This is a genomic window from Gilliamella sp. Fer1-1, assembly GCF_001690825.1.
Classification (GTDB): domain Bacteria; phylum Pseudomonadota; class Gammaproteobacteria; order Enterobacterales; family Orbaceae; genus Gilliamella; species Gilliamella apicola_C.
The window spans coordinates 1-50,361 of the sequence record NZ_LZGX01000042.1 but is presented as its reverse complement, the minus strand read 5'-3'; the positions used below and the strand labels follow the sequence as shown (position 1 = coordinate 50,361).

General features: G+C 35.6%; 49 protein-coding genes, 1 tRNA gene, 3 pseudogenes and 1 riboswitch. Of the genes and pseudogenes, 20 read left to right on the top strand and 33 right to left on the bottom strand.

Annotated features, from left to right (window positions below; genetic code table 11):
* The 4 genes and pseudogenes from A9G28_RS13555 to A9G28_RS13550 form a co-directional block, all read left to right on the top strand.
* Positions 1 to 582: pseudogene (locus A9G28_RS13555) on the top strand (hypothetical protein); the annotation flags it as partial.
* A 346-nt stretch (positions 583 to 928) separates the two neighbouring features.
* Complete coding sequence (locus A9G28_RS06225) at positions 929 to 1,168, top strand: hypothetical protein (protein ID WP_065580103.1); 240 nt, start codon at positions 929 to 931, stop codon at positions 1,166 to 1,168.
* 72 nt (positions 1,169 to 1,240) lie between these two features.
* Positions 1,241 to 1,510: a hypothetical protein gene (locus A9G28_RS06220; protein WP_065580102.1), complete on the top strand. Its 270-nt coding sequence runs from the start codon at positions 1,241 to 1,243 to the stop codon at positions 1,508 to 1,510.
* A gap of 64 nt (positions 1,511 to 1,574) precedes the next feature.
* Positions 1,575 to 1,739, top strand: a complete 165-nt coding sequence (locus A9G28_RS13550; protein ID WP_176700707.1) for a hypothetical protein — start codon at positions 1,575 to 1,577, stop codon at positions 1,737 to 1,739.
* Between the two features lie 664 nt (positions 1,740 to 2,403).
* Here the strand turns inward: A9G28_RS13550 and A9G28_RS06215 are convergent.
* The 18 genes and pseudogenes from A9G28_RS06215 to bamE form a co-directional block, all read right to left on the bottom strand.
* Complete coding sequence (locus tag A9G28_RS06215) at positions 2,404 to 3,003, bottom strand: hypothetical protein (RefSeq protein ID WP_065568068.1); 600 nt, start codon at positions 3,001 to 3,003, stop codon at positions 2,404 to 2,406.
* A 270-nt stretch (positions 3,004 to 3,273) separates the two neighbouring features.
* On the bottom strand, positions 3,274 to 3,462 hold the full coding sequence (locus A9G28_RS06210; protein WP_065568069.1) for an IS3 family transposase: 189 nt from the start codon (positions 3,460 to 3,462) through the stop codon (positions 3,274 to 3,276).
* 2 nt (positions 3,463 to 3,464) lie between these two features.
* Positions 3,465 to 3,761, bottom strand: coding sequence for an IS3 family transposase (locus tag A9G28_RS06205; protein WP_065580101.1), 297 nt, complete (start codon positions 3,759 to 3,761; stop codon positions 3,465 to 3,467).
* A gap of 1,061 nt (positions 3,762 to 4,822) precedes the next feature.
* Positions 4,823 to 5,065, bottom strand: coding sequence for a hypothetical protein (locus A9G28_RS06200; protein WP_065580100.1), 243 nt, complete (start codon positions 5,063 to 5,065; stop codon positions 4,823 to 4,825).
* 43 nt (positions 5,066 to 5,108) lie between these two features.
* Positions 5,109 to 5,354 (bottom strand): hypothetical protein, encoded by a 246-nt coding sequence (locus A9G28_RS06195; protein ID WP_065580099.1) that lies wholly within the window; start codon positions 5,352 to 5,354, stop codon positions 5,109 to 5,111.
* A 3-nt stretch (positions 5,355 to 5,357) separates the two neighbouring features.
* On the bottom strand, positions 5,358 to 5,630 hold the full coding sequence (locus A9G28_RS06190) for a hypothetical protein (RefSeq protein ID WP_218057337.1): 273 nt from the start codon (positions 5,628 to 5,630) through the stop codon (positions 5,358 to 5,360).
* 144 nt (positions 5,631 to 5,774) lie between these two features.
* Positions 5,775 to 6,191: pseudogene (locus tag A9G28_RS06185) on the bottom strand (VENN motif pre-toxin domain-containing protein); the annotation flags it as partial.
* Between the two features lie 328 nt (positions 6,192 to 6,519).
* Positions 6,520 to 6,840, bottom strand: coding sequence for a hypothetical protein (locus A9G28_RS06180; RefSeq protein ID WP_065580097.1), 321 nt, complete (start codon positions 6,838 to 6,840; stop codon positions 6,520 to 6,522).
* A gap of 12 nt (positions 6,841 to 6,852) precedes the next feature.
* A complete protein-coding gene (locus tag A9G28_RS06175; protein ID WP_255307555.1) occupies positions 6,853 to 7,719 on the bottom strand; it encodes a VENN motif pre-toxin domain-containing protein in 867 nt (288 codons plus the stop codon).
* 287 nt (positions 7,720 to 8,006) lie between these two features.
* Positions 8,007 to 8,540 (bottom strand): hypothetical protein, encoded by a 534-nt coding sequence (locus A9G28_RS06170; RefSeq protein ID WP_065580095.1) that lies wholly within the window; start codon positions 8,538 to 8,540, stop codon positions 8,007 to 8,009.
* 243 nt (positions 8,541 to 8,783) lie between these two features.
* On the bottom strand, positions 8,784 to 9,104 hold the full coding sequence (locus A9G28_RS06165) for a hypothetical protein (RefSeq protein WP_141674697.1): 321 nt from the start codon (positions 9,102 to 9,104) through the stop codon (positions 8,784 to 8,786).
* A gap of 547 nt (positions 9,105 to 9,651) precedes the next feature.
* A tRNA-Arg gene (locus tag A9G28_RS06160) sits at positions 9,652 to 9,728 on the bottom strand.
* Between the two features lie 235 nt (positions 9,729 to 9,963).
* Positions 9,964 to 10,221, bottom strand: coding sequence for a hypothetical protein (locus A9G28_RS06155; protein WP_141674696.1), 258 nt, complete (start codon positions 10,219 to 10,221; stop codon positions 9,964 to 9,966).
* A gap of 9 nt (positions 10,222 to 10,230) precedes the next feature.
* Positions 10,231 to 10,638, bottom strand: coding sequence for a hypothetical protein (locus A9G28_RS06150; protein ID WP_065580092.1), 408 nt, complete (start codon positions 10,636 to 10,638; stop codon positions 10,231 to 10,233).
* Between the two features lie 166 nt (positions 10,639 to 10,804).
* Positions 10,805 to 12,820 (bottom strand): DNA helicase Rep, encoded by a 2,016-nt coding sequence (gene rep / locus A9G28_RS06145; protein ID WP_065580091.1) that lies wholly within the window; start codon positions 12,818 to 12,820, stop codon positions 10,805 to 10,807.
* Between the two features lie 131 nt (positions 12,821 to 12,951).
* Positions 12,952 to 13,914: a tRNA dihydrouridine(20/20a) synthase DusA gene (dusA, locus tag A9G28_RS06140; RefSeq protein WP_065567275.1), complete on the bottom strand. Its 963-nt coding sequence runs from the start codon at positions 13,912 to 13,914 to the stop codon at positions 12,952 to 12,954.
* An 856-nt stretch (positions 13,915 to 14,770) separates the two neighbouring features.
* Entirely contained in the window at positions 14,771 to 15,133 is a 363-nt protein-coding gene (locus A9G28_RS06135) for a hypothetical protein (RefSeq protein WP_065580090.1), read from the bottom strand.
* Between the two features lie 486 nt (positions 15,134 to 15,619).
* Complete coding sequence (bamE, locus tag A9G28_RS06130; RefSeq protein ID WP_065580089.1) at positions 15,620 to 16,042, bottom strand: outer membrane protein assembly factor BamE; 423 nt, start codon at positions 16,040 to 16,042, stop codon at positions 15,620 to 15,622.
* A gap of 207 nt (positions 16,043 to 16,249) precedes the next feature.
* On the opposite strand from bamE, the gene A9G28_RS06125 reads away from it, so the two are divergent.
* A complete protein-coding gene (locus A9G28_RS06125; RefSeq protein ID WP_065567272.1) occupies positions 16,250 to 16,861 on the top strand; it encodes an FKBP-type peptidyl-prolyl cis-trans isomerase in 612 nt (203 codons plus the stop codon).
* 63 nt (positions 16,862 to 16,924) lie between these two features.
* Here the strand turns inward: A9G28_RS06125 and A9G28_RS06120 are convergent, their stop codons facing one another.
* On the bottom strand, positions 16,925 to 18,151 hold the full coding sequence (locus A9G28_RS06120; RefSeq protein ID WP_065580088.1) for an MFS transporter: 1,227 nt from the start codon (positions 18,149 to 18,151) through the stop codon (positions 16,925 to 16,927).
* 130 nt (positions 18,152 to 18,281) lie between these two features.
* Here A9G28_RS06120 and dapB point away from each other — a divergent pair, with 130 nt between their 5' ends.
* The 5 genes from dapB (at position 18,282) to tamB (ending at position 25,835) form a co-directional block, all read left to right on the top strand.
* Positions 18,282 to 19,103, top strand: a complete 822-nt coding sequence (dapB, locus tag A9G28_RS06115) for a 4-hydroxy-tetrahydrodipicolinate reductase (protein ID WP_065580087.1) — start codon at positions 18,282 to 18,284, stop codon at positions 19,101 to 19,103.
* Between the two features lie 7 nt (positions 19,104 to 19,110).
* Positions 19,111 to 19,608 (top strand): tRNA adenosine(34) deaminase TadA, encoded by a 498-nt coding sequence (gene tadA / locus A9G28_RS06110; RefSeq protein WP_065580086.1) that lies wholly within the window; start codon positions 19,111 to 19,113, stop codon positions 19,606 to 19,608.
* A 132-nt stretch (positions 19,609 to 19,740) separates the two neighbouring features.
* Entirely contained in the window at positions 19,741 to 20,280 is a 540-nt protein-coding gene (gene hpt / locus A9G28_RS06105) for a hypoxanthine phosphoribosyltransferase (RefSeq protein WP_065580085.1), read from the top strand.
* Between the two features lie 17 nt (positions 20,281 to 20,297).
* Positions 20,298 to 22,013 (top strand): autotransporter assembly complex protein TamA, encoded by a 1,716-nt coding sequence (tamA, locus tag A9G28_RS06100; RefSeq protein ID WP_065580084.1) that lies wholly within the window; start codon positions 20,298 to 20,300, stop codon positions 22,011 to 22,013.
* Positions 22,014 to 25,835, top strand: a complete 3,822-nt coding sequence (gene tamB, locus A9G28_RS06095; protein WP_065580083.1) for an autotransporter assembly complex protein TamB — start codon at positions 22,014 to 22,016, stop codon at positions 25,833 to 25,835.
* 51 nt (positions 25,836 to 25,886) lie between these two features.
* Here the strand turns inward: tamB and mnmD are convergent, their stop codons facing one another.
* Positions 25,887 to 26,600 carry a tRNA (5-methylaminomethyl-2-thiouridine)(34)-methyltransferase MnmD gene (gene mnmD / locus A9G28_RS06090; RefSeq protein ID WP_065580082.1) on the bottom strand — a complete coding sequence of 238 codons (714 nt, stop codon included), beginning with the start codon at positions 26,598 to 26,600 and terminating at the stop codon, positions 25,887 to 25,889.
* A gap of 87 nt (positions 26,601 to 26,687) precedes the next feature.
* Between mnmD and A9G28_RS06085 the strand changes: the two genes are divergently transcribed.
* The 6 genes from A9G28_RS06085 (at position 26,688) to A9G28_RS06060 (ending at position 31,481) form a co-directional block, all read left to right on the top strand.
* Complete coding sequence (locus A9G28_RS06085; protein WP_065567264.1) at positions 26,688 to 27,419, top strand: 1-acylglycerol-3-phosphate O-acyltransferase; 732 nt, start codon at positions 26,688 to 26,690, stop codon at positions 27,417 to 27,419.
* Positions 27,420 to 27,422: 3 nt separating this feature from the next.
* Positions 27,423 to 28,193 carry a methyltransferase domain-containing protein gene (locus tag A9G28_RS06080; protein WP_065580081.1) on the top strand — a complete coding sequence of 257 codons (771 nt, stop codon included), beginning with the start codon at positions 27,423 to 27,425 and terminating at the stop codon, positions 28,191 to 28,193.
* Between the two features lie 110 nt (positions 28,194 to 28,303).
* Positions 28,304 to 29,230, top strand: coding sequence for an ADP-glyceromanno-heptose 6-epimerase (rfaD, locus tag A9G28_RS06075; RefSeq protein ID WP_065580080.1), 927 nt, complete (start codon positions 28,304 to 28,306; stop codon positions 29,228 to 29,230).
* Between the two features lie 15 nt (positions 29,231 to 29,245).
* Complete coding sequence (gene rfaF, locus A9G28_RS06070) at positions 29,246 to 30,295, top strand: ADP-heptose--LPS heptosyltransferase RfaF (protein WP_065580079.1); 1,050 nt, start codon at positions 29,246 to 29,248, stop codon at positions 30,293 to 30,295.
* Complete coding sequence (gene rfaC, locus A9G28_RS06065; RefSeq protein ID WP_065580078.1) at positions 30,295 to 31,257, top strand: lipopolysaccharide heptosyltransferase RfaC; 963 nt, start codon at positions 30,295 to 30,297, stop codon at positions 31,255 to 31,257. The genes rfaF and rfaC overlap by 1 nt, the downstream gene beginning before the upstream one ends.
* 23 nt (positions 31,258 to 31,280) lie before the next feature.
* Positions 31,281 to 31,481 carry a YaeP family protein gene (locus tag A9G28_RS06060; RefSeq protein WP_065580077.1) on the top strand — a complete coding sequence of 67 codons (201 nt, stop codon included), beginning with the start codon at positions 31,281 to 31,283 and terminating at the stop codon, positions 31,479 to 31,481.
* On the opposite strand, the gene A9G28_RS06055 is transcribed toward A9G28_RS06060, so the two are convergent.
* The 3 genes from A9G28_RS06055 to trmA form a co-directional block, all read right to left on the bottom strand.
* Positions 31,474 to 32,886 carry a heavy metal sensor histidine kinase gene (locus A9G28_RS06055; protein WP_081301518.1) on the bottom strand — a complete coding sequence of 471 codons (1,413 nt, stop codon included), beginning with the start codon at positions 32,884 to 32,886 and terminating at the stop codon, positions 31,474 to 31,476. The two genes, A9G28_RS06060 and A9G28_RS06055, sit on opposite strands and share 8 nt — an antisense overlap.
* Entirely contained in the window at positions 32,864 to 33,550 is a 687-nt protein-coding gene (locus A9G28_RS06050; protein WP_065567284.1) for a heavy metal response regulator transcription factor, read from the bottom strand. Before A9G28_RS06050 ends, A9G28_RS06055 begins: the two co-directional genes overlap by 23 nt.
* 362 nt (positions 33,551 to 33,912) lie before the next feature.
* Positions 33,913 to 35,010, bottom strand: coding sequence for a tRNA (uridine(54)-C5)-methyltransferase TrmA (gene trmA / locus A9G28_RS06045; protein ID WP_065580075.1), 1,098 nt, complete (start codon positions 35,008 to 35,010; stop codon positions 33,913 to 33,915).
* A 349-nt stretch (positions 35,011 to 35,359) separates the two neighbouring features.
* On the opposite strand from trmA, the gene srmB reads away from it, so the two are divergent.
* Together srmB and A9G28_RS06035 are read left to right on the top strand one after the other, a co-directional pair.
* Entirely contained in the window at positions 35,360 to 36,670 is a 1,311-nt protein-coding gene (gene srmB, locus A9G28_RS06040; protein ID WP_065567256.1) for an ATP-dependent RNA helicase SrmB, read from the top strand.
* Between the two features lie 118 nt (positions 36,671 to 36,788).
* On the top strand, positions 36,789 to 37,391 hold the full coding sequence (locus tag A9G28_RS06035; protein WP_065567255.1) for a peroxiredoxin C: 603 nt from the start codon (positions 36,789 to 36,791) through the stop codon (positions 37,389 to 37,391).
* An 88-nt stretch (positions 37,392 to 37,479) separates the two neighbouring features.
* Here the strand turns inward: A9G28_RS06035 and A9G28_RS06030 are convergent, their stop codons facing one another.
* From A9G28_RS06030 to eco, 9 genes and pseudogenes are all read right to left on the bottom strand, one after another.
* Positions 37,480 to 37,794, bottom strand: coding sequence for a DMT family transporter (locus A9G28_RS06030; RefSeq protein ID WP_065567254.1), 315 nt, complete (start codon positions 37,792 to 37,794; stop codon positions 37,480 to 37,482).
* A 26-nt stretch (positions 37,795 to 37,820) separates the two neighbouring features.
* On the bottom strand, positions 37,821 to 38,144 hold the full coding sequence (locus A9G28_RS06025) for a DMT family transporter (protein ID WP_218057105.1): 324 nt from the start codon (positions 38,142 to 38,144) through the stop codon (positions 37,821 to 37,823).
* Between the two features lie 493 nt (positions 38,145 to 38,637).
* Entirely contained in the window at positions 38,638 to 38,952 is a 315-nt protein-coding gene (locus A9G28_RS06020) for a hypothetical protein (protein WP_065567253.1), read from the bottom strand.
* Positions 38,953 to 39,209: 257 nt separating this feature from the next.
* Positions 39,210 to 39,854 (bottom strand): 3,4-dihydroxy-2-butanone-4-phosphate synthase, encoded by a 645-nt coding sequence (gene ribB, locus A9G28_RS06015; RefSeq protein WP_065567252.1) that lies wholly within the window; start codon positions 39,852 to 39,854, stop codon positions 39,210 to 39,212.
* Positions 39,855 to 40,017: 163 nt separating this feature from the next.
* A riboswitch (FMN riboswitch) is annotated at positions 40,018 to 40,197 on the bottom strand.
* A 110-nt stretch (positions 40,198 to 40,307) separates the two neighbouring features.
* On the bottom strand, positions 40,308 to 41,066 hold the full coding sequence (locus tag A9G28_RS06010) for an ABC transporter permease subunit (protein ID WP_081295587.1): 759 nt from the start codon (positions 41,064 to 41,066) through the stop codon (positions 40,308 to 40,310).
* A gap of 243 nt (positions 41,067 to 41,309) precedes the next feature.
* A pseudogene (gene potH / locus A9G28_RS06005) lies at positions 41,310 to 42,182 on the bottom strand (putrescine ABC transporter permease PotH); the annotation flags it as partial.
* Positions 42,183 to 42,500: 318 nt separating this feature from the next.
* A complete protein-coding gene (potG, locus tag A9G28_RS06000) occupies positions 42,501 to 43,637 on the bottom strand; it encodes a putrescine ABC transporter ATP-binding subunit PotG (protein ID WP_218057107.1) in 1,137 nt (378 codons plus the stop codon).
* 100 nt (positions 43,638 to 43,737) lie between these two features.
* Positions 43,738 to 44,847, bottom strand: coding sequence for an extracellular solute-binding protein (locus tag A9G28_RS05995; protein ID WP_065580074.1), 1,110 nt, complete (start codon positions 44,845 to 44,847; stop codon positions 43,738 to 43,740).
* 339 nt (positions 44,848 to 45,186) lie between these two features.
* Positions 45,187 to 45,681 carry a serine protease inhibitor ecotin gene (gene eco / locus A9G28_RS05990; protein WP_065567250.1) on the bottom strand — a complete coding sequence of 165 codons (495 nt, stop codon included), beginning with the start codon at positions 45,679 to 45,681 and terminating at the stop codon, positions 45,187 to 45,189.
* A gap of 120 nt (positions 45,682 to 45,801) precedes the next feature.
* Here eco and ydiK point away from each other — a divergent pair, with 120 nt between their 5' ends.
* On the top strand, positions 45,802 to 46,854 hold the full coding sequence (gene ydiK / locus A9G28_RS05985; protein ID WP_065567249.1) for an AI-2E family transporter YdiK: 1,053 nt from the start codon (positions 45,802 to 45,804) through the stop codon (positions 46,852 to 46,854).
* Between the two features lie 199 nt (positions 46,855 to 47,053).
* Positions 47,054 to 48,409: a CDP-diacylglycerol--serine O-phosphatidyltransferase gene (gene pssA / locus A9G28_RS05980; RefSeq protein WP_065580073.1), complete on the top strand. Its 1,356-nt coding sequence runs from the start codon at positions 47,054 to 47,056 to the stop codon at positions 48,407 to 48,409.
* Positions 48,410 to 48,776: 367 nt separating this feature from the next.
* Here pssA and guaB read toward each other — a convergent pair whose 3' ends face one another.
* On the bottom strand, positions 48,777 to 50,243 hold the full coding sequence (gene guaB / locus A9G28_RS05975; protein WP_065580072.1) for an IMP dehydrogenase: 1,467 nt from the start codon (positions 50,241 to 50,243) through the stop codon (positions 48,777 to 48,779).
* Between the last annotated feature and the right edge of the window lie 118 nt (positions 50,244 to 50,361).

Here is a 50,361-nt window from a genome sequence, read left to right as displayed (position 1 = left end):
GTTGTTTTGGGTAAAATAAAAAGCACCTCATCCAGTGATATTATCGGAGTTCTTAGGCAAGCGGTGATGCTAACATCAAGCCTATCGTCCCTTGATTTTTATGCTAACGATCAAGAGAATGACCAATATTCATCAGATAACACTTGGTCAAAATTATTAAAAGATATAACTATAAATAATCATCCAAGCTTCGATCGTTATTTTGATAGAGAATTTAAGGTTGTATCAGAAGCTAGAGCTGCTAAGATATTTTTCCTGAGTGATCGCTCGGCAATTAATACCGAAAGATTAAGACCAAATAACATAGGGACAGATTTAGATAAAAACAAAGCAAGATTGTTAGATTTATTTGCTATCAAGGATCATGATAATTTCTTTACACGAAGTACACATGAGCTTATTGTCTATAGACCGACTGAAGATGATATCACATTTAGCAAGCGACAAATGAAGCGATTAAATGATGCTTTATTAACGCTAGAAGAAGTTGGAGATAGGCACTCAATCATAGTTACCCCTGTAAACACTCCGCAGCAAGCATTAAAAAGAATTGAGCGGGCTGAACTCAATCTTATAGCTTAAATCCCTCACCCGCTCCATGCGTTTTTTCACGCCTAAAATTCCTTACCTACAACTTCAAAACACTTTATCGCTCAAAAAACAAGCAATCAAACAACAATTAATTGCACAGAAACAACAATTTAACAACTCCCTTCAAAACAATAACAACTTTAGATGTTGATATCAATAACAACTTATGTTGTAATTGTCACATCAAAACAAATCACCTTAACAAAACAATTAAGCAATAGAGCGGTTTTGATAGATAGTCGAACGGCACGGCGTTAAACCTGCCTCGGGTGCTTGGCGGGTTCATGAAGAACGGCAATAAGGCACAACAAATAATTTGATAACAAAGGAGTAAAACATGGCTAAAAAAGAAATTGAATTAACGCTAATTGTCGAAATTGACGATAACGGAGATTTATTCGCAAAAACACGGGTAAATTTTGATTCAAAAAGTTTGAAAACGATAACAGAGAAAGCTTTCATTATATATCTCAAGGAAATAGTGTCACAACACGCACAGCCGATCGTCGCATCAGCTCTTGCGCTTGCTGAATTGAGAGATAAATTATCTTTATACGAAAATGATTTAGACGATTAAATCAGTGCTCAAATCAAAGCACTCATTCATAGAGTGTGCTTGAGTTTGAAATATAAGAATGCGAGGTAACCTATGCAATTACATAGATCTGTAGAGAACGCTTACGAAAATGCCTATTGTAAAATGATGAACAATACCGAAATGCAAGACGCTAAAGATGAATGGATTGAAACCAGAGCTGAAGAATTAATCAAGAATTTTGACAATGATAATGATTGGCAAATTATAGAATTACTAAAAATAAAACTAGAAAGCAAAAGCATTGACGCAGACCTTTACAACCAATTTATAACTGATATTTGCTACTCACAAGCCACACTTGAGTATAACCAAACATTCTGACAGCTGGAAAAACAGCACATTCTACATCCGTTTGCCTTTTTTGAGGGCTTTTAGGGAGCTGATTATGACAAATAAAGATTTTGTAAATTCAAAACAAACCGATAAGTTCAACAAAGATTACAAACTAAACAAAAGCGAGCAAATATACGCCTTTTTTTGTACCTTGATTTTATCATTTGGCGGGCTATTTATGCTGTTTCACTGGATGTTACATATTGCAACTGATTAAAAGATAGAAAATGGCAGAGAAAACATATTTTAAAAAGGCATTCAAATCACCTTATAAATGGTAATGTTTGAATATTTTTCGCAGTTATGATACGTAGTAACCTTTATTTAATCTGACATTTAGTGTAGCCTATCCACTACTACAATTTACTAGGGTTTATAATCTTCATACTCCCAAGCAAAATGCCTTAAAAGTTTTTGCCGCTTATTTCCTGAAGAGCTAATTTTCCGACCTATTCATAGCGTTTTTTGAATAGCTGTTGCGACTATACCCCAAGGTTTTACGATCTTGATGAAATTTAGCTAACTATTTATATATTTTCACCTATTTTTAATTCACCTATATGTGTTGCTATAGGTAAATTTTTATTTTCTTCTCTTTTTTTGCGCCTTTCTTCCCTATTTCACTTCTTTGCTGTGTAGTTAAAGCTTTAGCCCTTGTCAAACTACCATTACGTTTATTATTCATATTAATAACTCATTAAATGCAAATTAAAGTTATTATTATATTGCATTATATATGTAAAAATTAACCATTATGACTTAAAGCAAACTTTAACTTGAAATTTAATATTAGCTTGATCAGTCAATTTTATATAATAAAAAAACCCTCTAAGAGGGTTTGATGAGTGTGTTTGTCAACAAATATGAGCACTAATGAAACATTAGTTGCCTAAACAATTTTCGACTTTTTGCTTTTCGATATTCAAGGTATTTAATATAATAGACGGGTTGGCTCCATTCCAGTTACCGACAGGGTTAAACCCATTATTAGGTACTGAGCCTGTCGTGGACTGAGCCTGAGTAATATTATTGAAAAAATATTGAGTATTATTTTTGTCTTTATCTTGTTTTATCGATAAAGTGTAACGAACATAGTTTATTATTGGGATAAAAGATTGTGGATTGTTATACTGCGTTAAGCCGTCAACAACAATAATATCATCATCAAAATATTGTCTTGCTCCGCTACTAGATGATACCGTTACAGAGGGTATACTGTAATAACGGCCGCTAGCACCAACAAAGTCATTAGAATTATCAGACAAAACAACATTTCTATCCCTTATGTTTTGTAACACACAAACCTTAATGTCTTTCATACTTTTATCTATGTGACTAGTTAAAGTATATGTATCGATCAGTTTATATTCATTACTATAATCTTTATATGTCACACCACTAAATGAACTTAAGTTACTATCTACTTGAGCACATCCAGCCACCAAAAAAGCCACCATACTGGCAATCATTAACTTTTTCATACCATTCTCCTTAAATAATTATTTTGGTAATGGTATGAAATTTTGCCCATTAAATCAACGATGATTTAGCAAATCCTCCTTTTTAAAACGTCTGGTGGTGAACGGATGTATAATGGTCAAGTATTTAAACACCCATTTAGGTTGTTCTGCAATAGTCAGTGGTAAACCGGCGTTAAAACTATGTGGTCGTCTTTGGTTATAATAACCGAATAAGTAACAGAACATGTCTGACTTGGTTTCAACTAAACGACGATAACCGGCCTTGGGGATCTATTCACTTTTCAAACTACGGAACAAGCGTTCAGTAGGCGCATTGTCCCAACAATTACCACGATGGCTAACCCTTTGTATTATTCCATAACGACTAAGGTGATGCCTGAATGCAACTAATAAATACTGGCAACCTTGGTCAGAATGGAACACTAAAGCTTTTGGTTTACCTCGTAAAGACCAAGCCATGTCTAATGTACTAATCTAATCACTAAGTGACTATCTGCTTTATCTGATACGCTATAACTCACTACCCGCCGAGCGTGCAAATCGGCTACTATCGCCAAATAAACCCATCTTCCTCCCGCCCAAATATAAGTGATATCGCCTGTCCATACCTGATGTGGGCTAATCGGGTTAAAGTTCCGTGATAGCTTATTGAGTAGTTCAAATTGCTCCTCGGTTGCACGATTAAAATGCCTTGCTTTGGGTTGCTTACTGTATAATTTTGCCTCTTTCATTAATTTTCTCACCTTATAACGACCCATCTTGATACCTTACTGGTTCAGTTTTGTGATTATCGTTCGACTGCCTGCTGAGCCTCTACTTTGTTTGAAGAGGATTTCACCTGTTGCCGGCGTTATTGCCTGATTTTGTTTTCCGGAAGCAAACGAGGGTTATAAAATGCTGCTTGAGATACTGCAAATAATGCGCAAAATCTATTTATTGGGTATTGCTCGCTTAACTGATAGCTTAACGCATATTTTTGTCTTCGTTCGACATTAAAAGAACGGTAGCCTTTTTAGTATTTCTTCCTCCAATTTAAGTCGTTTTATCTTTTTCTCTATGGTTTGAATTATTTGTTGCTCTCAGGTTAGCGCTTTTGATTTGGGCGTATAGCCATCAAGCACTAACTTTAACTAAGCAACCCAACGGCCCATTGCTGTTTACTTATCCCCATTGTGCTGTAGGCTTCCTGTACCAATTACCCGTGTCGCTGCACCTCGTTTAAATTTTACTGTAAATTTTTGTCGATTTATTGTCATTATTCACCTCATTTTGATAATTCTTGCGCTTTCTGACTTGTTACGACTGGTTGGCATCGATGGCATGCCACTGGAACTAATGCCAGCACTGCTGCTACTGACTTTGTAGTCCGCTTTGTTTTCGATATCACTAAAGCTTATTGTACCCGTATCAAGGCGGTTTTTACTGGTATCTTTCGCTTCCGAGGAGATGACTGCCCCTTTTAGGTCGGTGTTGTTGTAAAAGAGTTCGTGTTATTCTTTGCCATCATTCTTAAAATAAAAAATTAAATAAAATCAATACCTTTTCTGACCGATTTTTGTGAGTAAAACGGTGGGTTATTTTGTATTTTGAATAGGAAAAAACAAGTGCACTATGTGTAAAAATCAATTTAAAACTATTATTCTTCAGTTATTATTAGAGGACTTGGTGACAATGTTAACTGCCACCAAATAAAAGCTTTATAAGCTATGTCAGGTTAAGTTTGAGCTACTACAATTAAGTAAAGACTTTTTCGATTTCTTGTTTTAATAAATCCACAACTTACCTCTTAAAAGAATTGGAACCACTACGTATAAACTGATTATTTATATCTATCTGGAATAAAATCTTTATGCTCTATACTTTTTATAAGTACTAATAAATCATCTCTTCTCCACGATAATTCTTCTTTATCCATTTGCATATAATTATATATTTGTTCGTTAGAACAATTTTCCAAAATAAAATTGATACAATCTAAATAAATCGTTATTTCATCTTCTGAAAGTCTTAAATCAAATAACGTTACTGCATTAGCTACATATTCTTGTTTTAATAAATCCATAACTTACCTCTTAAAATAATTGGAGCTGCTACGTATAAACTGATTATTTATATCTATCTGGAATAAAATCTTTATGCTCTATACTTTTTATAAGCGCTAATAAATCATCTCTTACCCACGATAATTCTTCTTTATCCATGAATTCTGTATGTTGGTTTATTTGCTCATTGGTACAGTATTCCAACATAAAATTAACACAATCTAAATATATAGTAATTTCACTTTCGGAAAGTCTTAGATCAAATAACGTTACTGCATTAGCTACATATTCTTGTTTTAATAAATCCATAATTCACCCCTTAAAATAATTGGAAAACTTACCCCTGAACTCTTGCAGTTTTTCACTACTTGGTCGTCCCCAACGACCATCTTTAATTCGTTTTGTCGTATTGTTTCTAGGATTTTTATAAGAAGTAACAACTTCACCATCCGGTTCAATAATATGAACTCTACCATTAGGGCCTAAGACAACCCATCGACCATCATCCTGAACAAGAATATCAGATGGCCTTGAGTTTTCAATATCGTTAATCACTTGACCTACTTTTATTTCTAATTTCCGCATGCTCTCCTCGAGTTATTTCTGCGTTTATAGCATAATCTCGCCAATCTTTATCTGGGATCTGATTTCCACCAGTATCATGGCGAATATCAATATCATCTAAACCATCATCATGCCCAGTGTGATTTGGGCCTAATTTATCTGGATCTATAGGCGCGTACCCTGGGAAGGAGGAGTCAGCTCTGGAATTGGATACCCTTCTAATTTGGGTTGATCATTAGGATCTATGGCTATTGTGTTTTTATAATCATTATAATAACGCTCATAAGTTTTTCGTACTGCGTCTTCAAGGAATTCATTTCCCATTGGATCGACTAATGCTAGATCAATTAGTCGCCGCTGTTCCAAAGTTAGGCTTTCTAAAAACGCTTGTGATTCTGCTGCTGTAAGACCTTTAGCCATTAATAGATCTACGGCATTAACACTAACTTGAGAGCCAATTTCACTTGGGCGTACTAGATACCACGTAGCTTTAGCTAAATTATTATTCTCAACCGCATTTTTCCCCGCAGCAATCCCCGTATTCACATCTTGGATATCTCCACCAGATGCTGCGATGGCAAGGCCTGTAGCTAGTTAGGATAGTGCGCTGAGGTTGAATTTTTCTTTTTCGGCGAGGCTGTTGTTTTTTGTGATTTTAAGCTTTCAAAAACACCGCTCCTCACTTTTTTGGAATTTTGGGAATGTGTTTAATTGGTAATGACATTGCCTTTAAAGCGGAAGTTAGAGGATAGTTAAAACTTCGTTTTGTAAAAATAATTCAGGAGTCTATACCGTTTTGTTTGGTTTGTTTTGGTTGGATTTGATTTTGTGCCATGAAGAATTATAAAAATTTGGTGACAGGATTAACTGCCACCTCTAACTGGAAAAAACACAAAATATAGGGTGGGGTCTAAAAATCAGACCATTCCGAGTATTCAATATCTTCAGGCGTTAACTCTTCAAAGCCATCTTCTGTTAACATTGCATTAAAATTTTTCAAAGTATTTTTTAAAGCCTCTTCAACCGTATCACCACTTCCTAAACCATTCTCTGGATATCTATCAAATTTACGCTTTATAGCCAAATCAGTCATACCTGTGTATCGCCTTGAGGAACTTTCATAAATTTTAATTTTCATTTTTGCGTACGGTAAAATGGGCATCCAAATAACAAATTCAGCAACACTTTTTTCAATTTTTACTACATTATCAATAATTAAATCATGCCACATATTTAATTTCCTTTATTGTTTACCAAATGAGATAATTTTATCACCTAGTTTATCAATATATCGCCCATTTTTGTAATACCTAATAACACCCGGAGTCGGTGAATTAATTTTTACTTTTTTAGCACCTTTTAGATTCTGGGAAAACACTCTAGCTTTATGTAAATATTCATCAGGGGTTAAAGCACCAACTTCTTTACCATGCTTATCAAAATGATATTTTAATGATTTTTCTGGAGAATCAAATGTGCCTTTATCCCAAGAATTATTAATATCTTTACGATTTTGTTGGTTACCACTAGACGACTTTGACTTATTATCTACTTTGGATTTATCATCGTCATCATCAGGCGGTAATCCTGGGGCTCCTCCAGCGACAACACTTCCAGAGCCAGCAATATTATTACTGTCTGAAGAGCCATCAACGCCGTTGTTTTGTGAAGTACTTGAATTACTTTCTTGCCCATGAATTAGCGGTATTCTGTCTGCAAAATCAGCGATAAGAAAATCATTTTTATTTTTATTTAGAAAATCTATTTGTTCTTCAGTCAAACTAGCTATAGCAAATGAATCACCACTTCTAATCGCATTAATAGCATTAGTTTTATCATTCTCACTAAGGCTATTAACCACAGATATACCTAATAATGCAGCTAAACCTGTTCCAGCAACATAGTTTGCGCAAACCGAAATTCTTACGCAAATCATCCCTCCAGCTCTAACTACAACTGCTGCGAAGTTATTCTCAACCGCATTCTTACTCGCAGCTATCGAAGCACCGACATCACCCACATCCCCTCCCATACTGGCCGCTGCAAGGCCTGTTGCTAGTTGCGATAATGCGCTGATGTTTTGTTTTTCTGCTTCGGTGAGGTCTTTGATGTCTTTGCCATCATAAAGCTGTTTGATGATAACTTCTGCGGCAAGTTCGCCACTTACTGCGCCTGCACCACCCGCTAAGCCTGAGTTGCCTTGTGGTTCGGCTATCTTGTTTTTTAACTTAGGCGTTTAGTTTTGTAAAAATAATTCAGGAATCTATACCATTTTGATTTGATATTGGTTATTTTTGGGCTTGTTTTAGATTGTTTCTTGCCTTTTTATGAGATGTTGGTTTCAGCTCAGCGATATCTTGACAAAGCTGAAAACCAATAAATCAAAAAAAATATTCGCTATTTAGGAATTTTTCCTGTCCACCAAATCGGCTTTTCATCTGCTCCTAAGTTATCAAAAACAGATAAAGGTATATATCCATAATCAACAACATAAGGCACTTGAGCCATGCATACCATTACTGGCTCATACTTATAATCGGGTTCTGATTTAAACCATTCATGATTCATCTTGGCGGATTCAACACACTGATGAAATGCATAAAAGTAATCATCAAAAATATCATATAAAGTTGATTTTGTTCTGTCCAAATCACTTTTGGCTTTACCTGATAAAATAGGACCCCAATCAATGGCATCTCTATCTAACTGTTTAAACTCTTCCTCGACCAATTTCATTAAAGATTCAGCCGTATCTAACTCTTCTAATTTTAAATATCGACGATATAAACGGTCTGTTAAAATAGACCAATCTTCTTTAGGATATTTCGGCAGCAGATAATATGAAATACAATCAAAAAATAATTTCATATCACTGTCTGTACCTAGAGCAAATATGGAACTTCCCCCACAAAAACCAGTATCTTCTGACATTATTCATTTACTCCTTATTTTTTTTTAAACGTAATTTGTTCTCGCTTAATGATCGCGTTAGATTTTCGAACGATTCCTTGTCTAATTTTGAACTCTAACGCTGGCGTTAAATCTGCCCTCTAACATCTATCACAACATCTTGTCGCATACCATTTGGTAAATGTCTTTGTCGTTCAATGGCTTGTTTAGAAATAGTATTAATCAGATTATCAGAATATTTTTCTATATTATAATTTTTCACTTCTATTGAGCAAGTTGTGCCATTACAAAAATCGGTTTTAGCGTGTGGTTCGCATTCTCGGTATCTTGGCTTAATGCGTTGATATCCTGTTGTTGTTTGTCCTGATTGCGGATGATGAGTTGACCTTGCTCTATCGCTAAATGGGTAATGCTTGAGTCTTTTTCACTGTTATGGTACGCCATTTGAGCGCTCGCGCCACCTGTGCCTCCACTGACCAAGATATGGCTGACGTTAAATTCGGCTTTGTTTTTGATATCACTAAAGCTGATTGTGCCTATATCAAGGTGGTTTTTGTTCGGGTCTTCGGCTTCTGATGCTATCACGCCACTACCGGCGCAACAAACAATCAAAAAACTTAAATAAAATCAATGCGTTTTCTGACTGATTTTTAGTCGGTTATGCCGAATAATTGGCAATAATCTATTCCTGCTTGTAGTAAGATGATTTGTAATTATATACATCGTATTTCTTTTAACAATCAATCGCGCTGGTTCAATTAACTGTATTTTTTCTCTCATATAATTAGCAACAAAATAATAGTCGAGTTAATTTATACCAATCTTCATCAGATAAACCACTTGATGTCTTTCACCTGATCGATAAATCCTTTCATTTACCGTTTGCTGGATTTACTGTTGTTCTGGTGGAATAGTATTAGGAAATCGCTGTACTACTTTCGGGTTTTACTCGACTGGTTTCACTGCCAAATAGCCAACTGTTGATCATTGAAATGGGTAAGCATAAAGACTATTACATAATAAGCGACATTAATAAAAATAACAGTATAAGCGTTTTAGCCTAACTTAAGCAGTGAGATTTCCTTTAGATTTTAAAGTATAGCGTAATTTATTGATTTTTTTAATAATTAAATGGCGTCCCCTACAGGATTCGAACCTGTGACCTACGGCTTAGAAGGCCGTTGCTCTATCCAGCTGAGCTAAGGAGACTTAGATAGGATTTGTTGATTAGACGATGTGTATTATATAAAGCTATTTCTATCCGTCAATGATTTTTAATTGTTTATTATATTAGATTAACAAAATATCACCAATTGAGTTTTTATTATTTTGATCATGGTAACGAATATCATTACTTAGGATTAATTTTTTATATTCCAAAACATATCGTATCTTTAAAAATTATTTATCCTATTATTCATTAATAACCTTTTGTTTTAATTATCTAATTTATATAAATATTGTTCTCATTTCGCGGGGTTATTTGGCATAATGTTTCACATTGGTTCTTTTTCATTACTTCGATAATATGTGATAACTGTGATTTAAATTGATGTTGTTTGGTCATCAAATTTTCGGCATTTTCGATAATTTTGGTCTTTTCTGATTCAGGTATATATTTTGCATAATTTTCAGCAAATTTTGCTAGCATCGTGACGATTTTCAGTTTAGATTGGTCGGTTAAACAATCTGGTAAGTTCATCCACATTAATCAGCCTGCATAATATTTTAGCATTTCAGATTGCATGGCGTTAACGCTAAGTAGTGTTAGCGCCCTTTTTTCCGAATCTGGCAATTCTTCATAAAATTGATTAACATATGGCGATATTGCAGCAAAATATTCTATATTAAAATTACTTAATAAAATAACTTCGGGTTGGAATCGTTTTAGATTATTAGTGAAATCTTGCTCCGTTATCGTGTTTAATTCATTGAGTGAAAAAGTTAAATAGGTTTCAACTAACCAATTAATATAATTGGTGATATTCAGTTGTTCTTCTAGCTTATCTTTTGACAAATCCGCAATAAGTTTAGGATCAGTAAATTGACTGAGTATTTCTTTCCCTGTTACTGTATCAAGCCTTGGTAAGTTTTTTTCGGCTTGAAATTTTTTAAGCAAGATAAAAAATCGCAGGTTATAAGTTTTAGACTTTAACTCTGTCGCATTGGCAAAGCAGCAGGTAAAAATTAAAATAGCTGTAATGATAAACTTTATCGTTTATTGTTCCTTAGATAACAAGGATTTTTAATTATTTAGTTATTTAATTTTAATTATTGACCGTTGATTATTTCGCTTTGGCTATTTGCGCCTTTAACATCGCTAACCGACTTTGGCCTTGTTGCATTTTTTTTTCGGGTGATAATGCATTACGCTGATCTTGCCAGGCTAAGTCGTCTTGTGGTAGCTCTAATAAAAATCGGCTCGGTTCAACTTGCAGTGTTTCGCCAAATTGTTTTCGTTGCCGACTAAATGAGAAGGTGAGTTCACGTTGTGCTCGAGTAATACCGACATAGGCTAAACGGCGTTCTTCTTCGATATTATCTTCATCAATACTGGTTTGGTGGGGTAATAAGCCTTCAGACATGCCGATCAAATAAACATATGGAAATTCCAATCCTTTAGAGGCATGCAATGTCATGAGTTGAACCTGATCGAGCTCTTCTTCAGTCTCGTTACGTTCTAACATATCACGCAGGGTAAATCTGGCAACTGCTTGCTCAAGCGTCATTGCTTCATCAATATCATCACCTTGTAACATATCATTTAACCAACTAATCAACTGTTCAACATTGCGCATGCGCATTTGCCCTGCTGCTGGTGATGCGGATGTCTCGTAAATCCAACTTTCATAATGAATGCCATGCAGTAGTTCATAAATAGCATTCATGGGTTCTGTATGTGTTTTTTGAATAAGTGTATCGAACCAGTGAATGAAAACTTGTAATGATTCCATGCGTTTGCCAGATAAAAACTCGGTCAAGCCCATATCATGGCTTGCTTGGTATAAACTCACTCCTCGCTGATTAGCCCATTCGCCCAGTTTTTGAATGGTTGCAGGACCTATTTCTCGTTTGGGTGTGTTAATGATGCGAATAAAGGCATTATCATCATCAGGATTAGTTAATAAACGCAAATAGGCCATCAAGTCCTTAATTTCAATTCGCGAAAAAAACGATGTACCACCAGAGATTCGATATGGTACTCGGTATTGCATTAACATTTTTTCAATCAGTCTTGCCTGATGATTGCCACGATATAATATGGCATATTGACCATATTGGCTGTTATTAGCAAAACGATGACCAATAAGGTCATTAATCACTTTTTCGGCTTCGTGCTCTTCACTATCGGCAGAAATAACTTTTAATACGTCACCATAACCCAGTTCGGAAAACAGTTTTTTTTCAAAAATATGTGGGTTATTTTCGATTAAAATATTTGCTACTTTTAAAATTCGACCTGATGATCGGTAATTTTGTTCTAGTTTAATCACTTCTAAATGGGGGAAGTCTTGTTTGAGTAATACTAAATTTTTGGGTCTTGCGCCACGCCAAGAATAGATAGATTGATCGTCATCACCCACAACGGTAAATTTAGCTCGGTTACCAACTAGCAATTTGATAAATTCATATTGGCTTGTATTGGTATCTTGATATTCATCAACCAATAAATAACGCACTTTATTTTGCCACTTTTCCCGCACTTGTTCGTTATTTTTTAATAGCAGTGTGGGCATTAAAATCAGATCATCAAAGTCTAAAATACTGCATGCTTTTAGCTGTTTTTCATAAAGCTGGTAACAATGGGCAAATAGTTTTTCTTTGTTGGTTTGCGCTCGGGCCATAGCAAGAGTTGAGTCAACAATATCATTTTTCCAATTTGAGATTGTTGCACGTAACTGATTTATCAGATCCTTATCACCCTCTAACCATTGATGAGTCAGCTCTTTAAGTAGCGCTATTTGATCATGATCATCAAATAATGAAAAGTTAGATTTTATACCTAAATGCTTGTACTCTCGGCGAATAATATCTAATCCTAGAGTATGAAATGTGGAAATTTTCAGCCCTCTGGCCTCTTGTTTACTAAGCGATTGGGCAATACGTTCTTTCATTTCACGTGCTGCTTTATTAGTAAAAGTTACAGCGACAATATGACGGGGTAAATATTCTTTCACCCGAATTAAATAGGCAATTTTATTGATGATAACCCGCGTCTTTCCTGATCCTGCCCCCGCTAAAACAAGGCAAGGACCTGAAACATATTCGACCGCTTTTTGTTGACTTGAATTTAAACGCACTAGATAAAAACCATTAGAAAAATTGTGGGCTAGTATATAACGATACACTAACTGCGTGCAATTGTTGTCATTATAAGCGAATATAATGACAATTTTAGGAAAACAATTCTATAAAAACTATTCGATAAAAACTATTCTATAAACATTAAAGCTTGTTCTACCACATCGACTCCAGCTCCTTTTTTGTGCGCATTTTCGCTAAGATAACGTCGCCATTGTCTTGCACCTTTACACCCATTAAAGAGGCCTAAAGTGTGACGCATAATGTGGTTAAGCTGAGCACCTTGTGCTAACTGCTGTTCAATGTAAGGATAAAGAGCACGAATAGCCGATATCGGGTCGATGACAGAGGGCTTTTCACCAAAAATTTTCGAATCGATTTCAGTCAATAACCAAGGGTTTTGATATGCTTCTCGCCCTACCATTACGCCATCAACATATTGTAAGTGGTGTTTTATTTCATCCATTGTTTTTATACCACCGTTGATAGCTATGGTTAAATGAGGATAATCTTGTTTGAGCTTATAAACACGGTCGTAGTCAAGCGGTGGCACTTCACGATTCTCTTTAGGACTTAATCCCGATAACCAAGCTTTACGCGCATGTACAATGAATGTATTAGTATAAGGCATCACCTTTTCAATAAACTGGCACAAAAAAGCATAGCTATCAAAATCATCAATGCCAATTCGGGTTTTTACTGTGACTGGAATATCAACCTGATCTTGCATTTGTGCAACACAGTCTGCGACTAAATCAGCTTTTCCCATTAAACAAGCACCAAACATGCCATTTTGTACACGATCGGATGGACAACCCACATTTAAATTGATTTCGTCATAACCACGCTCTTGTGCTAATTTTGCACATTGCGCTAACGCTTTTGGATCACTCCCGCCTAATTGTAAACAGACTGGATGCTCTTCATGATTAAACGCTAAATAATCGCCTTTACCGAATAAAATTGCCCCTGTTGTTACCATTTCGGTATACAGTAATGTTTGCTTAGTTAAAATTCGATGAAAATAACGACAATGTTTATCGGTCCAATCCAGCATAGGGGCAATGGAAAATTTGTTAAGGGTTGAATTCATTGATATATCCGTGTTTATAACGCTTTTGTTGAATTTAAATCAATATTATTTTTGCTCTTTGCTATATTTTTCCATTATCGGGAATCACTCAAGTTCCCAGCATATCGGAAAAAACTAAATAAGATAAAAACGATGGCTTATTATATCATAGGGAACAAGTTCGTGCAGACGAAACACCTCACTATCGTGCATCGTTGAAATAAAAAAGCCAAGATAATTAATCATCAGCCAAAAGTATTTAGCAAGCAACAAATAGTAAAAGTATGGGTTACAAACCAATTATCGGAAATAGCGCAATTCTGGACATTATTAAAAACAATATGTTATGTAAATTTTCATCAATAATGACATTGTAAGTATGCAATTATCTGTTCTAAATGCCCATCACATCATTGAATATTGTAGAATGTCTAGTGATATCAAGAACTAAACCTGCTGCTATCAACCCAAAAGAGGTGATAGAAAATGACTAAACACAGCATAAGAAAAATAAAAAAAAGAAATTGTCAATTCTCTGGAAGCGAAGAAAGCATATAAAGATGCTGATAAAGCTTGGAAACTACGAAAAATTTTAATTGGGCTTGTGAACATGCAAACTATTTTTAGGTATCTTGGCGCATATAAGGTATAGGAACTTGATATATAGCAAATATTTATCTAACCAGCTAACAAATGCCAAGGTTACTTTTTTATCAAAATTAGTAAAATTTTTTAGTGAGTGGTAACTAATCAACCTCTATTACGTATATTTAACTCAATTATGAAAATTGATATTGAGCCCGTGTTTTATATAAACGTAACATATGAGAATATCGAGCTCTTTAAAATCAGGAACAACACAAACAAAAAGAATCATCTACCAAGATAATGTCTCATTGTCGGCTTGATTATTTTCTTCATACATCATTTGTATATTGATATAGCTACACATATCTAGACCACTATTACAATAATCGCGGATCACTCGATCCATTATTTTTCTATTTTTTGCTTGAGTCGCTTTTTTAAATGCATTTAAATTTTCTCGTTCCATCATTCTTAAATTTGATGCTTGGCACATATCTAATTTACCACAATAGTCTTTTTTAACATTATCCCTAATATATTCCATAACTTCTTCCTTTTGCGCTTCTGAACCATCAAAGTCCATTGGATGAATAAATTTAGCGTGTGCAGCAGTAGAGAATAACATTGCGGTTAATATTAATTTTTTCAACATAAGGATTCCCTGTCTTGTTTATTAATTTTTATTAATAATACACTTTTTATGTTGTTTATTAAAGTTTAAAGATTTAAAGTGGAGTATTAGAATAAACACCGTGTTTTTATTAATCGGTAAATTTAACACACCAACAATACCTCTATTTTAAATAGCAGAACAAAACCTCGGTATGAAAACTAGATCAACGGCAAACAAACTGAGAATGGGACATGTCAAAGATCTAGTAGATTAAATCGACATGCAGAGACAAAAAGCAGAAAAGAGCTAGAAAAAGCGGATAATTAATAGGTTAGGGGTCTTTGCTCTTGAAAATCTTTATGGCTATTGGAAATATTTTCTAATTATATCTATCGTTTCAATTATTATCGCTATTCTTTCTTTTTTAAGTAATGGCTAGTATTAATAATTAAAATTGTCATTTTTTTATGTATAAATAGTATAAATCAAAAAACCTCGTTATTTATTAACGAGGCTTTTATTTTTTTAAGATTCAGGGGTCAAATTCTCATCATCAGATTTGACATCAATTGGATCGGATATACCTTGTTTGTTCATCTCTTCTAATGATTTAGAACCGGCTAATTCGGTGGTTTTGATATCTTTTACTATGCCCATTTCATCAAAATAGATAGCAAAATTTCTTTGGCTAACGCCACCATGTTGTGGTTGCTGGCGGAAAATATAATACCAAATGTTATCACCAAAAACAGAAGTTAACATTGGTGAGCCCATAATAAAGACAACCTGTTCTTTGCTTTGACCAACTTGTAATAGCTCAATAGCATCTGGTGTTACATAATTGCCTTGGTTGATATCTGGTCTATATACCCAACGTTCAACAACTGAACATCCCGTTAATAAAACACTTGCTACAATTGCAAAGGCGGTAAATTTACGAAACAGCATCTAACATTATCCATAAAAAAATTATAATTTATATTATCGCTGATATTTTATCTAAGTGCTAGCCAAATTGATAAATTCTTTCACAATTAGCTAATAAGCTAAGCTATTATCAAACCATCATGCGAATTATTGCTTGACTTTTGTCGTGGTATCAACCAACTTAATAGCGTCACAATAAACATTATTTTAAATAATAAAAGGTAAAAAATGAAATTAGAGACAACAGAGCAAAAAGCAAGTTATGCTATTGGATTACAAATTGGTCAACAATTAAAAGACTCAGGATTAAACAATTTAGAGCTTAATGCATTAAAACTTGCAATGGAAGATGTTTTAGCGGGTAACCCTCCTGCCCTGCCTTTACAAGAACTACATGATGCATTACGCCATATACATGAACAAGCAACAAAAGAAAAAGCCAAACAAGCCGAAAAAATTGCTCAAGCAGGTAAAGAGTTTCTTGCTAAAAACATTGAAAAAGATGGCATTAAATCAACTGAATCTGGTCTACAGTATGAAATCATTAAACAAGGCGACGGCGCTTTACCTAAAGCGACCGATCGCGTTCAAGTTCATTATACTGGGCAATTAATTGATGGCACGGTATTTGATAGCTCTGTAGAGCGTGGTCAACCTGCCGAGTTCCCAGTTAATGGTGTAATTAAAGGATGGGTAGAAGCGCTACAACTTATGCCTGAAGGGTCGAAATGGCGTTTATATATTCCTCAAGAATTAGCCTATGGTGCTCAAGGTGCTGGCGCATCAATTCCACCATACAGCGCATTAATTTTTGATGTTGAACTATTAAAAGTTTTATAAAAGTTATCTAAAAATTTTATAGATAGGTATGGACGCAATTTGGCGTCCATTTGTTTTAAACTATTATTTTGCGTGTTTTGCGACAAGCGGTAATTGTTTAGGAAGGAAATAAGCAGTCACAGCCGCCATCAACAATAAGATGCTAGCCGTACCAAAGGCAACTAAGTGGGTATGTAAATTATCATAAGCCCATCCACCAAGCCATGAGCCAATCATTGCGCCCACTTGATGAAAAAAATAGGTTAATCCAGAAAGTAATCCGACAAGCTTTACTCCATAAATATCAGCGGTAATTATGCCCGATAATGACAATGCACCCGCCCAAACCAGCCCTCCTACTGCTGCTATAGTAAAAAGCTGCCATTTGCTTGATGCTAAAACAAGAGCAATAAAACCTAATCCTCGGATTAAATAGACCATCATTAAAATATTTTTTCGTTGCACTATATCAGAAAGATACCCTAACACTAGAGTGCTAAAAATAGCGACTAAACCAATTAAACCAATAACGTTAGAACTGGTGATTGAATCAAAGCCGTGATCAACGAGCATTGGAACTCCATGTGTTCCTAATAAATTCATACTAAAACCACAGGTAAAAAGCCCAAAGCTTAGCTGCCAAAATGGACGTGTTTTTAATACGTCCATAAGTTTGATGCTATCATCTGTTTTTTGATTGATAACAGGATCTATATTCGGTGTTGCAATTTCAGATTGATTATCTTTCATAATAAAAAAGGCAATAGGCAATGCCATAATCATGAAGATCACCGCAAACGCAACTAGTGTGGTTTGCCAACCATAAATTGGAATGAAGAAAGCAAAAACAGGTAACATCACCGCCATGCCAGCCATACTGCCTGTTGATAGAATAAATAATGCTAACCCTCTTCGTTTGATAAACCAACGCGCCACAATAGGCGTAAAGCTGACAGAACCGACAAAAGAAGTACCAAAAGATAACGCAATACCAAAAGACAAGAAAAAGTTCCAATAATCATGAGAGTTCGCAGACCAAACCGTTGAGGCAATAATAATGATTGATCCTAATATGAGCACAAAGCGAGTGCCATATTTACTCTCTAAATATCCCGCTATTGGCGTGGCGATACCCGAAAAAAGCATACCAATAGCAATAATGCCAGAAAGTACGCTGCGACTAAAACCAAGATCGTTTGCAATAGGAAGAAAAAATACGCCCATGCTCATCCTTAATCCGCTAGAAAGCAACGTTAAAAGCGAGGCTGCAATAACAATATTCCAACCAAAATACCAAGGAGATCGCATCATAATTTTCACCTCTTTTTAAATAAAAAGCGCTCGAAATTTGTAGTATTTCAATTTGACATTATGTATAAGTTGCTTATTTTCCGCTATAATATTTATTTATCTATAGCCATAAAAAGTTAAGGAAAGTTATATGTCAACAAATATGATTCGTATCGCAATTGCGGGTGCCGGCGGAAAAATGGGACGACAGCTCATCCAAGCCGTTGCACAAATCGAAGGCGTGACTTTAGGTGCAGCATTTGAGCGCGAAGGCTCATCGTTGCTTGGTAGTGATGCAGGTGAACTGGCTGGAATCGGTATTTGTGGCATTAAAGTTACTGATAATTTACAACAAGCAAAAGAGCAGTTTGATGTATTGATTGATTTCACCCGCCCAGAAGGCACGCTGACTCACTTAGCATTTTGTGTCGAAAATAAAAAAATGATGATTATTGGCACCACCGGTTTTGATGAGGCAGGTAAACAAGCAATTGCCGATGCAGCAAAAAAAATTGCTATTGTTTTTGCTGCAAACTTTAGTGTTGGCGTTAACCTAGTGCTAAAACTATTAGAAAAAGCAACCAAGATCATGGGTAATTATACTGATATTGAAATCATTGAAGCCCATCACCGCCATAAAGTCGATGCACCATCAGGCACCGCATTAGCCATGGGCGAAGCGATTGCCGATGCACTTAATTGCAATTTAAACGATCGTGCTGTTTATTGTCGTGAAGGTCATACTGGCGAAAGACCACAAGGCGCTATTGGATTTGCTACTATTCGAGCAGGTGATATTGTTGGCGAACATACTGCTATCTTTGCAGACATTGGCGAACGGGTTGAAATTAGCCATAAAGCGTCGAGTAGAATGACCTTTGCCAATGGTGCCGTGCGTGCAGCACTATGGCTTGCCACACAACCCGTTGGTTTATATGACATGCGTGATGTGTTAAATCTCAATAACCTATAGTCGTAAAATGTTAGATGAATATTGGATGCAACATGCATTAATGCTTGCTAAACATGCCGAATCTATAGGCGAAATACCTGTAGGTGCGGTAATTGTTAATGAATATAATCAAATTATGGGCGAAGGCTATAATCAACCCATAAGTAAACATAATCCTACGGCTCATGCTGAAATTATGGCTATCGAGCAAGCAGGAAAACTTTTAACTAACTACCGCCTAATCAATACAACTCTTTATGTCACGCTTGAGCCTTGTATTATGTGTGCTGGTGCCATTATTCATAGTCGTATTAAACGTGTTGTTTATGGTGCAAGTGATTACAAAACTGGCGCCGCAGGTTCTTTTATTGATATTCTTGCTTATCCAAGTATCAATCACTATGCTGAAGTTACTGGCGGAGTGCTAGCTAATGAATGTAGTACTATTTTAAGTGATTTTTTTAAAAAACGGCGTTTACAAAAAAAGAAAGTTAAAGAGAGTGGTCAGACGGTTTTAGGTAACTAAGCATTTCAGTATAAAATATTAAAATTCATTCTTATCTTAGTTTGATAAAAAGTAAGTTTGCTTATTCTTTTTATCAAGGAAAATTGCTAGAATCTAATTAAATTTTTTTGAAAATTAACTTGAGCATTATTAATGAAAAAACACGAATTAAGCATGATGATATCATCAGGTGATATCCAAAAACGAGTAATTGAGTTAGGTCAACAAATCAGTAAAGATTATCAACATAGTCAAAATGAGCTAATCTTAGTTGGACTTTTACGTGGTTCATTTATCTTTATGGCAGATTTAAGCCGAGCCATTACCGTTGGACACGAAGTCGATTTTATGACAGCATCAAGTTATGGTAATGCGGTGGTAAGTAATCGGGACGTCAAAATATTAAAGGATTTAGATGAAGATATCCGTGATAAAGATGTGTTGGTTATCGAAGATATTATTGATACCGGTAATACGCTTAGTAAGGTGATGGCGATTTTAAAATTACGTCATCCTCGTAGCATTGAAATTTGTACGTTATTAGATAAACCGTCACGTCGTGAAGTAGCTGTACCCGTAAAATATATTGGATTTTCCATTCCTGATGAGTTTGTGGTTGGCTATGGTATCGATTATGCACAACATTACCGCCATTTGCCTTATATTGGACATATAAAATTACTTGAATCTTAACAAATATCGAGGTGTATGTGTCACGATTTTCTTGGTCATTAGGCTTGCTTTTAGTGATATGCGCTACATCAAGTTATGCTGATATGAAGTTATCAATTAAGGGATTATCAGATGAACTTGCTGACAATGTCGATGCTCGTATATCATTAATCGCCCCCAATAAAATTGATGATACACCCAATTTTAAGCGTTATTTTGAAAATGAAGTGCAAAAATCGCTTCGTGCATTAGGTTATTATTCGCCGACTTTCGAGTATAACGCACAAAATCCTAAAGTTCTTGTTGTCAATATATCGCCAGGCGAGCCTGTGCTCGTTAAGCAACTCAATGTGAATATTACTGGTGAAGGTCAACACGATCCCGATTTTGAATATTTACAAAAAAACAACTTACCCAAAATCGGTGATATATTAAATCATGGTGTTTATGAATCATTTAAGAAAAACCTGCAAGATTTATCACTAAAAAAAGGTTACTTTGATGCCAATATGCCCAAGCATCAGTTAGCAGTTTTGCTGTCTGAACATCAAGCTTTTTGGAATATTGATTATACAACAGGTAAACGTTATCGATTTGGTAAAGTCACTTTTCATAATGCTAAAATCCGTAAAGATTATTTAGCTAATATTGTGCCATTTAAAGAGGGTGAAGAATATACAGCAGAGCAGTTGTCATTATTAAATAGGCGCCTTACCTCAACAAACTGGTTTAACTCAGTTGTAGTTGTGCCTGACTTTCCTCATTTAACAGAAGGTAAAATACTCCCAATTGATGTCGATACATCGCCTAGAAAGAAAAATAATATGGATCTTGGATTAGGATTTTCAACAGATAACGGTGTGCACGGAAAAATTGGCTGGAACAAACCATGGATCAATAGCCGTGGGCAGAGTTTTCAAAGTAATTTATCGCTATCCTCGCCAGAACAATTGGTTACGATGAGTTATAAAATTCCTTTAAAAAAATCACCGCTTGAACAGTATTACACCATTCAAGGTGGTTATAAAAAGATTGATAATAATGATACCTACTCACAATCTTATACATTTGGCGTTTTACGCAACTGGGATAATTTTTATGGTTGGCAAACCGCTTTAGGTTTTAATGTATTACGTGATGACTTTACCCAAGGCGATGCCAGCTTTAGAACATTTTTATATTATCCATCACTTAGTTTATCTAGAATTCGTTCTGACGGTAATTTATTAACAATGTGGGGAGATTCTCAACGTTATTCACTTGAGGCTGCTGGTGAATCATTAGGCTCTGATATTAATCTGGTGCGCTTTCAAGCACAACACACATGGATTCGCTCGTTACAAAAATCCCATCGATTTATAGCTCGCGGGAATTTCGGCATTATACAAGCTAGCAATTTTGACCGTGTTCCACCGTCATTTAGATTTTTTGCTGGTGGTGAACGTAGTATTCGAGGTTATAGTTATCAATCTATTTCACCCGAAGATAAAAAAGGCAAGTTAAAAGGGGCCTCAAAACTTATCACTGGTTCACTTGAATATCAATATAATTTATCTGGCTCATGGTGGGGAGCCGCATTTGTTGATACAGGAGAAGCTATTGACAAAGTTGATAGAACTAAATTCTATACAGGTACAGGAATCGGCATTCGCTGGGCTTCACCAGTTGGGCCAATAAAAGTCGATTTAGCAACACCACTTAACCCAAAAAGCGGCTCTATTCACCTATATATTGGTTTAGGAAGCGAATTATAAATGAATAAAAACACGGCTAGAATTAAAAAAGTAAAAAAATTAAAAAGGATACGTAAATGGAAAAAACGAAGCGTTGCTATTTTATCAGTTATCGTTTTTCTCACTGTTTTTACTATTCTACTTATCTACACAAGTTTAGGTGTCAAACTAACCACTTATGTTTTAAATAAATTTTTACCCGAGCTAAAAATTGCCCAAGTTGAGGGTACGTTTCATGATCTACATATACAAGGATTTTCCCTTGAATTACCTGGTGTTAATGTTCAAGTCAATGAGGCTTCATTGTCACTTTCTGGGCTTTGCTTATTAAAAACAGAAGTGTGTGTAGATCAATTTAATGCCAATGGGGTAAAAGTTTCCATTAATACCGAACAAATTGACAGTTCGCCAAGTGAATCAAGTGAGCCAGCAAGTGAACCTAATGAAGAAAACCTCTTCAAGCTCAAAACACCATTACCGATAGATCTTAAACATACCCACCTAACGGATGTCAATGTTATTGTTGATGATATGCAATTTGGCATGTCAGACTTTACAGGAAAAGCCACATGGGTGAATCATCAGATTTATGTTTACCCTGCTGTTGCAACAGATCTAAGTGCTATTTTTGCGGATAAAACACTGACAAATCAAACCGTAACAACAACAGACAAAGACATTGCACTTAATGAAAAAATTACCGAGATTTTTAATCAACCGCTAATTGATTCATTGCCCCAAGTTAATATTCCATTAGATATTAATGTCACAAGTTTAACTGGTAATCATTGGTTATTACATATTGGTGGACAAGATTATCGATTTAATAACGTTGCTATTCAAACCGATATTGTCAATAGTCACATTATTGTAAAACAAGTGGAATTTGATGCTAGCACCCCTTATGCCAATGGACATACTTTTGCCTCGGGCGAAATTACATTACACGATAACTGGCCTGTACTAGCATTAATTAAAGCGAATACTGAACAAAACCAATTAAATGCTCAGTTTTCAGGAAAATTGCTTGGCGAACTATTAGCTAATATAAAGATGAGTGGTTTAAATCAAATGGCTATGAGTGGGCACCTTAATTTTATTGAAAAATACTTGCCTATAATGGCTCAACTTGAAGGTAAGCACATCCAATGGCCAATTGAGGGATCAGCACAATACCAGCTAGATGATTTTTCAACATCAATAAAGGGTAATGTAAAACAATATCAACTGTCAGCCAAAGGCAATATAAAGGGACAAGAACTAGCCAATACCAAGTTTGAGATTGTGGGCACAGGAACCAACCAAGACGCAATGATAGAGCGTGCCAACATAAAATTACCGCATGGGGAAATTAATGTAGCGGGAAACATAAGTTGGCTACAAGCATTACAATGGAATACAAGCCTAAAGCTAAATAATGTCGATCTCACTAACGAGCTACCAAGTTATCCTATTCGATTAAATGGTCTATTAAAAACAACTGGTAAGCTTGAAGAGGGTAAATGGATAGTAAATTTATCCGATTTGCAGTTAAAAGGTAATATTAATCATGCTGATTTTTTCGCATCTGGTAGCATGTCTAGTAATTTAGAAAATAAAATCTCTGCTAATAATCTTGTGATTAAATGGGGTAAAAATCAGATAGATTTAAATGGAGCGAACGATAAAGGCAACTTGTTAGCAAAATTGAATCTTGAATCATTACCGCTATTAGTTGATGGTATGCAAGGATCTATTGCTGGAAATATAAAACTCAATGGCACATCTGATAATGCAATCGTAGACACGAATTTAACCATTAATTCACTATCTTTCGATACAATAAAAATAGCTAAAGCCAATGTTACTGGCAAAGTGGAATATAAAAACCAAGCCAGTGGCAACATGAAGTTAACGGCTCAAACAATAGAGCTACCTGGTCAAACAATCAAAAAAGCCAATATTGAACTATCTGGCAGTGAAAACCTTCATACTTTAACGGTTGATATTGATGGTGAACCAGCATCATTAAAAACTTCGTTAATAGGAAAACTGAATAAAGCGCGTACAAAATGGAACGGAACGATTCCTCATGCCCTACTACACTTAGGCAATAATAACAATTGGCAACTCACTAAATCAGTGGACTTATCTTATGATGTAGCCCATCAAGTGCCCAGTATTAATGCCCACTGTTGGAATAATAATCAGTCAAGTATTTGTCTTGATAAACAATTATCATTAACTAATAATACCAATACAAGCATTACCTTAAAAGAGATTAATCTGTCTAAATTGCCCATACCAACCGATGGTGAAACCAAACTTGCAGGTAATGTTAATGGTAAAGTCATCATACAATTTAATCATGATAGTATGCTACCATCAATCAAAGCCAATATAACTAGCTCTGATGTTTATATTCAACAAATGCTTACCTCAAAAGCGCTGCCTCTACCTTTCGATCTTTTTAAAATAGAGGCTGAGTTTAATGAGCAACAAGCCAAACTCGATTGGCATTTTAGTTTAAATAAGCTAGGAAAAATCAATGGTAACCTTATTATCACTGATCCAGTAAAACAAAAAAAATTAAGTGGTCAATTAAATATCAATCAATTAGCTTTGGCAATTATTAATCCGTTATTGGATAGCAAAGATTATGCTAAAGGCGCTATTAATGGTACGGTTAAATTTTCTGGTTCACTAAATGATCCGTTACTAACTGGAAGTATTGGCTTAAAACATAGCGAAATAAAGTCAAGTCAATTACCCATTGATGTTAAATCAGCCAAAGTTGATATCAATTTCAATGGGAAATCATCCACATTAAAAGGTATGTTAACTACGCAAGCAGGCAATGTTAATATTAATGGTAATGCCAACTGGAATACCTTTGACAAATGGCAAGCTTCGTTAACCGTGAATGGAGCTGCTATGGAAGTTTCGGTGCCGCCAATGATTGTTATGACCATTGTTCCAGATATTAAAATCAATGCGACACAAGACGAATTAACATTATTAGGCAAAGTTAACATACCAAAAGGGAAAATAACGGTTGAATCACTTCCGCCATCAAGCATTGATGTATCTCCTGATGAAGTCATGCTTGATACAAATCGAAAAGAAATTAAACCACAAAAATTTGGCATGAACATCTTTAGCCATCTTGAGATCAATATTGGAGATAAAGTCACTGTTGATGCATTTGGGTTAAATGCCTCTCTTAAAGGTAATCTGATTGCGACACAAACCAATAAAGGACTTGATCTGCATGGAGAAGTGTTGATACCAACAGGTCGGTTCCACGCCTATGGGCAAGATTTAATTATTCATAAAGGCATTATCACATTCTCAGGATCGGCAGATCAAGCTAGGCTTGATATTGAAGCTATACGCAATCCTGAATCAATGGATAATAGCAATATCATGGCGGGAATTCGCGTTACTGGATCGTCTCAATCACCTAAAATTGAAATATTCTCAGACCCAGCTATGTCACAACAAGAAGCCCTTTCCTACATAATTCGCGGTCAAGGGCTTGATAGCACAGAGCAAAGCGATAGCGATATGATGACAGCACTGCTAGTTGGTATTGGCACAGCAAAAACAGGTAAATATGTTGGCGATATCGGTAACCTATTTGGTATCAAAAATCTAACACTTGATACACAAGGCGCAGGCAATAGCTCTAAAGTTGTGGTTAGCGGTTATATATTACCTAATTTACAACTCAAATATGGCGTTGGTATATTTGATTCATTAGCTACATTTACTTTACGTTATCGTTTAATGCCGAGCCTCTATTTAGAGGCTACATCAAGCTTAGCGCAAACATTAGATCTAATTTATCAATTTGATTTTTAAGCTGAATAAAATTTGAATAACCATTTTGCCTTGCCAAACTCCTTGGCAAGGCTACTTATCTTTATAACCAATTAACATTTCACGCTTAACCCCATAACCTTTACGTTTAAGCACGTTAAATCCTGCATTAAGCAAATTTCGTCGCACAAATCCAGCCGCAGTAAAAGTGGCAAATGAACCATTTAAGGCAGTTAATGCATAACAATCTTTAAATAAGGATTCTGTCCACATATCTGGATTTTTTGCTGGCGAAAACCCATCAAAAAACCAAGCATCAACTAATACCTTTTGTTTAGTTAAAAATGTCGAAAAATGGCTGATATCAGCATAACAAATCGCTAAACTGACGTTATCAAACTGGCAATAAGAGTTAATTAAACCGTTTTGAAGACGCTTAGCTAACAAAAATAGTGTTTTATTTTTAGAAATCACACTATCATGAACCTTTATTAATTCATCTAACGATAGTGGGTATTTTTCGATACTAAAAAAAGTAAGGTATTTAAGTATATGTTCTGGATTATGACGCCTAAAATGCAAAAAAGATTGCCATAAGATCAAAAAGCTCAATCCAGAGCCAAAGCCTGTTTCGCCAACAACAAAGGTATCTTTGTTATGCTCAACAAAGCGTTGCTGTAAATTATTACCATCTATAAATACATACGTTGTTTCATCAATTGCGCCTTGTGTATTAAAATATACATCATCAAAATAAGTAGAAACAGGTATCTGATTTTCATCCCAAATAATAGTCGATTTATGCATAAACCTCCTTGAATAACTATTTTTAACAAACTGTATATTAACTCAGATTATGTATATAATACGCCAAGTCAACTTATGAGGTAAATTATGGTATTTCTTTTTCGCTTAATTAGCGTTGTAATAATTGGTATTATCATTTGTGTCTTAGGCATCATTTTTTGCCTACTTAACCCAAGAAATCCCAAAAATGTAGCAAGATTTGCTCATTTGTTTGGGTTTGTCTTTAAACCCATAATGGGCATAAAAGTTGATACTCGCATCTATCCGGATATTGATAAATTAGGTAGTTGCGTATATATCGCTAATCATCAAGATAATTACGATGTAATTGTAGCCGCTAATGTACTACAGCCCAAAACGGTTACCGTAGGTAAAAAAAGCTTAGCTTGGATTCCTTTTTTTGGGCAACTTTACTATCTTACAGGCAATATTCTTATTGATCGGGACAATAAATCAAAAGCGCGCAATACAATCGGAAAAGTCGTCAATGAAATTAAGAAACGCGGTATATCTATCTGGATGTTTCCTGAAGGCACTCGTAGCCGTGGTCGAGGACTATTGCCATTTAAAACAGGTGCATTTAAAGCAGCAATTGCTGCTGGTGTACCAATTGTGCCAATTTGTGTATCGCAAACCAATGACATTAAATTAAACCGTTTAAATAATGGCCATATGATTGTTGAAATGCTAGAACCAATTGAAACCAAAAATCTATGCAAAGAAGATGCTAGAGCATTAATGGAACAATGCTACACGAAGATGGCAAACAAAATAGCACAAATAAATGATGAAGCAAAACAGTTGAACAATCAAAAATAACTTATGAATAAACAAGATCGCAATTTTGATGATATCAGCAACAAGTTTGCACAAAACATTTATGGCACAACCAAAGGTAAAATTCGCGAAGCGATAGTTTGGCAAACACTAGAAGAGATCCTAGCAACCTACCCACCTAATAGGCCACTCACCATACTTGATGCGGGCGGAGGGCAAGGTCAAATTGCCTGCCGTCTTGCAAAACTTGGGCATCAAGTCACACTTTGCGATATCTCAGAACAAATGTTAGCACTTGCTAAACAAAAAGCACAGATAGAAAACGTAAAGATAAATTGTCTTTGCTGCCCGATTCAGCAGCTTGATAGCTTAATTAACCAACCTTTTGATTTAGTTATTTGTCATGCTGTATTAGAATGGATCGCTGAACCAATTGCGTTATTAAAAGCATTAAAAAAACATCTTAAACCCGATGGCTACTTATCGTTAATGTTTTATAACTATCATGCCCTTTTATTTAAAACTGTCACATTAGGTAATTTTGGCTATACACAAGCAGGTTTAGCTAAGCGCAAAAAAAAGACGCTTTCGCCCGATTTTCCAAGAGAACCCATTGATGTATATCAATGGCTTAATCAAATCGATTTTACCATCCTACAAAAAACAGGCATTCGTATTTTCCACGACTATCTTGCCAATAAAGCCAAAGCAGAAACTCACTTTGAGCAACTATTAGAACTTGAACAAAAGTACTGCCAAACTGAGCCTTATCTTAATTTGGCCAGATATATTTTAGTTACAGCAAAATTAAGATAATTTTATAAATAGTCTGGCTTTCATTCACGTTTTTTAAAATGATTACTCGAAAATTTTGCCATAAATCGGTATCATAAGCGGATTGATTTTATTGGTTAAGGAAAATAAACATGATCGTGGTAACAGGCGGCGCTGGATTTATTGGTAGTAATATTGTTAAAGGTTTAAACGACCAAGGATATAAAAATATCTTGGTTGTTGATGATTTAACTGATGGCACAAAATTTGCCAATTTGACTGATTTAGATATTGCTGATTATATGGATAAAGATGAATTTATTACAGCCATTATCAGTCATGAAGATCTTGATATTGATGTCATATTTCACCAAGGTGCTTGTTCATCAACCACTGAATGGAATGGCAAGTTTATGATGGAAAATAACTACGACTATTCCAAAGATTTATTGCATTACTGCTTAGACTTCAACATTCCATTTTTGTATGCTTCATCTGCCGCCACTTATGGCGGGCGCAGTGATAACTTTATTGAAGATCGCGCTTATGAAAAACCATTAAATGTCTATGGGTATTCTAAATTCTTGTTTGATCAGTATGTAAGAGGTCTATTACCACAAGCTAACTCGCCAGTTTGCGGATTCCGTTATTTTAATGTCTATGGACCTCGCGAATCACATAAAGGCAGTATGGCCAGTGTCGCATTTCATTTAAATGAACAAATTAATAAAGGCGAAAAACCGAAACTATTTACTGGTAGCGATAATTTTAAACGTGACTTTATTTACGTCAGTGATGTGGTTGAGGTCAATTTATGGTTTTGGAAAAATAAAATCTCGGGGATTTATAACTGTGGAACAGGCCGAGCAGAATCATTCCAAGCTGTTGCCGATGCAGTGCTTCATTATCATAAAAAAGATGAAATTGATTATGTTCCTTTTCCTGAACACCTAAAAGGACGCTATCAAAGCTATACGCAGGCAGACTTAACTAAATTTAGACAGACAAAATGCCCAATCGAGTTTAAAACTGTTGCAGAAGGCACCGCAGAATATATGAAATGGCTCAATGAGCAATAAAAAGGATCTGATTAAATGAAAACACTCATTATCGGCCCTTCATGGGTTGGCGATATGATGATGTCGCAAAGCCTATATCGTACATTAAAACAACTTGATCCCGGTAACGAAATTGATGTGCTAGCACCAGCTTGGTGCTCAGCACTATTAAATAGAATGCCAGAGGTGAATCAAGCAATTACAATGCCATTGGGTCATGGTGAGTTTGCTTTAACAAAACGTCGTGAGATAGGTAAATCACTGCGAAATAATCATTATGATCAGGCCATTGTATTGCCTAATTCATTCAAGTCAGCATTGATACCTTTTTTTGCAAAAATTCCTAAACGCACTGGTTGGAAAGGCGAAATGCGCTATGGAATATTAAACGACTTACGTAAACTTGATAAACAAGCTTTTCCGTTAATGGTTGAACGCTATATTGCGCTTGCTTATCCTAAAGATCAAGTTCATTCAGCTTCCGATTTACCACATCCGCTATTGTGGCCAAAGCTCAATGTCAAGCAGGATGAAATAACTCAAGTTCTATCAACCTTTTCAATAACTCAAGAAGAGCCTTTAATTGGTTTTTGCCCTGGTGCTGAATTTGGACCTGCCAAACGTTGGCCTGATTATCATTACGCTACACTTGCCGATATGCTTGTTAAACAGCATGCCAAAATTATTATTTTTGGTTCAGCAAATGATAAAAATGTAGGTGAACAAATTATGGCAAAAATGACCTATGCAAATAAATGCATTAATTTGGCTGGTCAAACTCAATTAGAACAAGCCGTTAGTTTAATTGCAGCTTGTAAAGCAATTGTGACTAACGATTCTGGATTAATGCATGTGGCAGCTGCGTTAAATAAACCATTGGTGGCTCTTTATGGGCCAAGTAGCCCTGATTTTACTCCGCCGCTATCAGATAAGGCAGAAATTATCCGTTTAATGACTGGATACCATCGTGTTCGTAGAGGTGATACCGAGCAAGGTTATCATCAAAGTTTAATTGATATTAAGCCAGATAGTGTTTTTGAAACATTAATGAATCTTATTATGCGTTGTCAAAAGAGTAATGAATAATGCGTGCATTAATTGTTAAAACATCTTCAATGGGTGATGTACTACATACATTACCAGCTTTGACCGATGCAGCCAATAGCTTATCTAACATCACATTTGATTGGGTAGTTGAAGAAAATTTTACTCAAATACCTAGCTGGCATTTTGCCGTCGATAGAGTAATTCCTGTTGCGATAAGACGTTGGCGAAAAAATTGGTTTGCTAAAAATGTTCGTCAAGAACGCCATAAATTTATCCAAACACTTAGCCAGCAAGAATATGATTGTATAATTGATGCACAAGGGTTAATTAAGAGTGCTTTTTTAATCACACGCAAAGCACGTGGTATTAAACATGGTTTAGATCGAAAAAGCATAAAAGAACCTATTGCAAGTTGGTTTTATGATGTAAAACACAGCATACCGAAACAAATGCATGCTGTTGAGCGCATTAGATTGTTGTTTGCACAAAGTCTACAATACAAACAGCCTGACTCAATTGGCGATTATGCAATTGCTCAACATTTTTTATCTTCATTACCAAATGATAATCAGCAATACTTGATTTTTTTACACGCAACAACGCGAGATGAAAAGCATTGGAGTGAAGAAGCCTGGCGAAATTTGATCAAACTGGTTGAACCAACAGGCTTAAAAATAAAATTACCTTGGGGAGCGCCACATGAGCAAGCGCGAGCAATCCGGCTAGCTCAAGGATTTAAACACGTCGAAGTACTCCCCAAACTATCACTTTCCGACATAGCAACCATTATTGCTGGGGCAAAAGCAGTGGTTTCAGTAGACACCGGATTAAGCCATCTAACCGCAGCACTAGATCGCCCAAATATCACTTTATTTGGTGAAACTGATCCAAAGTTGATTGGTGGTTATGGAAAAAACCAATTTAGCATTATCTCAAACGAAAAAATGATGCAAACTATTCAAGCCGAGCAAGTTTACCAACAATTGGCTAATTTTTTATAACGGCACCTCAAGGAGCGAATTTAATGAAAAAATATAGCGATCTTATTTATGAAAAATACGCACAAATTGGCAGTAATGATCTCGGTTATATTGAAGATGCCTTAGGTGCTGTCATGCAAGTGTTAAATGAAGTTGTGCTTAACGACCTTGTACCACAAGAACTAAAAGATAAAGCTGCTTATGCAGCAGCTAATTTATTGATTAGTGACTTTGATGTTAAATAGCAGTTGGTAAATTGATAATAAAGCGTGTCGATTGCTCGTCAGATTCGGCAGAAATCGTACCTTTATGCGTTTCAATAATAGATTTAACTATCGCAAGCCCTATTCCAGTGCCCGCGCTATCATTTCCGTTACGATGGCGTGATTTCTCAACGCGATAAAATCGGTCAAAAAGATGTGGCAAATGCTTACTGTCAATTTTTTTACCTGGGTTAGAAATAACAATTTGCACACGTTTTTCATTCACTTGCTTTAATGTTATGGTTATTACCTGATTTTCTGGAGTATAACGAATAGCATTAGATAAAATATTACTGATTGCTCGTCCTAACATCATTTTATCACCTTGAACATGAGAACAACTACCATCAAGGTTGAAAGTGATATTTTTCTCGTCAGTCAGTGGCTCAAAATACTCACACATTAATGTGATCATATTATGTAAATCAATATCAATTAAATTAGGCACCAATTGGCGATTATCTGCTTGAGCCAAAAACAGCATATCGGAAATCATCTGTGACATTTTTTCATATTCTTCCAAATTAGAGTATAAAATCTCACGATATTCATCTGTCGTTCTAGCATTATTGAGCACAATTTGCGTTTGAGTAGTTAGATTAGTAATTGGAGTTCGCATTTCATGGGCAATATCTGCTGTAAAATTGCGTTGCCGATGAAACACATCCTCCATACGATTAAGCATATCATTAAATGCTTTGACCAAACTCACGTATTTAATTGGCACTAAAGAAGTAGGTATGCGGTAATTCAAACTTTTAAGGTTAATTTTTTCAATCTTTTTAATCAATCGATTAATCGGTTTTTGGGTAAAATAGATACTAATAAAAGAACCAATTAATACCAAAATACAAGCAATACCAATAAGTAAACCTAAACCGTCACGTAAACGTCGAATGAATTCAATCTGTAGATCACGGCCAATAGCAACGATTGTGGTATAGTGCTTGCCATTTTCAATGGCAACATATGAGGCCGCAACTCGATATGATGATTTGTCTTGATTCCAAATATCTGTCCCGTGATTTTCAACAATGTTATCAAAATCAATTTGAGTTTTAGCAAAAGCCAGATTGGGCCCACGGGTTCGGTAAACTATTTTTCCCTGCTCATCAATAATATAAACAAATAACCGATGGTGCCCTGTCAAAATTAATAACAAATTTTGAATAAACTCATCACGGTTCTCGTCGGGAGAATAATAAACAAGCTCACGCTCAATAGAGTCAATAACCGAATTAAGTTCGGACACATTTTGCTGAATTGAAAGTTTTTCAAAAGAACGTTCAATTAGAAAGCTGAAGCAATAAAGTAAACCACACGTTATTAAACAAACAATAAGAGGCAAACGCAATGAGATTAACTTATTCGGGTTCATCCAAGACATCTAACTTATACCCCATTCCGCGGACTGTATGAATTAATTTAGGCTCAAAATCGGCATCAATTTTATTACGTAAGCGTCGAATTGCGACATCAATGACATTGGTATCACTATCAAAGTTCATATCCCAAACTTGAGAGGCGATTAGGGAACGTGGTAATACTTCACCTGGGTAACGTAAAAAATACTCTAATAATAAAAACTCTTTATTGGTTAAATCAATGCGCTTATCACCACGTGTTACCGTGCGCTTAGGAAGATCCATGACTAGGTCAGCAATACTCAATTGAGAATTATTAACCTGTGGGACATTACGTCTAAGCAAGGATTTAACCCGAGCCAGTAATTCAGCAAACGAAAAAGGTTTGACCAAATAATCATCTGCACCTAAGTTAAGACCTTTTACTTTATCCTCAACACTGCCCATAGCAGTGAGCAACATAATTTGGGTATCTTTGCCAGCCTCACGCAGTGACTGAACAATTTTCCAGCCCACAATGTCAGGTAACATGACATCTAAAATAATTAAATCGTAATCTTCTGTCATCGCTCTATGATAACCATCAAGACCATTGTTTGTTAGATCAACAACAAATCCAGATTCAACTAAACCTTGACGAAGATACTCACCTGTTTTTTGCTCATCTTCAACTACTAACAATTTCATATCTGAATACTTCCTTTGTTGTTTGCCTGGTTGTCGAAATTGCATAATACTGCTATAGAATAAATGATAAACATTAAATCAATCATGATATATTAATGACCATTTTGTAATGTTTATGTCACCAATCAGTTGGTTTGTCTTTGCTATAGTAGCTACACAATGATTCATGAGGCTAGACATTATTGTTTCATTGTTTTATTTCCTTTCATCCATTCCTTGCAATTTAATGCAGCCCTAGTTTATCTAGGGTTTTTTTTTATCTAATTTAGCGCAAGTCTGTATATATACTGAAAACAATAATTAGTCACACATAAATTGGGCTTATTGTAGCAAAAATATCCTGTTTTGAATATCAGATCCTTTTACTTTTTACACAATACTATGCCTGTTTCGATATGATCGGTATAAGGAAATTGATCAAACATCGCAAAATGTTGAATTGAATGCGTTTTACTCAATAACTGCAAATTGTCGCGCAATGTATTTGGATTACACGAAATATAAATAATAGTTTTATAGGATTTCAATATATCAATAGTATTTAAATCCAATCCTGCACGAGGCGGGTCAACCAGTACCGTATCACACTGATAATCATCTAAATGAATTCCTTTTAAACGATTAAACTCACGCTCTTTTTTTATTGCGCTGGTAAACTCTTCAGCCGACAATCGGACAATAGTAAGGTTATCAATATGATTAATGGCAATATTATGCTGAGCAGAATAAACTGACGCTTTAGCAATTTCAGTGGCCAATACTTTTCGAAAGTTTTGTGCCAGTGCAATTGAAAAGTTACCATTACCACAATAAAACTCTAGTAAATCACCCGACAAATTTTTAGTGACTGATACAGCCCACTGTAACATCTTAATGTTCACCGCCGCATTAGGTTGGGTAAAACTATTTTCAACTTGACGATAAGTAAACGTTTTACCCATTATGGGTAAAATCTCATCAACATAATCGACATCAATTGCAATTTTTTGATTGCTAGCGCGCCCGACAATACTCGCATTTACGCCTTGTTTAGCTAATTGCATTTTTAATTTTTTTGCTTCAATTATCCATTCATCATTTAACTTTTTATGATATAAAAGCGTAATTAATAACTGACCACTTAAGGTTGAAAAATAATCGATTTGAAACAATAAATGCCGAAGTAGATGATTATGCTGTAATAAAGGCAAAATAGTTTGCATCGCTTGATTAATTAATTTAGTCGCAATAGGAAATTCATCAACGCGTACCCGTTTTTTTGTCTTTTTATCATACATAATATGATAAAGCTCCTCACCATGATGCCAGATTCTGAATTCAGCTCGCATTCGATAATGGCTAATGGGCGATGAATAGACTGTTAATTCGGGAAGAGAAAAGTCTGATAATAATGTTTTTAAAATATCTACTTTCCGTTCTAATTGCTTATTATAGTTATCAATCGAAAAACATTCAGTCATAGTTATTATCTGATGGTTATTATAGAAATATTATTTAATAGGAAATTTTGAACCAGCTTGTATTAAGGTACAAATTGATTAAGCGTTAAACCGCAACGGAATAGCCTAATCGCCATTTTACATGCTGTAATAATTTATCTAATCTTACCATAAACACTCAAAGATGATAAGTTTTGCTTAAATAAATCGTTAAGTTTTTAGGCATACAAGTTAACATTTTCTTCAAGATAACTTATCTGTAAGCAAATAACGTATAAAGAGCGAATAATAATCCATCACACTTTTATTGATTGTAGTTATAGTAATTGCCGTTATAATGTGTCTTATAATTTTAGATGAAAAGATCATTATGACAGTACACACTTTTTCTGATTTAGAGCTAGATGATATATTAATTCACAATCTTCAAACGCAGGATATAAACACCCCGACAGCAATCCAAGCACAAACGATTCCTGTTGCTCTAGATGGCAAAGATATTTTAGGCTCAGCACCAACTGGTACGGGTAAAACACTCGCTTTTTTAATTCCTGCTGTGCAACATTTATTAGATTTCCCTCGTCGTAAATCTGGGCCACCACGCATTTTGATATTAACACCAACGCGTGAACTCGCCATGCAAATTGCCGAGCAAGCCAAATTATTAACCGAATCGACACCGCTAAGCATCGCAACCATCACTGGTGGGGTTGCTTATATGAATCACGCTGAAGTATTTAGCAAAAATCAAGATATTGTTATTGCAACAACAGGTCGATTATTACAGTATATAAAAGAAGAAAATTTTGATTGCCGAGCAGTTGAGATGCTGATTTTAGATGAAGCAGACCGCATGCTCGATATGGGGTTTTCACAAGATGTCGAAACCATATCAGCCGAGACTCGCTGGCGTAAACAAACGTTACTATTTTCAGCGACACTTGAAGGAGAAGGGTTACATAATTTTGCCAGCCGTATTTTAAATGCACCAATCGAAATCAATGCTGATCCATCACGCAAAGAACGTAAAAAGATTTTACAATTTTATTATCGTGCTGACGACCTATCTCATAAAGTGGCACTACTTACTCACTTACTAAAACAACAAGAATTAAAAAAAACGATTGTATTTGTCCGTAAACGTGAACGTGTGCACGAATTAGTAAGCCTGCTACATCAAGCTGGCATCCATAGTTGCTATTTAGAAGGCGAAATGGTGCAAGCGAAACGTAACGAAGCAATAAAAAGAATGAGTAACAACACGGTCAATGTGCTTGTTGCAACCGATGTCGCAGCACGTGGAATCGATATTGACGATATCACCCATGTTATTAATTTTGATGCGCCAAAAACGGCCGATGTTTATTTACACCGTATTGGTCGCACTGCACGTGCAGGTAAAAAAGGTACGGCAATTATGCTAATTGAAGCTCATGATAACGAATTACTACAAAAAATTGAGCGCTATATCCAAGAACCAATAAAGCTAAGAACCATTGATGAATTGCGACCAAAAACAAAAGCCCCAAAGCCAGCAACAAAGAAAAAACCTTCGCAAAAAGCAAAATTAAAAAGTGCTCGCAAAAAAGAAGATACCAAGAAGAAAAAGATAAAACAGCGTCATCGAGATACCAAAAATAAAGGTAAACCTAAAAAATTAATAAATAATACCGAACAATAATCAACAGTTAATAGCTTAAACTTATGATACCGATTGTTTATAACAACTTGGACAATCGATTTTAGTTGCTATAATGCTTCACGATATGATTTACATTTAATTAGCAAGGAGAAACACTATGACATTAGTCACTCGCAAAGCCCCAGATTTTACATCAGCAGCAGTTTTAGGATCTGGAGAAATTGTTAACAATTTCAATTTATCACAACATATTCATGGTAAATATGCTGTGGTTTTTTTCTGGCCAATGGACTTTACTTTTGTTTGTCCATCAGAGATCATCGCATTTGATCACCGCCTAGAAGAATTCAAAAAGCGAGGAGTTGAAGTTATTGGTGTTTCAATGGACTCTGAATACGTACATAACGCTTGGCGAAACACACCTCGAGACAATGGTGGTATTGGTGAGGTAAAATTCCCGATTATTGCAGATATCAAACACGAAATTATGCAAGCATATGGTGTTGAACATCCTGAAGCCGGTGTGGCATTACGCGCATCATTCTTTATTGATAAATCAGGTATTGTACGCCATGAAACGATTAACGATTTACCAATTGGTCGTAATATCGACGAAATGATTCGTATTGTTGATGCGTTCCAATTCCATGAAGAGCATGGAGAAGTTTGCCCTGCACAATGGACAAAAGGTAAAAAAGGCATGCAAGCAAACCCGAAAGGCGTTGCAAGTTTCTTAAAAGAGCATGCTAACGAAATTTAATTTAATTTCATTTCTTTTTTTATTCAACCTTACATTATATTTTACCGGAGTTTATCTCCGGTTTTTTTGTCAGTATAATCAAAACTGATTATAAAGTAGCATGTAAACCAACAACACCAATAATAATAATGCTCAAACCAAATAATCGAGAAAAGTTTTTAGGCTCATTGAACAATAACATATTAGCTAACACTGCCCCCGATGTGCCAAGACCAACCCAAACAGGATACACAATACTCAATTCAAGATAATGGAGAGAAAAGTAAAAAAGCATAAAAGAAACAGAAAATCCTCCCCAATATAAAACAAGCCTAAACAGACTTTTTTGCTCTGCATATAACTTAAGACCAATCGCTCCAAGAACTTCAAAAACAGTTGCAATTAATATCAATAGCCATCCCATGATTAAATTTGTCCTTTATTGTAATATTAACTATCCGCACGTTTAAGTTGTACAACACCAATAATGATAAGTGCCACAAAAAAAAGTTGAATTAATTTAATTTCTTTGTCAAAAAGCAACATGTCAATCACTGTCGCACCAACTGCACCAACGCCTGAAAATATGGCATACACTGTACCTGTGGGTATTGTTTTACAAGCATTGGTTAAAAAAGTAAAATCGACAACAATTAGCAACACAATGATACCCCACTGCCATAGCTCGGTTGCGATGCTAAACCCTAAAATCCAACATAACTCAAAAAAGCAAGTCAGCACTACAAATGCCCACTCTTTATTCACGCTTAACATAGCTACCTCGTTTTGCTACTTTATTTTTTGTCATAACCTATTTTATATAGCACTTGATAATGATCTATCGTCGATAAACAACGACAAAATAAAAGATGGTTCGCAAACAGAACATTTGCCACCAAAAGAGCTTAATTACTGTATGTTTTTAACTATTAAGTCAAAAAAACGAATAAGTCAAAGCAACTAACCTTCATGATGCCTTACTATAAGTTTTATTATTATTTTTCAATAAGGTAGATAATTCTATAATGAAGAATCATCAATAGCAAGAGCAAACTTTTATAATTCAATGTATTACAATTTATATAAGTTAGCCTGCCTATTCCATATCATACCATATCGTATGCTTTTAGAAAGATATAAAAGAAATAGATAAATTGATAGAAAAAAATAAAAATAATTATACTTTTTTAATTTAATTTTAAATCAGTATAGAATAATAAGGTGTTGTTTTTAAACCGTTTTTATTATAAATCTAAAGTAGGCGTTATCATACTTGTTTAGTATCGCTATTTATAGGACAGTTAAGTTGGTTAAGCATAGGAAAAGGAAAGTAATTAGTCAAAATACTATGGGCTGTTAAAAAATAACTATCGCCATCAAGAAGATAAATAATTGGCCAACCACCCTTGGGAGCGGGTGGATTAGGTGCATAAATAGTAATTTTATAATCACTATGAGAGCTTGAATAAAAAACCTCTGTTTTAGAATTAGTTACAATCACATTCATCGATTTTGTTGATTCAGCTTGACAACCAGTAAGTGTTAAAAGTGCCATAAGATAAATAAAAATAGAACGTAGCATAAATTATCCAGATGTAAGCAAAATTTTTCTTCTTAATAAAATAAGCGAACAAGTCACGCTTTTCAAGCCAAATCGATAAAAAGACTAACTTCACTAACCCGATAAAAAACATTAACTTATAAACCTAAAAAATATTTCAGATAGCAGCTTTATCAATAGGGTTTCGATACAAAAAAATAAGTTAGATTTTTTAACGTTAAATATGATGAGTATAAATAACTCCGCCGAACAATTTCATCGGCGGAACAATTGTTAGCTCAAGCGTTGAGAGTGTTACGATACTCAACTATATCTTCAATGGTTACAACGGGCATATGGTATTGTTTGGCAAACTTTACCACTTCAGGTGCTCTTGCCATTGTGCCATCATCATTTGTTAACTCACACAGGACTGCAGCAGGTTTTAAACCCGCTAATGTCACTAAATCAATTGATGCTTCGGTATGACCTCGGCGAACCAATACCCCCCCTTCTTTAGCAACTAATGGAAAGACATGCCCGGGGTGATTAAGATCGCTAGGTTTAGCGTTATCATTAACCGCAGCTTTAATGGTCGTAACGCGGTCGGCAGCTGATACCCCCGTTGTTACACCATCGGCAGCTTCAATCGAAATAGTAAACGCAGTATTATTTTTACTGGTATTATTGGCCACCATCATAGGCAATTCCAATTCTTCGCAACGTTTTGGCGGTAAACATAAGCAAACAATGCCACTACCATAACGAATAGTAATAGCCATTTGTTCGGGAGTGATTGACTCAGCAGCCCAAATAATATCGCCTTCGTTTTCACGATCTTCATCATCTAAAACTAGCACACCTTGACCGGCTTGAATTGATGCAATGGCCTTTTTGACTCGTTCGATTGGAGTTCCAAACTCATTCAGATTAAACTGATTCATGGTAAATACCTATATTTTTAATTTGCTCATTTCATTATTTACTTAATTAAATTTGAATCATTATTGATGCATCAAATTAATTAAGTACAAATAAATAAAATACCAGAATCAGGGCTGTGCTTGACCAGTATGACTTTGCCTTTCAGCAAACATGAGAAAGATAAGCAACTCTCTTTTATCCAGACTTTAACTGTCGGCTTTGGAATTTCACCAAATCTGCTTGACCTTAATATATTTAGATGGTTTGTTATTAATAAAATAAACAGACCATTAAAATCTAAAATATTAAGCGCTCGTGGGCTATACCACCGGTGGGGAATTACGCCCCGCCCTGAGAATTTAGCCAAATAAATTGACCATTCACACTATAATACAAAATGATGGAAAAAACACGGAGATTTTAAAACGTAATATTGCCGCAATATGCGGCAATATTGAGATAAGAGGCAGGATTTAGTGCTTATGTGTTTCTTGAATGCGACGTCGCTCAGACTGACGCATCCATAACCACGAAATAAAACCGATAATCCCGACAATGAGTAATATAATTGTGGCTAAAGCGTTGACTTGTGGATCGACCCCTAAACGTACTTTTGAAAATATTAATTTAGGTAATGTCATTGCGCCTGGCCCTGTTACAAAATTAGCAATTACGACATCATCAAGTGATAAGGTAAATGCAAGTAACCAGCCAGAAACTAATGCCGGTGCAATCATTGGTAATGTAATAACAAAAAAGACTTTCAATGGGTTAGCACCTAAATCTAAAGCCGCTTCTTCAATAGATTTATCAAGTTCACGAAGCCTTGCACTAATGACTACCGTAACATAGGCAGTGCAGAAAGTCGCATGTGCCATCCAAATAGTTATTGCACCTCGATCTTTTGGCCACCCCAAGACCTGCCCCATGCCCACAAACAATAATAACAATGCCAAACCAGTAATAACATCAGGCATAACTAACGGCGCTGTTGTCATAAATGAGAACAAATTAGACCCACGGAATCGCCTAAAACGGATAATTGCATAAGCGGCTAATGTGCCGAGCACAACAGCAAAAGTAGCAGCGCATGCAGCAATAGATAGACTTAATCCGACAGCTTTAAGTAGTGTTTCATTGTGAATTAGCTCAAAATACCATTTGACTGAAAAATCCGCCCAAACTGTTACTAGCCGAGAACTGTTAAACGAATAAACAATCAAAATGATCATGGGGATATATAAAAACGAAAAGACAACTAAAAAGATAAGCCCCTTCAAGCATCGAAAAAACAGCGCTATAGTAACTAAAGCCGTAAGTATAAAACTAAAAGTAATACAGCCGTAATAAAAGCCACTTTGCCCCAAAAGCGCTAATCCCGATGATGAAATCAAAATACTCAATAAAATTGCACCCAGCAAAGAGGAGATAAATACAATCAGGGCGGATCGTGTAATAACAGGTAAATTGTTCATCTATTTACCCCCCATTTGTCGATTTTGGAATTTATTAAAATAGTAAATTGGTACAATTAATATCATCAACATCACACTTGCAACGGCTGAAGCTGCTGGCCAGTCATGATTGTTAAAGAACTCGGTCCAAAGCTGGGTACCAATCATAATGCCTTCAGAAGGCCCTAATAATTCAGGAATCACATATTCACCTACAGCAGGAATAAACACCAACATTCCCCCAGCAATAACACCATTTTTAGTCAAAGGTACAATAATTTTAAAAAACGTTTTAATTGGCTTACAACCTAAGTCTAGTGCCGCTTCAATTAATGTCGAATCGACCTTACTTAACGATGTATAAATTGGCAATACCACAAAGGGTAAATACGAATAAACAATACCAATATATACCGCAAAATAGGTTTTCATAATAATCAATGGCTGATCAATGACGCCTAACCACATCAAAAAGTGATTTAACAGTCCATTAGGGTTCAAAATACCAATCCATGCGTAAACACGAATTAAAAACGATGTCCACGAAGGTAAAATAATCAATAATAGTAAAATGTTACGGGTTGACTGTTTACATTGTGAAATCGCCCATGCCAATGGATAGCCAATCAAAATACACAGTATGGTTGAAATGGCTGCAATTTTAAGTGATTGCAAATAGGAATCGATGTAAATAGTATCGCTAATTAGGTTTAAATAGTTGCCAAAATTTAGCGCAATATTAAGCATACCATCATCATAACTGAGTAAATCAGTATAAGGTGGTACAGCCAAAGCCATTTCTGAAAAGCTGATTCTAAATACAATTAAAAATGGCAATAAAAATAGTAGCAACATCCATAAGTAAGGAGTGGCAATGACCACTAATCTACCATATAACGTCATCAAATCTGAATCGCTATGCTGTTGGCGCATTTTTTTATAAGCAAAATAAATTACTACAAACCCAACAGGAATAAACGCTATGCTACCAGCAATTATTAGCCGATAGGCGAATTTAGATGGCTTGTAATTAACTAAATATAAACCTAAACATGACAGCAAAAAACTCAATGTCATTGCGGTAAATAGCGCATCTAAAAATAAGTTATCAAAAGCACCTGTTGTTACAAAACGCCAATAAACATTGAGTAACACAAATGCATTTAATAACAATCCCAATAAAATGGATCGCATCACTATATCCTCTTTTGTTTATTCGGTAAGCACAACACAGCTATCAACTTCCCAACTTAAGTTAACAATATCTCCCCAAGTTGGCATACCTTTACGATAGCGGTGTTCATTTTGCAATTGTGCAATGATAATTTGGCCACTTGGCAATTTCACATGATAAATCGATAGATCACCTAAATAAGCAATTTCGACAACCTCACCTGTAGCACAGTTATACCCATCTTCAGGGAGTTGGTCACATAATTGGATTTTTTCTGGACGTAAGGCAATCTTAGCTGGTACACCTTCTACCGCTGGTGAATCATAATCGACTTTTAATGGATGTTTAATGGTAGGGCAACTGATAATTAAGCCGTCTTCTAATGTATCTTGTAAAATACCATCAAATATATTAACTGAGCCAATAAATTCAGCACTGTATTGGCAATTTGGATGTTCGTAAATTTCTTCTGGCTCACCAATTTGAACAAATTGACCTTTGTTCATAATGGCAATACGGCCTGCCATTGTCATGGCTTCTTCTTGATCATGGGTTACCATTACGCAAGTTGCTCCTACTTGCTCTAAAATGCTCACCACTTCAAGTTGCATACGATCACGTAGTTGCTTATCTAGTGCACCCATGGGTTCATCAAGCAACAATAATTTTGGTCGTTTAGCTAGGCTTCGAGCTAATGCCACACGTTGTCTTTGCCCGCCAGATAATTGGTGGGGTTTGCGTTTGCCAAATTGCTCCATATGCACTAACGCTAACATTTCTTCAACACGCTGTTTAATCTCATTATGACTTAACTTGTCTTGCTTTAGACCAAAGGCGATATTTTGCTCAACCGACATGTGAGGAAATAGAGCATACGATTGGAACATCATATTAATTGGGCGATTATAAGGTGGAACTTGTGATAAATCCTTACCATCAAGAATTATTTGACCTGATGTTGGTTGTTCAAAACCAGCAAGCATACGTAGTAGTGTTGATTTACCGCTTCCTGATGCACCCAGTAAAGCAAAAATTTCGCCAGTATAGATAGTCAAGTTGACATCATCAACAGCATAATAATCATCATTAAAAACTTTCGTTAAATTTTTGATCTCCAATAGCGGAGTTATCATCTTTTTTTTAGGCTGTACCTGATTTGTTGTTTTATTATTCACTCTTTTTTCCTCATAACAACAAGCCAAAAAAAACGAGACGGAAAGATCAAATTAATCTCCCCGTCTAGAATAGACCAATAAATAATTAGATAATTACTGCTTATTTACCAGTTTTTAATTTTGTCCACGTACGTGTGATAACACGTTCAAGTTTAGGTTCTTTAACTTTCAGGGTGAATAATTTTTCCATTACTTCTGGTTTTGGATAAACCGCAGGATCATTTTTCACATCTGGTTTTACAAATTTGTCGTTTGCTTCTTTATTGGCGCTAGCAAAATTAACATCATTAGTCACTTGCGCTGCAATTTCAGGTTTCATGACAAAATTTAAGAACTCGTGTGCTTCGTCAGGATTGGCTGAATCTTTTGGAATGGCAAAAGTATCAAAAAAGACTAATGCTCCTTCTTTTGGAATTTGATAGCCCACATGCACACCATTTTTTGCTTCATCAGCTCTATCGCGTGATTGTAAAATATCACCCGACCATCCTAAAATCACGCAAATATCACCATTTGCTAAATCGGTAATATATTGTGAAGAATGGAAATAGCGAATATTTGGGCGAACTTTTTCTAACAGCTCGTAAGCGGCGCCTGTGTAATCTTTAGCATCAGTACTATTCGGATCTTTTCCTAAATATTGAAGAGCACTTGCGAAAATTTCGGTTGGGGCATCTAAAAATGCTACGCCACAATCTTTCAGTTTTTCCATATTTTCAGGCTTAAATACTAGATCCCAGCTATTAACTGGCGCATCGCTACCTAAACGCTCTTTAACTTTATCAATGTTATAACCAATGCCTGTTGTCATCCACACATAAGGGATGGCATATTTATTATCAGGATCATGGGTAGCCATTAATTTCATTAAATTAGGATCAAGATTTTTCCAGTTAGGCAATTTGCTTTTATCTAATGGAAGATAAATATCAGATTTAATCTGTCTTGCTAAAAAACTATCTGATGGCGAAACCACATCAAAACCAGAATGGCCTGCCATTAATTTACCTTCAAGTGCTTCATTTGAATCATACACATCATAAACAAGCTTAATACCTGTAGATTTTTCAAAATCAGTAATTGTATTAGAGCCGATTTGCCCTGCCCAATTGTAAAAATGCACGACGCGATCTTTAGCAATAGCAGGTTGAGATAACGCTAGTGAAACACCAGCCACGATTGAAAGAATTGTTTTACGTTGAGTAAACATGCTCACCACTTCTCCTCTAGTTGTAGGGATATTACATGTTAGACACAAGCCCATTGCAAAGACACAACGGACCCCCAAATTTTGCCATCGACGTTGAGAAAATGATATAAATTATCAATGTAACACCGCCAAGCGAAACCGAGGTAATCAGGCAATCACAAGTCATTAATAATGATAAATGAACATGTCGAGCTAACCTTGCATTACAAGGGATAAAATACCTTTTTTTTCAAAGATGTCCACTTAAAAAATCAAATATTGAAAGTTTCAAGATTGAGTGGACATATTTTAACCACTCAATCGATAATTGATAACCAATTAATAATTCATAAATACAAACTATTCTGCATTAGCTTCTAGAATTTTATCCTTAGGTTGCCAAACACGGTATTTAACTTGCAAATCGTTAGGCACATAAAAAACTAATGGCACACTGCTGTTATAGTTAAATAAACCTAAATTGTGGCTAAGGGTCACAAATTGATTTTTATTGCTTCCTTCAGGGCAAGCCATTAAAGTTGAAATATTACCTGCGGCCTTTTCAACCACATAGTATGAATATCCCCAACCTTTAAGCTCTTCTTGCTTAACAGTACCACCAATATTATGTAAGTTACAATCAACATTCATTTCCTTGCCAATTATTACTTCAACTTTTGCATTGTTTTCGTTAGCAATAGCTGGCAGATAAATAGCATAACGTGTAGTGCCCTCTTGAGCAGTTGGAAATGGCGCTGTATCATTAGCATTTTGTGCAACAGGTTTAATTTTTGGTGTGTTGGCACACGCCGTTAATGACACACCTAATAATGCCAATAATAATAATTTTTTCATTTTTAAATCTCCAGTATGAAAGAATGAATCATCGATACATCATATCATCAATACATCATATTAATTTTAATTGATAATGCGTATAATAACACAATATAGATTAATAAATATGGTGTTAAAATGCCAGCAGAAAAAAATACTACCGATTTACTCAAGTTAATTTTAAACTTATTAATTATTGGGTTGCTAATCATTATTACCTATCGTATTGTTGAAGTTTTCTTATTTGGATTCTTTTGGGCGGTAATGGTAGTCATTGCGACTTGGCCATTAATGATAAAAATCCAAAAAAAACTGTTTAACAAGCGCTGGTTATCGTTGCTTGTTATGGCGTTAATACTTGCATTTGTTTGCATTATTCCATTTATATTAATTATTAGCTCTGTAGCACAAAATGGCCACCATCTTATTGAATGGGCTAAAACGCTACAACATCAAACACTACCCACGTTTGACTGGCTTGAAAACATACCGACCTTTGGTTCCGAGTTACATCAAAAATGGTTAAATCTGATTCAAACCGATGGTACCGATTTAGTTTCAAGCATACAGCCTTATATTGGTACCATGATAGGTTGGCTACTTGAACAAGCCACTAACATTGGTATATTTATTTTTCATGCTGGCGTCATGATTATTTTTAGTCTATTACTCTTTTTAAAAGGTGAAAGCATCACTAAATATGTCTACTTACTAGCTAATCGACTCTCTAAACAATACGGTGCAACCACCGTTACTTTAGCAGGGCAATCTATCCGTGCAGTAGCATTAGGCGTTGTGGTGACTGCCATCACCTTAGCGTTAATCGGCGGATTGAGTTTTCTTCTCACCAATATGCCATTACCTGGCGTACTGACACTCATCTTATTTATTTGCTGTGTAGCCCAAATTGGCCCTGTAGTGGTTATGCTTGGCTGCATCGCTTGGCAATTTTGGTCAGGTCATACCATTGAAGGTATCTGTTTAATTGTTGTTGCCATTATTTTAACCACTTTAGACAGCGTAATGCGTGCTTATTTAATAAAAAAAGGAGCTAATTTACCATTTTTACTCATTTTATTTGGCGTAATTGGTGGTTTACTTAGTTTTGGTATAATGGGATTGTTTATTGGTCCAGTAGTACTTGCATTAACTTACAAAATAATTGAAACATGGGTTGATGAGCAGTCTTAAACCATTTATTATCCTAGCAATAAAGCATAAACATGTTGCTAAAGGTTAATAAACATAATGATATGGCGTATTTAGCCTAAAGCAACTTAATCAAAATGCGCACATTTTAAAAGGAGTGTTATTTTTACTGGTCTTATTTACATTACTTTTAACTATCATTAGCCTAAAGTAATTTACCAGTTATAATGATAAATAAATCATGCGAATACCATTTATAAAATATAATCACCAAAAGCATCTTGATGAATTAGCAAAAATTCAACAAAATGCCAAGCAATATGAGATACTCAATAGTGCAAAAGCGTATCGACTAGCGTTAATTGACAAGATAAAAAACGCTCAGCAACGTATTTATATTGTCGCACTTTATCTAGAACAAGACGAGGCTGGTCAAGAAATTCTTGATGAGCTTTATCAAGTTAAACGGCAACGTCCAAATTTAGATATCAAAATATTTGTTGACTGGCATCGAGCACAGCGAGGAAGAATTGGTGAAGATAAAGCGCATACTAACGCCAATTATTATTATCAATTAAAACAAAAGAATCCAGAAATTGACATCCCAATTTATGGTGTGCCAGTTAATCGTCGTGAGGTGCTTGGTGTATTACACCTTAAGGGTTTTATTATAGATGATACGGTTATTTACAGCGGTGCAAGCATTAATAATGTCTATTTACACAAACGCGATAAATACCGTTACGACCGCTACCACTTTATTACTAATCCAGTATTAGCTGATAGTATGGTACAATTTATTCATGAGCATTTTTTACCATATCAAGCATTGCAATTGCTTAATTTGGGCACGCATAAAACCCGCAAACAGATCAAATCTGAAATCAAAGCCCTGCGCCAACATTTAATGGATGCAAACTACCAATACAGCGCCAATACTGACAATGAAACTTTATCGGTTGCACCAATAATGGGGCTTGGGCGCAATAATGCTTTAAATAAAGTTATTCATCACTTAATAAACGTTACCGAACAAAAAGTGATCTTTTGCACGCCTTACTTTAATTTACCAAGTATTTTAGTCCGCGATATTATCCGTTTGTTACGTAAAGGACGACAAGTGGAGCTGATTATTGGTGACAAAGAAGCCAACGATTTTTATATTCCACCAGATAAGCCTTTTAACATATCAGGTGGACTACCCTATTTATACGAAATCAACTTAAGAAGCTTTATCGAGCGCCTGCAACTCTTTATTGACAAAGAACAACTGATTATCCGCTTATGGAAGGATGAACAACAAAGCTACCACCTTAAAGGTATTTGGGTAGACGATAAATGGGTGCTTATAACAGGCAACAATCTAAATCCGCGAGCGTGGCGACTAGATCTTGAAAATGGCATATTAATACATGATCCAAAACAAGAATTGAGTGACAAATTCACCCAAGAACTAAACGCTATACGCCAAAAAACCACCTTGGTCACTCATTTTCAACAAATACAGGCAAGCCAATTTTATCCTAGCCAAGTGCATAAATTAATAAAGCGACTCAGCCGTATAAAAGTGGATAGAATTATTAAACGATTACTATGAAGTTATTGATATTTTAGATAACTAAAATAAGCACTGCCTAGCCAAATACCCTTGTTTGCTGGGGCAGTGCTATGCTTTATCAGGAACAACTCATTAAAATTAAATAAAAAGGTGGAATAACCCAAAATCATGTTTTGCAGCCTTATGTTAGGGTTGAGAGAGAATTCAGAACTGAATCTCCCAATTCAGGCGTGATGGCATCAATTATTCTGGGCACCAAAAGAATAAAACATTCCCCCCAATACTCCCCCTAAAATAACTTTTGACGTTATAAAAACAGTACGTTTTCTATAAAAATGGTTCAGAAAAGTCATTGATTTTATTGAAGTTTTTTATTTACAAAAAAAAGGAGGTTCCCCCCCCTTTTTTACGCGCCCGCTCTATAGTTAGGTGGCTCTTTGGTGATAAGTACATCATGCACATGGCTTTCTTTCATGCCTGCACCAGTAATTCGATAGAATTTAGACTGCGTTCTTAATGCATCAATTGTTGCGCAACCAGTTAGCCCCATACAAGATCTTAATCCTCCCATTTGTTGATGAACGATTTCTTTTAATTGTCCTTTGTAGGCAATGCGCCCTTCTATTCCCTCTGGTACCAGTTTATCTGCAGCATTGTCGGTTTGAAAATAGCGATCAGACGATCCTTTTGCCATTGCGCCAAGCGATCCCATGCCACGATATGATTTATAGGCTCGACCTTGAAATAATTCGATTTCGCCTGGTGCTTCTTCTGTGCCTGCAAACATTGAACCAACCATAACGCAAGATGCTCCTGCGGCAATGGCTTTGGCTATGTCGCCTGAATAACGAATTCCACCATCAGCGATAACAGGAATATTATGTTTTTGTGCGACTTCAACTGCATCCATAATCGCACTAATTTGTGGCACACCAACACCTGTTACAATGCGTGTTGTACAAATAGATCCTGGTCCAATCCCCACCTTAACAGCGCTAACTCCAGCTTCAATTAAGGCTTTAGCACCTTCAGCGGTGGCAACATTACCGCCAATAATTTGTAAATTAGGATAATTCTTTCTAGCTTGATAAATACGGTCAAGTACACCTTGCGAATGGCCATGTGAAGAGTCAATTAGCAACACATCAACGCCAGCCTCAACTAATGCGGCGATGCGCTCTTCATTACCTGGCGCAGCCCCAACAGCAGCTCCCACACGCAGGCGCCCTTTTTCATCTTTGCAGGCATTGGGTTTTTGCTCGGCTTTGTTGTAGTCTTTAACGGTAATCATACCTTTTAGATGGAAGCGTGAATCAACAACAAGTACTTTTTCGATACGGTGCTCATGCATTTTTTGAAGTACGATTTCACGTTGTTCACCTTCTTTGACGGTAACTAAGCGATCTTTAGGCGTCATAACGGCAGTAACAGGTAAAGATAAATCGGTGGCAAATCGTACATCTCGTGCAGTAATAATTCCAACCAGTTCTTGGGTTTCAGTCACAACAGGAAATCCAGCAAAACCATACTCTTTAGCTAGATCAATAACTTGCTTTATGGTTGCAGTAGGTAAAACAGATACAGGATCTTGAACTATACCACTTTCGTGTTTCTTTACTTGCCTTACATGATTGGCTTGATTTTCAATTGACATATTTTTGTGAATAAAACCAATTCCCCCCTCTTGTGCTAACGCAATGGCTAGATCTGATTCGGTTACTGTATCCATTGCTGCTGATAGCATTGGGATATTAAGTTTTATAGTTTGGGTTAGTTGCGTACTAATATCAGCTGTGTTCGGTAATACCGTTGAGTGGGCGGGAACTAATAGCACGTCGTCAAACGTGAGTGCTTCTTTAACTATACGAGACATGACAATATTCACCATTGGTTGGATTGTTGATAAAATATTGCCAAAGCATTTTACTTACTTTTACTTAAAAAAACCAGCGATATTTATATTAGATACGATTTATTAAGATAATATAAAA

Excerpts from the sequence above, each read along its gene's own strand:
- A9G28_RS05995 (WP_065580074.1), bottom strand. The coding sequence starts at position 44,847 with ATGTTTACTCAACGTAAAACAATTCTTTCAATCGTGGCTGGTGTTTCA.
- A9G28_RS06200 (WP_065580100.1), bottom strand. The coding sequence starts at position 5,065 with ATGGATTTATTAAAACAAGAATATGTAGCTAATGCAGTAACGTTATTT.
- ydiK (WP_065567249.1), top strand. The coding sequence starts at position 45,802 with ATGCCAGCAGAAAAAAATACTACCGATTTACTCAAGTTAATTTTAAAC.
- A9G28_RS06180 (WP_065580097.1), bottom strand. The coding sequence starts at position 6,840 with ATGTGGCATGATTTAATTATTGATAATGTAGTAAAAATTGAAAAAAGT.
- A9G28_RS06120 (WP_065580088.1), bottom strand. The coding sequence starts at position 18,151 with ATGATGCGATCTCCTTGGTATTTTGGTTGGAATATTGTTATTGCAGCC.
- tadA (WP_065580086.1), top strand. The coding sequence starts at position 19,111 with ATGTTAGATGAATATTGGATGCAACATGCATTAATGCTTGCTAAACAT.
- A9G28_RS06190 (WP_218057337.1), bottom strand. The coding sequence starts at position 5,630 with ATGCGGAAATTAGAAATAAAAGTAGGTCAAGTGATTAACGATATTGAA.
- dusA (WP_065567275.1), bottom strand. The coding sequence starts at position 13,914 with ATGAATTCAACCCTTAACAAATTTTCCATTGCCCCTATGCTGGATTGG.
- mnmD (WP_065580082.1), bottom strand. The coding sequence starts at position 26,600 with ATGCATAAATCGACTATTATTTGGGATGAAAATCAGATACCTGTTTCT.
- bamE (WP_065580089.1), bottom strand. The coding sequence starts at position 16,042 with ATGCTGTTTCGTAAATTTACCGCCTTTGCAATTGTAGCAAGTGTTTTA.
- A9G28_RS06010 (WP_081295587.1), bottom strand. The coding sequence starts at position 41,066 with ATGATCATTTTGATTGTTTATTCGTTTAACAGTTCTCGGCTAGTAACA.
- A9G28_RS06135 (WP_065580090.1), bottom strand. The coding sequence starts at position 15,133 with ATGTTGAAAAAATTAATATTAACCGCAATGTTATTCTCTACTGCTGCA.
- trmA (WP_065580075.1), bottom strand. The coding sequence starts at position 35,010 with ATGACTGAATGTTTTTCGATTGATAACTATAATAAGCAATTAGAACGG.
- A9G28_RS06155 (WP_141674696.1), bottom strand. The coding sequence starts at position 10,221 with ATGAACTTACCAGATTGTTTAACCGACCAATCTAAACTGAAAATCGTC.
- A9G28_RS06215 (WP_065568068.1), bottom strand. The coding sequence starts at position 3,003 with ATGAAAAAGTTAATGATTGCCAGTATGGTGGCTTTTTTGGTGGCTGGA.
- A9G28_RS06210 (WP_065568069.1), bottom strand. The coding sequence starts at position 3,462 with ATGGCTTGGTCTTTACGAGGTAAACCAAAAGCTTTAGTGTTCCATTCT.
- dapB (WP_065580087.1), top strand. The coding sequence starts at position 18,282 with ATGTCAACAAATATGATTCGTATCGCAATTGCGGGTGCCGGCGGAAAA.
- tamB (WP_065580083.1), top strand. The coding sequence starts at position 22,014 with ATGAATAAAAACACGGCTAGAATTAAAAAAGTAAAAAAATTAAAAAGG.
- A9G28_RS06195 (WP_065580099.1), bottom strand. The coding sequence starts at position 5,354 with ATGGATTTATTAAAACAAGAATATGTAGCTAATGCAGTAACGTTATTT.
- A9G28_RS06055 (WP_081301518.1), bottom strand. The coding sequence starts at position 32,886 with ATGTCTTGGATGAACCCGAATAAGTTAATCTCATTGCGTTTGCCTCTT.
- pssA (WP_065580073.1), top strand. The coding sequence starts at position 47,054 with ATGCGAATACCATTTATAAAATATAATCACCAAAAGCATCTTGATGAA.
- A9G28_RS06085 (WP_065567264.1), top strand. The coding sequence starts at position 26,688 with ATGGTATTTCTTTTTCGCTTAATTAGCGTTGTAATAATTGGTATTATC.
- rfaC (WP_065580078.1), top strand. The coding sequence starts at position 30,295 with ATGCGTGCATTAATTGTTAAAACATCTTCAATGGGTGATGTACTACAT.
- srmB (WP_065567256.1), top strand. The coding sequence starts at position 35,360 with ATGACAGTACACACTTTTTCTGATTTAGAGCTAGATGATATATTAATT.
- A9G28_RS06035 (WP_065567255.1), top strand. The coding sequence starts at position 36,789 with ATGACATTAGTCACTCGCAAAGCCCCAGATTTTACATCAGCAGCAGTT.
- A9G28_RS13550 (WP_176700707.1), top strand. The coding sequence starts at position 1,575 with ATGACAAATAAAGATTTTGTAAATTCAAAACAAACCGATAAGTTCAAC.
- rfaF (WP_065580079.1), top strand. The coding sequence starts at position 29,246 with ATGAAAACACTCATTATCGGCCCTTCATGGGTTGGCGATATGATGATG.
- guaB (WP_065580072.1), bottom strand. The coding sequence starts at position 50,243 with ATGTCTCGTATAGTTAAAGAAGCACTCACGTTTGACGACGTGCTATTA.
- A9G28_RS06225 (WP_065580103.1), top strand. The coding sequence starts at position 929 with ATGGCTAAAAAAGAAATTGAATTAACGCTAATTGTCGAAATTGACGAT.
- A9G28_RS06080 (WP_065580081.1), top strand. The coding sequence starts at position 27,423 with ATGAATAAACAAGATCGCAATTTTGATGATATCAGCAACAAGTTTGCA.
- eco (WP_065567250.1), bottom strand. The coding sequence starts at position 45,681 with ATGAAAAAATTATTATTATTGGCATTATTAGGTGTGTCATTAACGGCG.
- A9G28_RS06170 (WP_065580095.1), bottom strand. The coding sequence starts at position 8,540 with ATGTCAGAAGATACTGGTTTTTGTGGGGGAAGTTCCATATTTGCTCTA.
- A9G28_RS06020 (WP_065567253.1), bottom strand. The coding sequence starts at position 38,952 with ATGCTACGTTCTATTTTTATTTATCTTATGGCACTTTTAACACTTACT.
- A9G28_RS06050 (WP_065567284.1), bottom strand. The coding sequence starts at position 33,550 with ATGAAATTGTTAGTAGTTGAAGATGAGCAAAAAACAGGTGAGTATCTT.
- A9G28_RS06205 (WP_065580101.1), bottom strand. The coding sequence starts at position 3,761 with ATGGGTCGTTATAAGGTGAGAAAATTAATGAAAGAGGCAAAATTATAC.
- ribB (WP_065567252.1), bottom strand. The coding sequence starts at position 39,854 with ATGAATCAGTTTAATCTGAATGAGTTTGGAACTCCAATCGAACGAGTC.
- A9G28_RS06025 (WP_218057105.1), bottom strand. The coding sequence starts at position 38,144 with ATGTTAAGCGTGAATAAAGAGTGGGCATTTGTAGTGCTGACTTGCTTT.
- A9G28_RS06030 (WP_065567254.1), bottom strand. The coding sequence starts at position 37,794 with ATGGGATGGCTATTGATATTAATTGCAACTGTTTTTGAAGTTCTTGGA.
- hpt (WP_065580085.1), top strand. The coding sequence starts at position 19,741 with ATGAAAAAACACGAATTAAGCATGATGATATCATCAGGTGATATCCAA.
- A9G28_RS06060 (WP_065580077.1), top strand. The coding sequence starts at position 31,281 with ATGAAAAAATATAGCGATCTTATTTATGAAAAATACGCACAAATTGGC.
- A9G28_RS06220 (WP_065580102.1), top strand. The coding sequence starts at position 1,241 with ATGCAATTACATAGATCTGTAGAGAACGCTTACGAAAATGCCTATTGT.
- rfaD (WP_065580080.1), top strand. The coding sequence starts at position 28,304 with ATGATCGTGGTAACAGGCGGCGCTGGATTTATTGGTAGTAATATTGTT.
- A9G28_RS06125 (WP_065567272.1), top strand. The coding sequence starts at position 16,250 with ATGAAATTAGAGACAACAGAGCAAAAAGCAAGTTATGCTATTGGATTA.